At 37.7% G+C, this 54,917-nt stretch carries 48 protein-coding genes, 7 tRNA genes and 1 riboswitch; of the genes, 48 read left to right on the top strand and 7 right to left on the bottom strand.

Annotated elements, in window-relative coordinates; translation table 11 throughout:
- On the bottom strand, positions 1–910 hold a 910-nt coding region (locus FYJ79_RS07285), incomplete at its 3' end, for an ISNCY family transposase (protein WP_154516114.1).
- A 332-nt stretch (positions 911–1,242) separates the two neighbouring features.
- Between FYJ79_RS07285 and FYJ79_RS07280 the strand changes: the two genes are divergently transcribed.
- From FYJ79_RS07280 to FYJ79_RS07255, 6 genes are all read left to right on the top strand, one after another.
- A tRNA-Ile gene (locus FYJ79_RS07280) sits at positions 1,243–1,319 on the top strand.
- Between the two features lie 18 nt (positions 1,320–1,337).
- Positions 1,338–1,414, top strand: a tRNA-Ile gene (locus FYJ79_RS07275).
- A gap of 15 nt (positions 1,415–1,429) precedes the next feature.
- Positions 1,430–1,505 (top strand) — tRNA-Ala (locus tag FYJ79_RS07270).
- A gap of 119 nt (positions 1,506–1,624) precedes the next feature.
- Positions 1,625–1,701 (top strand) — tRNA-Ile (locus tag FYJ79_RS07265).
- Positions 1,702–1,721: 20 nt separating this feature from the next.
- Positions 1,722–1,798: transfer RNA gene (locus FYJ79_RS07260), tRNA-Ile, on the top strand.
- Between the two features lie 16 nt (positions 1,799–1,814).
- Positions 1,815–1,890: transfer RNA gene (locus FYJ79_RS07255), tRNA-Ala, on the top strand.
- Positions 1,891–2,116: 226 nt separating this feature from the next.
- Here FYJ79_RS07255 and FYJ79_RS07250 read toward each other — a convergent pair.
- On the bottom strand, positions 2,117–3,271 hold the full coding sequence (locus FYJ79_RS07250) for an aminotransferase class I/II-fold pyridoxal phosphate-dependent enzyme (protein WP_154516126.1): 1,155 nt from the start codon (positions 3,269–3,271) through the stop codon (positions 2,117–2,119).
- Between the two features lie 176 nt (positions 3,272–3,447).
- Here FYJ79_RS07250 and FYJ79_RS07245 point away from each other — a divergent pair, with 176 nt between their 5' ends.
- The 13 genes from FYJ79_RS07245 to FYJ79_RS07185 all read left to right on the top strand — a co-directional run bounded on the left by FYJ79_RS07245 (position 3,448) and on the right by FYJ79_RS07185 (position 18,278).
- The gene (locus FYJ79_RS07245; RefSeq protein WP_154516111.1) at positions 3,448–4,107 is read left to right on the top strand and encodes a LytTR family transcriptional regulator DNA-binding domain-containing protein; all 660 of its coding nucleotides are present in this window, start codon (positions 3,448–3,450) and stop codon (positions 4,105–4,107) included.
- Between the two features lie 39 nt (positions 4,108–4,146).
- A riboswitch (ZMP/ZTP riboswitch) is annotated at positions 4,147–4,227 on the top strand.
- 95 nt (positions 4,228–4,322) lie between these two features.
- On the top strand, positions 4,323–5,993 hold the full coding sequence (locus FYJ79_RS07240) for a formate--tetrahydrofolate ligase (protein ID WP_154516108.1): 1,671 nt from the start codon (positions 4,323–4,325) through the stop codon (positions 5,991–5,993).
- A gap of 20 nt (positions 5,994–6,013) precedes the next feature.
- Complete coding sequence (locus tag FYJ79_RS07235) at positions 6,014–7,486, top strand: UDP-N-acetylmuramoyl-L-alanyl-D-glutamate--2,6-diaminopimelate ligase (protein WP_154516105.1); 1,473 nt, start codon at positions 6,014–6,016, stop codon at positions 7,484–7,486.
- 11 nt (positions 7,487–7,497) lie between these two features.
- Entirely contained in the window at positions 7,498–7,983 is a 486-nt protein-coding gene (gene purE / locus FYJ79_RS07230; protein WP_154516102.1) for a 5-(carboxyamino)imidazole ribonucleotide mutase, read from the top strand.
- Between the two features lie 31 nt (positions 7,984–8,014).
- Positions 8,015–8,725 (top strand): phosphoribosylaminoimidazolesuccinocarboxamide synthase, encoded by a 711-nt coding sequence (gene purC / locus FYJ79_RS07225; protein ID WP_154516099.1) that lies wholly within the window; start codon positions 8,015–8,017, stop codon positions 8,723–8,725.
- Between the two features lie 9 nt (positions 8,726–8,734).
- Positions 8,735–9,760, top strand: coding sequence for a phosphoribosylformylglycinamidine cyclo-ligase (gene purM / locus FYJ79_RS07220; protein ID WP_154516096.1), 1,026 nt, complete (start codon positions 8,735–8,737; stop codon positions 9,758–9,760).
- Entirely contained in the window at positions 9,754–10,347 is a 594-nt protein-coding gene (gene purN, locus FYJ79_RS07215; RefSeq protein ID WP_154516093.1) for a phosphoribosylglycinamide formyltransferase, read from the top strand. The genes purM and purN overlap by 7 nt, the downstream gene beginning before the upstream one ends.
- Positions 10,344–10,925, top strand: coding sequence for an IMP cyclohydrolase (locus tag FYJ79_RS07210; protein ID WP_154516090.1), 582 nt, complete (start codon positions 10,344–10,346; stop codon positions 10,923–10,925). Before purN ends, FYJ79_RS07210 begins: the two co-directional genes overlap by 4 nt.
- A gap of 8 nt (positions 10,926–10,933) precedes the next feature.
- Entirely contained in the window at positions 10,934–12,187 is a 1,254-nt protein-coding gene (gene purD / locus FYJ79_RS07205; protein ID WP_154516087.1) for a phosphoribosylamine--glycine ligase, read from the top strand.
- A gap of 11 nt (positions 12,188–12,198) precedes the next feature.
- A complete protein-coding gene (locus tag FYJ79_RS07200) occupies positions 12,199–15,957 on the top strand; it encodes a phosphoribosylformylglycinamidine synthase (protein WP_154516084.1) in 3,759 nt (1,252 codons plus the stop codon).
- Position 15,958: 1 nt separating this feature from the next.
- The gene (purB, locus tag FYJ79_RS07195) at positions 15,959–17,344 is read left to right on the top strand and encodes an adenylosuccinate lyase (RefSeq protein WP_154516081.1); all 1,386 of its coding nucleotides are present in this window, start codon (positions 15,959–15,961) and stop codon (positions 17,342–17,344) included.
- A gap of 85 nt (positions 17,345–17,429) precedes the next feature.
- Positions 17,430–17,972: a TetR/AcrR family transcriptional regulator C-terminal domain-containing protein gene (locus FYJ79_RS07190; RefSeq protein WP_154516078.1), complete on the top strand. Its 543-nt coding sequence runs from the start codon at positions 17,430–17,432 to the stop codon at positions 17,970–17,972.
- A 138-nt stretch (positions 17,973–18,110) separates the two neighbouring features.
- The gene (locus FYJ79_RS07185) at positions 18,111–18,278 is read left to right on the top strand and encodes a hypothetical protein (protein WP_154516075.1); all 168 of its coding nucleotides are present in this window, start codon (positions 18,111–18,113) and stop codon (positions 18,276–18,278) included.
- 93 nt (positions 18,279–18,371) lie between these two features.
- On the opposite strand, the gene FYJ79_RS07180 is transcribed toward FYJ79_RS07185, so the two are convergent.
- Positions 18,372–18,635, bottom strand: coding sequence for a hypothetical protein (locus FYJ79_RS07180; protein ID WP_154516072.1), 264 nt, complete (start codon positions 18,633–18,635; stop codon positions 18,372–18,374).
- A gap of 148 nt (positions 18,636–18,783) precedes the next feature.
- On the opposite strand from FYJ79_RS07180, the gene fucO reads away from it, so the two are divergent.
- The 12 genes from fucO to FYJ79_RS07125 all read left to right on the top strand — a co-directional run bounded on the left by fucO (position 18,784) and on the right by FYJ79_RS07125 (position 29,650).
- Positions 18,784–19,935 carry a lactaldehyde reductase gene (fucO, locus tag FYJ79_RS07175; RefSeq protein ID WP_154516069.1) on the top strand — a complete coding sequence of 384 codons (1,152 nt, stop codon included), beginning with the start codon at positions 18,784–18,786 and terminating at the stop codon, positions 19,933–19,935.
- A gap of 126 nt (positions 19,936–20,061) precedes the next feature.
- Positions 20,062–21,153: a hypothetical protein gene (locus FYJ79_RS07170; RefSeq protein WP_154516066.1), complete on the top strand. Its 1,092-nt coding sequence runs from the start codon at positions 20,062–20,064 to the stop codon at positions 21,151–21,153.
- Positions 21,154–21,286: 133 nt separating this feature from the next.
- Complete coding sequence (locus FYJ79_RS07165) at positions 21,287–22,555, top strand: hemolysin family protein (RefSeq protein ID WP_195837035.1); 1,269 nt, start codon at positions 21,287–21,289, stop codon at positions 22,553–22,555.
- An 87-nt stretch (positions 22,556–22,642) separates the two neighbouring features.
- Positions 22,643–23,953 (top strand): 23S rRNA (uracil(1939)-C(5))-methyltransferase RlmD, encoded by a 1,311-nt coding sequence (rlmD, locus tag FYJ79_RS07160; protein ID WP_154516060.1) that lies wholly within the window; start codon positions 22,643–22,645, stop codon positions 23,951–23,953.
- 42 nt (positions 23,954–23,995) lie between these two features.
- A complete protein-coding gene (rmuC, locus tag FYJ79_RS07155; protein ID WP_154516057.1) occupies positions 23,996–24,925 on the top strand; it encodes a DNA recombination protein RmuC in 930 nt (309 codons plus the stop codon).
- Between the two features lie 98 nt (positions 24,926–25,023).
- The gene (locus FYJ79_RS07150; protein WP_154516054.1) at positions 25,024–26,328 is read left to right on the top strand and encodes an RnfABCDGE type electron transport complex subunit C; all 1,305 of its coding nucleotides are present in this window, start codon (positions 25,024–25,026) and stop codon (positions 26,326–26,328) included.
- Positions 26,325–27,428 carry an RnfABCDGE type electron transport complex subunit D gene (locus FYJ79_RS07145; protein WP_154516051.1) on the top strand — a complete coding sequence of 368 codons (1,104 nt, stop codon included), beginning with the start codon at positions 26,325–26,327 and terminating at the stop codon, positions 27,426–27,428. The genes FYJ79_RS07150 and FYJ79_RS07145 overlap by 4 nt, the downstream gene beginning before the upstream one ends.
- Positions 27,412–27,933: an FMN-binding protein gene (locus FYJ79_RS07140; protein WP_154516048.1), complete on the top strand. Its 522-nt coding sequence runs from the start codon at positions 27,412–27,414 to the stop codon at positions 27,931–27,933. Before FYJ79_RS07145 ends, FYJ79_RS07140 begins: the two co-directional genes overlap by 17 nt.
- A 10-nt stretch (positions 27,934–27,943) precedes the next feature.
- Complete coding sequence (gene rsxE / locus FYJ79_RS07135; RefSeq protein ID WP_154516045.1) at positions 27,944–28,612, top strand: electron transport complex subunit RsxE; 669 nt, start codon at positions 27,944–27,946, stop codon at positions 28,610–28,612.
- On the top strand, positions 28,612–29,184 hold the full coding sequence (locus FYJ79_RS07130; RefSeq protein WP_154516123.1) for an electron transport complex protein RnfA: 573 nt from the start codon (positions 28,612–28,614) through the stop codon (positions 29,182–29,184). The genes rsxE and FYJ79_RS07130 overlap by 1 nt, the downstream gene beginning before the upstream one ends.
- Positions 29,184–29,351 (top strand): hypothetical protein, encoded by a 168-nt coding sequence (locus FYJ79_RS12430; protein ID WP_195837034.1) that lies wholly within the window; start codon positions 29,184–29,186, stop codon positions 29,349–29,351. Before FYJ79_RS07130 ends, FYJ79_RS12430 begins: the two co-directional genes overlap by 1 nt.
- Entirely contained in the window at positions 29,348–29,650 is a 303-nt protein-coding gene (locus FYJ79_RS07125) for a (Fe-S)-binding protein (protein WP_154516042.1), read from the top strand. Before FYJ79_RS12430 ends, FYJ79_RS07125 begins: the two co-directional genes overlap by 4 nt.
- Positions 29,651–29,825: 175 nt before the next feature.
- On the opposite strand, the gene FYJ79_RS07120 is transcribed toward FYJ79_RS07125, so the two are convergent.
- Both FYJ79_RS07120 and FYJ79_RS07115 read right to left on the bottom strand, forming a co-directional pair.
- On the bottom strand, positions 29,826–31,010 hold the full coding sequence (locus FYJ79_RS07120; RefSeq protein WP_154516039.1) for a C40 family peptidase: 1,185 nt from the start codon (positions 31,008–31,010) through the stop codon (positions 29,826–29,828).
- Between the two features lie 97 nt (positions 31,011–31,107).
- The gene (locus FYJ79_RS07115; protein WP_154516036.1) at positions 31,108–32,424 is read right to left on the bottom strand and encodes an RsmF rRNA methyltransferase first C-terminal domain-containing protein; all 1,317 of its coding nucleotides are present in this window, start codon (positions 32,422–32,424) and stop codon (positions 31,108–31,110) included.
- Positions 32,425–32,582: 158 nt separating this feature from the next.
- Between FYJ79_RS07115 and FYJ79_RS07110 the strand changes: the two genes are divergently transcribed.
- Positions 32,583–33,890, top strand: a complete 1,308-nt coding sequence (locus FYJ79_RS07110) for a V-type ATP synthase subunit I (RefSeq protein ID WP_154516033.1) — start codon at positions 32,583–32,585, stop codon at positions 33,888–33,890.
- Between the two features lie 73 nt (positions 33,891–33,963).
- Here the strand turns inward: FYJ79_RS07110 and FYJ79_RS07105 are convergent.
- Positions 33,964–34,050, bottom strand: a tRNA-Leu gene (locus FYJ79_RS07105).
- Positions 34,051–34,297: 247 nt separating this feature from the next.
- Between FYJ79_RS07105 and FYJ79_RS07100 the strand changes: the two genes are divergently transcribed.
- The 15 genes from FYJ79_RS07100 to thrS all read left to right on the top strand — a co-directional run bounded on the left by FYJ79_RS07100 (position 34,298) and on the right by thrS (position 50,375).
- Complete coding sequence (locus FYJ79_RS07100; protein WP_154516030.1) at positions 34,298–34,615, top strand: hypothetical protein; 318 nt, start codon at positions 34,298–34,300, stop codon at positions 34,613–34,615.
- A gap of 78 nt (positions 34,616–34,693) precedes the next feature.
- Entirely contained in the window at positions 34,694–35,749 is a 1,056-nt protein-coding gene (aroB, locus tag FYJ79_RS07095) for a 3-dehydroquinate synthase (protein ID WP_154516027.1), read from the top strand.
- Position 35,750: 1 nt separating this feature from the next.
- Positions 35,751–37,010, top strand: a complete 1,260-nt coding sequence (gene aroA / locus FYJ79_RS07090; RefSeq protein ID WP_154516025.1) for a 3-phosphoshikimate 1-carboxyvinyltransferase — start codon at positions 35,751–35,753, stop codon at positions 37,008–37,010.
- Positions 37,007–38,080 (top strand): chorismate synthase, encoded by a 1,074-nt coding sequence (aroC, locus tag FYJ79_RS07085; RefSeq protein ID WP_154516022.1) that lies wholly within the window; start codon positions 37,007–37,009, stop codon positions 38,078–38,080. Before aroA ends, aroC begins: the two co-directional genes overlap by 4 nt.
- Entirely contained in the window at positions 38,077–39,201 is a 1,125-nt protein-coding gene (locus FYJ79_RS07080) for a chorismate mutase (protein WP_154516019.1), read from the top strand. Before aroC ends, FYJ79_RS07080 begins: the two co-directional genes overlap by 4 nt.
- Complete coding sequence (locus tag FYJ79_RS07075) at positions 39,198–39,698, top strand: shikimate kinase (RefSeq protein ID WP_154516016.1); 501 nt, start codon at positions 39,198–39,200, stop codon at positions 39,696–39,698. The genes FYJ79_RS07080 and FYJ79_RS07075 overlap by 4 nt, the downstream gene beginning before the upstream one ends.
- On the top strand, positions 39,695–40,543 hold the full coding sequence (thyA, locus tag FYJ79_RS07070; protein ID WP_154516013.1) for a thymidylate synthase: 849 nt from the start codon (positions 39,695–39,697) through the stop codon (positions 40,541–40,543). The genes FYJ79_RS07075 and thyA overlap by 4 nt, the downstream gene beginning before the upstream one ends.
- Before the next feature lie 8 nt (positions 40,544–40,551).
- A complete protein-coding gene (locus tag FYJ79_RS07065; RefSeq protein WP_154516010.1) occupies positions 40,552–41,019 on the top strand; it encodes a dihydrofolate reductase in 468 nt (155 codons plus the stop codon).
- Between the two features lie 75 nt (positions 41,020–41,094).
- Positions 41,095–41,805 carry a lysophospholipid acyltransferase family protein gene (locus FYJ79_RS07060; protein WP_154516007.1) on the top strand — a complete coding sequence of 237 codons (711 nt, stop codon included), beginning with the start codon at positions 41,095–41,097 and terminating at the stop codon, positions 41,803–41,805.
- 19 nt (positions 41,806–41,824) lie between these two features.
- Positions 41,825–42,922, top strand: a complete 1,098-nt coding sequence (locus tag FYJ79_RS07055; RefSeq protein ID WP_229771380.1) for an FAD:protein FMN transferase — start codon at positions 41,825–41,827, stop codon at positions 42,920–42,922.
- A gap of 18 nt (positions 42,923–42,940) precedes the next feature.
- A complete protein-coding gene (locus FYJ79_RS07050; RefSeq protein WP_154516004.1) occupies positions 42,941–43,723 on the top strand; it encodes an alpha/beta hydrolase in 783 nt (260 codons plus the stop codon).
- A 187-nt stretch (positions 43,724–43,910) separates the two neighbouring features.
- Complete coding sequence (locus tag FYJ79_RS07045; RefSeq protein ID WP_154516001.1) at positions 43,911–45,626, top strand: Na/Pi cotransporter family protein; 1,716 nt, start codon at positions 43,911–43,913, stop codon at positions 45,624–45,626.
- A gap of 199 nt (positions 45,627–45,825) precedes the next feature.
- Positions 45,826–46,785, top strand: a complete 960-nt coding sequence (pfkA, locus tag FYJ79_RS07040; RefSeq protein WP_154515998.1) for a 6-phosphofructokinase — start codon at positions 45,826–45,828, stop codon at positions 46,783–46,785.
- Between the two features lie 82 nt (positions 46,786–46,867).
- Positions 46,868–48,298, top strand: a complete 1,431-nt coding sequence (gene pyk / locus FYJ79_RS07035) for a pyruvate kinase (protein WP_154515995.1) — start codon at positions 46,868–46,870, stop codon at positions 48,296–48,298.
- A gap of 316 nt (positions 48,299–48,614) precedes the next feature.
- Positions 48,615–50,375 (top strand): threonine--tRNA ligase, encoded by a 1,761-nt coding sequence (gene thrS, locus FYJ79_RS07030; protein WP_154515992.1) that lies wholly within the window; start codon positions 48,615–48,617, stop codon positions 50,373–50,375.
- 100 nt (positions 50,376–50,475) lie between these two features.
- Here the strand turns inward: thrS and FYJ79_RS07025 are convergent, their stop codons facing one another.
- The gene (locus tag FYJ79_RS07025; RefSeq protein ID WP_229771357.1) at positions 50,476–52,191 is read right to left on the bottom strand and encodes an IS3 family transposase; all 1,716 of its coding nucleotides are present in this window, start codon (positions 52,189–52,191) and stop codon (positions 50,476–50,478) included.
- Positions 52,192–52,427: 236 nt separating this feature from the next.
- On the opposite strand from FYJ79_RS07025, the gene FYJ79_RS07020 reads away from it, so the two are divergent.
- Positions 52,428–54,782 (top strand): glycoside hydrolase family 3 N-terminal domain-containing protein, encoded by a 2,355-nt coding sequence (locus FYJ79_RS07020; RefSeq protein ID WP_154515989.1) that lies wholly within the window; start codon positions 52,428–52,430, stop codon positions 54,780–54,782.
- The last annotated feature ends 135 nt before the right edge of the window (positions 54,783–54,917 follow it).

Here is a 54,917-nt window from a genome sequence, read left to right as displayed (position 1 = left end):
CGCGTCTTAATTCTACTGGTAATCGTGATTGTAGTGTCTGGTTAACTCTTTCAACACGGCCTTTAGCTTGAGCCACGCTCGTTGTTTTTATTTCTATACCTAGCTGATGCGCTGAGTAGGCAAACTGAGTGAAAGTATCCTCGTTGTCTAAAGGCGCATTTTTTCTCTTATATTCGAATACAGTGCGTCTGTCGGTATAGAAGAGGGCTGGTATGCCCTTGTTCAGAAGAATCTGTGAGACAACGCCATAATAGCCTTTAAGCGTCTCCTGAAGGTCAAAATAGGCGCCGACGATTTCCCCTGTGGCATCATCGATTGCAACGTGCAGATGCCATATATCAGAGCCGTTCCATTTGAAGGAACTTGCATCCATCTGAATCATTTCACCCGCATATTTGCATCTAGGGCGTCTTGGGTGAGCTTCAGACTTTTCCACCTTGTAGATTACTTCCTTGATCTTGTTTCTTTCTTTTTCGCTTTTTGCACTCTTAAGCTTCATTTTCATCAGTTTCCTATGCTGCTTTTTTGTTTTTTTACGTGCTTTTGGTGAAAGAATGTTTTCTTCTCTCAGCCACTTGTTCACAGTCGTATCACTCACTTTCACTCCAAGCTCCTCATGAACAATCTCAGTAAAATGTCTGAAGTTAGTATCTCTGTATTTCTCCTTGTACAAGTCAATAATCTGTTGTTTTACTTCGGAAGAGAAAGTGATAGCAGGCTTGCGGTTCTTGTTCTTGTGCTGGAAGGCAGCTTTTCCTCCTTCGTTGTATTTAGCGATTAATCTGTTCACATTCCTGACAGTGCAATTGAGCCTTAATGCCACTCTTTTCTTGTTCCCGTTTGTTTCTACGAGCTTCTTGATAACTTTGTATTTGTATTCTTCCATATAGTTCAGATTTACCTTTCTCATGCAATACCTCCAAGTCTTATAGAATAGTTAGGAGATTATTGTAACATGCTTTTTTCAGATCTATCATTCAGGACACTTTCTTTCTTGGTACATAAAGACAATATCATGTTTGACTCACAGAAGCGATGAAAATGATGAATATTCAGTTTGACAAGGCTAACATTGTATGCTATATTTTATTCAGTTAGTAAATACTAACTATAACCTCTAAATAATTACACACACATGAATGAATAGAGCTACCCTGGCTCTGTTTTTTCTTTTTACCGCAAGAAAAAAAGGTGTTGACGGGATTAAGTGAAAATGGTATATTATACGAGCAGTCAGTTGATGGGCCTGTAGCTCAGTTGGTTAGAGCGCACCCCTGATAAGGGTGAGGTCGATGGTTCAAATCCATTCAGGCCCACCATTAATTGATGCAAGAAATGGGCCTGTAGCTCAGTTGGTTAGAGCGCACCCCTGATAAGGGTGAGGTCGATGGTTCAAATCCATTCAGGCCCACCATTTCTTTTATAAGATGGGGCTTTAGCTCAGCTGGGAGAGCGCCTGCTTTGCACGCAGGAGGTCAGCGGTTCGATCCCGCTAAGCTCCACCATAATGATTTCAAAGAAGTACAATGTACTTCTTTTTTTGTGATTGAAATGTGAAAAAACTTGTTTTTCTTATTGACGTATATATGAACGGGTGGTATATTATACGAGCAGTCTTCAAGACGGGCCTGTAGCTCAGTTGGTTAGAGCGCACCCCTGATAAGGGTGAGGTCGATGGTTCAAATCCATTCAGGCCCACCATCTCTAAGATTGCAAGAAATGGGCCTGTAGCTCAGTTGGTTAGAGCGCACCCCTGATAAGGGTGAGGTCGATGGTTCAAATCCATTCAGGCCCACCATTTCTTTTTATAAGATGGGGCTTTAGCTCAGCTGGGAGAGCGCCTGCTTTGCACGCAGGAGGTCAGCGGTTCGATCCCGCTAAGCTCCACCATGATGAATGTGAGGAAGTACGAAGTGCTTCTTTTTTTATATATGGAGGTGGCTTATGTTATTTGTGTCGTTATTCTTATTCTTTATCTTTTTAAGCTTATTGTTTGCATTAGTAAAAGGTATTATTCGTATTACTCTTGGCTTGCTTTTTTCACCTCTTTTACTTTTGTTTATTATCCTTATTATATATTCACTTTTTGTATCATAAAAAAGCTTGGGAAAAATTCCTAAGCTTTTTTAAATAGATCTGTATGACCCATGAGTTCACTAGCATGAGCAATCTGGTCATCATTTTGTACAAGCGCCATTCTGACAAATCCTTTGCCGTGTTTTCCAAATGCCGAACCAGGGACAACAAGGACACCTGTCTCGTTAAAGAGATCATAGGTAAATTGTTCATCATCTTGATGATAATGATCTGGTATTTTTGCCCAGACAAACATGGAACCCTTAGGAACATCGATATCCCAGCCGATTTTCTTAAATCTTTCCAACAAGAAATCACGACGATGGCGATAAGCTTCTCTTGTCGTTTCAACACATGACTGATCTCCAGTAATAGCTGTAATGGCAGCTTTCTGAATAGGGATGAACATGCCGTAGTCAAGATTAGACTTAAGTGCTTTTATGAGACTGATGATTACTGCATTACCAATCGCAAAGCCAACTCTTGCCCCAGCCATGCCATAAGTCTTTGATAATGAATTGAACTCAATACCAACATCCTTAGCACCTTCATATTCTAAAAAACTATGACCAACACCTTCGAACAATAATTCACTATAGGCATTATCGTGAAGAACGAGAATATCATATTTTTTCGCAAACGCAATAAGCTTGTGATAGAAAGCTTCATTAGCAATTGCACATGTTGGATTGTTTGGATAGGAAACAATCATGAGCTTAGCTTTTTTGGCATCATCGGGATTGATGGCATCAAAGTCAATAAGATAATCATTTTCTTTCAACAATGGCATATAGACAACTTTTGCCCCTGCTAAGAGTGGCCCATCTCTAAAAATAGGATAACAAGGGTCAGGAACGAGAATGACATCACCATCATTAACGAGTGTCATGGCAAGATGGGATAAGCCTTCCTGTGAACCAAGCAAGCTTGTCATTTCCGTTTTTCCATCAATATCAACATGATAACGACGTTTATACCATTGCTGTACAGCATCCTGTAATTCCGGCAAGTCAGTTATCGCATAAATGTAGTTTTTAGGATTACTTGCTTCCTTGCTTAAGGTTTCTAGAATAGCCTGATGAGGTGGGATGTTGGGAGCACCTATACTTAGGTCAATCACATCTTTACCTTCCTGTAGCCTTTGTGTACGCATATTAGCGAGTGTGGTGAAAATACTTTCACCAAAGAGATTCATACGATTTGATTTATACACACAATTCACTTCCTCTTCTTATATTTTCATATTATCTTTCAATTACCTGAAAAAAGCAAAACAAAATCGATAAATAATTCGGAAAAAGGTATTTATATTGGAAATAATTTAAGAATTTGATAAAATTGAAATAAGAAAAATTATGGAGAGAAGCTTATATGCGCATATTAATTATTACCCCAAACATGCATGTACAGACCCACCTCATTAATGAAATAACTGCCTTTCTCCCTGATACAATTGTTGACTGTTATGATAATTTAACGTCCTATCTCACCAATGAAATGAATTACCATCTCGTATTTCTTGATATCAATGATGATGAAAAACTCTTTTATGCTTGTAGAGTCTTTAAAGGGTGTGGCAATAAAATCGTTGTGATTAAACAGGGCAGTTTTTCTAATCTCTATCGCACTTGGCAAGCTGATTATTTTCTCAACCATGATATTGACCGCTATGAATTACGACATATCCTCTCATCACTCAATAACACACTCATCCATACAGTTCCTCTCTCAACAGCTCTTGGGAAGGTCAATATTAACCCACGAAGCATTATTGAGATTGTGAAACATAATGGCCAATCCACATTCTATACAACAAACAATCATCTCGATGTCAGCACACATCATCTCAAAAAATTCTTACAAGCCAATCCACGTATTGTCTTGCGTGTTAATCGATCACAATATGTTAATTTGCATTATATTGCGAAGAGAAAGGGAAGTTCGCTCTATTTATGTAATGGGCATGTTGCGAAAATTTCCAATAAGTTTATTCAAGAGAAAACATTCTTCACAGATGTCTATAAGAATTGAGAAATGACATTGTCAAATTGTATATTACATGGTAATATACTCGTGTCATACGACTGACGGAAGTGGAGTTTACCACAGGGAGTATTGATTGTTGAAGAGCCGACCGTCTGGGCCACCCCCAGGACGATTGAGCTCTTTTTTTGGTTTTGACGAAAGTGTTTAGTCGTTCTACAGATTTGTATTATAATGGGAATGAAAAAAGGATAGGTGAGATTATGTTAACAGATGTTGAAATTGCTCAAAGCACAGAAATGGAAAACATTAAAGATGTCGCAAGTCGCATTGGTCTTAGTGAGGATGACTTAGAATTATATGGTAAATATAAAGCTAAGATTTCCTTGGAAACGATAAAAAAGGTTGAGAATAAGAAGGATGGTAAGCTTATTCTTGTAACAGCAATCAATCCAACACCTGCTGGTGAAGGTAAGACAACAACAATGATTGGTTTATCACAGGCTATGCATTTATTAAACAAGAAGTCGATTGTTGCTATGCGTGAACCTAGCTTAGGTCCTTGCTTTGGTATTAAAGGTGGGGCAGCTGGGGGAGGATATGCCCAGGTTGTACCAATGGAAGATATCAATTTGCACTTTACTGGTGATATTCATGCCATTACAACAGCTAATAACCTCATTGCAGCCATGCTTGATAATTCCATCCAGCAAGGCAATCTCCTCCATATTGATACTAGACAGATTGTCTGGAAACGTTGCGTTGATTTAAATGACCGTGCTTTAAGACATATTGTTGTTGGCTTAGGTGGTAAGGCCAATGGTGTACCTCGTGAAGACGGCTTCGATATTTCCGTCGCTAGTGAAGTGATGGGTGTGCTCTGCCTTGCAACAAGCCTTCCTGATTTAAAGGCTCGCATTGCCCGCATGATTGTGGCTTATAATATGGATGGTGAACCAGTCACTGTAGATGACTTACATGCAACAGGTGCGGTGACACTTCTCTTAAAAGATGCCATCAAGCCAAATCTTGTCCAAACTCTTGATCATACGCCAGTCTTAGTTCATGGTGGACCATTTGCGAATATTGCCCACGGCTGTAACTCTGTCATGGCCACAAAGCTTGCCTTAAAGCTTGGTGATTATGCGATTACAGAAGCTGGTTTTGGTGCTGATTTAGGGGCTGAAAAATTCCTTGATATTAAGTGTCGTCAAGCTTCTTTACATCCTGATGCCGTTGTCATAGTTGCTACAATTAGAGCTTTAAAGATGCATGGTGGTGTGAATAAGAAAGATTTGGGTGAAGAAAATCTTGAAGCACTTGAAAAAGGTATTGAAAATTTAAAGAAACACATTGAAAACATTGGTAAGTTTGGTTTACCATCAGTAGTAGCCATCAATGCTTTCCCAACAGATACTCAGGCTGAACTAGAATTGTTGAAGCAGAAGGTTGATGCCATGGGTGTTGAGGTCGCAATTTCTGAAGTATGGGCAAAAGGTGGAGAAGGCGGTATTGATCTTGCCAACAAGCTATTGCACCTTCTTGAAACAAAAGAATCACATTATCATCCTATATATGAACTTGATTGTTCAATTGAAGATAAACTTAGAACAATTGCACAGGAAATCTATGGGGCTGATGATATCATTCTGGCAAAGAAAGTCGTTAATAAAATCAAGAAGTATACAGCACAAGGATTAGATCATTTGCCAATCTGTATTGCGAAAACACAATACTCACTTTCTGATGATCCAACATTGCTTGGAAGACCTCATGGCTTTAAAGTTACTATTTCTGATCTTATTCCTAATACTGGTTCAGGTTTCTTAGTTGCGATTGCCGGTAGTATCATGCGTATGCCTGGTTTACCAAAACAGCCAGCAGCTAATAATATGGATATTGATGAGGATGGAAAGATTGTTGGGCTATTCTAATCTGAAAGGACTTATGTTTTATGAAAGTAATTGATTTACTTGAAGGGCTGAATTATACGCTTGTTCAAGGATCACTGGATGGGGATGTTGAAGATGTTGTCTTTGATTCCCGCAAAGCAAATAATACTAATCTCTTTATTGCCATGAAGGGAGCTAATGTTGATAGTCACAAATTTATCCCACAAGTGATTGAACAGGGCTGTAAAGTGATTGTTGTAGAAGAAGATGTTGATGTCGCAAAGAATGTCACGCTGATTAAGGTGGAAGCCTCTCGTCAGGCACTGGCCTATATGTCAGCGGCACTCTTCCATCATCCATCTCGCGAAATGTGTGTGATTGGGATTACAGGGACTAAAGGTAAAACAACAACAGCACATATGATTTCAGCTATTCTTGAAGCAGCTGGTAAGCGTGTTGGGGTGATTGGGACAAATGGTATTGAATATGCAGGTAAGGTTGAAAAGACCAATAATACAACACCGGAGTCCTATGAATTACAACAGACATTTAGAAAAATGGTGGATGCTGGTATTGAATATCTGGTGATGGAATGTTCTTCCCAGGGCTTTAAAATGCATCGTACTGATGGCATTATATTTGATTATGGTTTATTTACGAATATCGAACCCGATCATATTGGTCCTCATGAACATAAAGACTTTAATGAATATAAATATTATAAGAGTCGTATCTTTGCCCAAAGCAAACAAGGCCTTATCAATATGGATGCGGATTACGCAGATGAGTTAAAGAATGGTGCAGATTGCCCAATGACAACCTTTGCGATTGATCGTGAGGCCACATATCGTGCAAGCCATATGCATTATGTGCGTGAAGCAGACTTTGTTGGGGTAGAATTCAATGTCACAGGACAATGCCATCTAGATGTCAAGCTTGCCCTGCCTGGCAAATATAATGTCTATAATGCGCTATGTGCAATTGCCTTATGTGACATGTTGGGAATTCATGAAAATGCGATTCTTGAAGCATTGAAGAAAGTAGCTGTCGCTGGACGTATGGAAATTGCCTTTAGTAATAAGGAGATGACTGTTATTGTCGATTATGCCCATAATGCTTTAGCGATGGAATCGCTTCTAGATACGCTAAGACAATATCAGCCTCATCGCCTTGTCGTTGTCTTTGGCTGTGGGGGCAATCGCTCAAAAGAGAGACGTTATGGCATGGGAGAGGTAGCTGCTAAGAAGGCTGATTTTTCCATCCTGACTGCCGATAATTCACGCTTTGAAAAAACGACAGATATTATTCAAGATATCAAGAGTACGTTAGTACCTCTTGGTGGTCAATATATTGAGATAGATGATCGCTTAGAAGCAATTGAATATGCCTTAAGTCATCATGAAATAGGTGATATGATTGCGATTATTGGTAAAGGAAATGAAGATTATAACGATGTAAATGGTGTCAAAACACACTTTTCAGATAGAGAAGCTGTTGACGAAGCTGTCAAGAAATATCACTTGGAAAATTCATAGGGGGTAAACGAATGAAAGCTGCAGTGATTATGGGATCTGCAAGTGATGCATCCAAGGTAGAGGGATGTATCCAGATTCTCAAAGATTTTGGTGTTGAAGTCAGTGTGAGAGCACTATCAGCACATCGTGCTCATGAGGCATTAAGCCAGTTTGTAGAAGAATGCAATAATGATGGTACAGAAGTCATTATTACTGCCGCAGGTATGGCAGCAGCCCTACCAGGGGTTGTCGCAAGCCAAACAGTATTGCCTGTTATTGGTGTACCAATTGCGGGAAGCAATTTAGATGGGATGGATGCTTTATTATCAATTGTTCAGATGCCAAGCGGTATCCCTGTGGCAACAGTTGCGATTAATGGTGGTAAGAATGCGGCTTATTTAGCTTTACAGATTATGGCTAATAAGCATGCTGATTTAAAAGAACAATTGTTGGCACATCGCAAACAGATGAATGAAGCTTGTCTTAAGACAAATGAAGAAATTTCTAAGAAGTATTAATGAACCAGAAACCAAAAGGAGAGAGAAGACAATGGAAAAAGGTAAATTATTATATGATGGAAAAGCTAAACAGGTTTATGCAACTGACAAAGATGATGAAATCATCATGCACTATAAAGATGATGCAACTGCAGGTAATGGAGTAAAACATGATCAGTTTGCGGGTAAGGGTGTCTTAAACCATACTATTTCAGGTATTATCTTTGATATGTTGACTGAAGCTGGTATCAAGACACACTTGATCAAGAAGCTAGATGATCGTGATGACTTAGTTAAGAAAGTCGAAATCTTCCCATTGGAAGTTATTGTTCGTAATATTACAACAGGTTCTTTCTGTAAACGTACAGGCTGTCCAGAAGGATTAGTTTTAGATAAGCCTATCTTTGAAATCTCATATAAGAATGATGAATATGGTGATCCATTAATTAATGAAGATCATGCACGTGCAATGGGCTTATGTACAGAAGAAGAATATGAAGAAATTAAGAGAGAAACATTAAAAATCAACGAACTCTTAAAGGAATTCTTCCTTTCATTAAACTTAAAGCTTGTTGACTTCAAGATTGAATTTGGTAAGGACAAAGATGGCAATATCTTATTAGCTGATGAAATTTCTCCAGATTCATGTCGTTTATGGGATGTTAATACAAATAAGAAATATGACAAAGATGTCTTTAGACAGGATATTGGTGATCTTATTGAAACATATAAAGCTGTTTTAGCGAGAATGCAAAATAAATAGGAGATACACATGGATTACAAAAAAGCAGGTGTTGATATTGAAGCTGGTTATCAATCAGTGGAATTAATGAAAAAATATGTCAAAGAAACAATGCGTCCAGAAGTTCTAGGTGGACTTGGTGGTTTTGCCGGTGCTTTTGATTTAAGTGCGATTAAGAATTACAAGAATCCTGTTCTTCTTTCTGGGACAGATGGCTGTGGGACAAAAGTGAAATTGGCTTTTGTCATGGACAAGCATGATACGATTGGCATTGATGCCGTAGCTATGTGTGTCAATGATATTGCATGTGCTGGTGGTGAACCACTTTTCTTCCTTGACTACATTGCATGTGGAAAGAATTATCCAGAAAAGATTGCCACAATTGTCAAAGGTGTTGCAGAAGGCTGCAAACAGTCTGAATGTGCACTTATTGGTGGTGAAACAGCTGAACATCCTGGTTTAATGCCAGAAAATGATTATGACTTAGCTGGTTTCGCAGTTGGTGTTGTGGAAAAGGATGAAATTATTGATGGATCATCAATTACTGAAGGTGATATTCTTCTTGGTATTGCTTCAACAGGAGTGCATTCTAATGGTTTCTCACTTGTCAGAAAAGTGTTTGATATGAGCGAGGAATCATTAAATACATACTATGATGAATTAGGCAAGACTCTTGGTGAGGCCTTGTTGGCTCCAACGCGCATTTATGTCAAAGCTTTAAAGGCATTAAAGAATAATGGTATCCAGGTTAAGGGCTGTTCACATATTACTGGTGGTGGATTCTTTGAAAATGTTCCTAGAATGCTTCCAGAACATGCTCATGCTTATATTCATAAAGACAGCTATGAAGTTCCTGCAATCTTTAAACTCATTGCCAAGAATGGTCAGGTTGAAGAAAAGATGATGTACAATACTTTCAATATGGGTATTGGTATGGTTCTTGCATTAAAGAAGGAAGATGTTGAAAAAGCACAGCAACTATTGGCACAAACAGGTGACCAGAGCTTTGTGATTGGAGAAATCAAACAGGGTGACAAGGGAGTCACTCTATGCTAAATATTGCGGTCTGTATCTCTGGAGGAGGTACAGACCTTCAAAGCGTCATTGATGCCTGTGAGAGAGGGGAAATCAATGGGGCTATTAAGCTTGTTATTTCCAATCGTAAAAATGCTTATGGTTTAACGCGGGCTAAAAATCATGGTATTCAAGCTGAAGTGATTCGTGATGAAGAGGCTATTTTAGAAAGATTTGCGCAGGAGAAAATTGATTTAATTGTTTTAGCTGGCTATCTTGCTATTGTAGGAGAAAAAACGATTCAGACATATCGTAATCGTATTATCAATATTCATCCATCGCTTATTCCAAGTTTCTGTGGTCCTGGCATGTATGGCATGCATGTTCATAATGCAGTTTATAAGCGTGGGGTAAGATATTCAGGCTGTACTGTACATTTCGTAACAGAAGATGTGGATGCAGGTCCAATCATTTTACAGCAGGCTGTTGATATTTATGATGTGAAGTCTCCTGAAGAAATTCAGGAAAGAGTTTTAGAAGAAGAACATAAGATTTTGCCAAAAGCAGTGCAGTTATTCTGTGATGGTAAATTAAAAGTTGTTGATGAAAGGGTGGAAATCGAAGAATGAAACGTGCATTAGTCTCAGTAACTGATAAAACAGGGGTTGTTGATTTTGCGAAAGGATTAGAAGCATTGGGCTTTGAAGTTGTTTCAACAGGAGGCACTTTGAAGGCACTTAAAGATGGTGGTGTCAAAGCTATTGGTATTGAAGAAGTGACTGGTTTTCCAGAAATACTTGATGGCAGAGTAAAAACATTGCATCCAAAAGTTCATGGCGGCTTGCTTTATAAACGTGATAATCCTGAACACGTGAAGACAATTGAAGAGATGGATATTCATCCTATTGATTTAGTATGTTGTAATCTTTATGCCTTTGACAAGGCATTGGAGAAGGGTGCTGATTTACCTGAAATGGTTGAGAATATTGATATTGGTGGTCCTTCAATGATTCGTTCAGCAGCTAAGAATTTTAAGGATGTCTTAATTGTTACAGAACCAAAGGATTATCCTGAAGTCTTGGATGCCATTAAGAATCATCATGATGATTTTCATTTTAGGATGCGTCTTGCCTATAAGGCATATAGTAAGACAGCTGCATATGATACTATGATTTCTCATTACTTTGAGACACAATTAGAAAAGTAGGTGACGATATGAAAGTACTTGTCATTGGTAGCGGGGGAAGAGAACATGCCATCGCATGGTCCCTTGTCAAAAGCGATAAAGTGGATAAACTCTATGCATGGCCAGGTAATCCTGGTATTGCACAAATTGGTGAATGTGTTGAAGGCAGTGTTGAAGACCTGGATGGTATTCTTGCTTTCGTTGAAGCACATGACATTGATCTGACAGTTATTGGGCCTGAAGTTCCTCTTTGCATGGGTTTGGCTGATCAGTTGGAAAATGCCGGTCATAAGGTGTTTGGTCCACGTCAGAAAGCAGCTACTCTTGAAGGATCAAAAGCTTTCTCGAAAGATTTTATGGCGCGTCACAATATCCCTACGGCAAAGTATGAAGAAGTCACTGAGCTCAATGATGCATATGAAAAGCTAAGTGAATTCAGCTATCCTGTAGTTATTAAGGCTGATGGTTTAGCAGCTGGTAAGGGTGTTGTTATTGCGGAAAATGAAGCTATTGCGAAAGAAACATTGAAAGAAATGCTTTCGGGAGAAATTCTTGGTGGTGCTGGTAAAAAGGTTGTACTTGAAGAATTCTTAAAAGGCTTTGAATGTTCGCTTTTATGCTTTACAGATGGACAGACAATAGTTCCAATGGTTTCAGCTAAGGATCATAAACAGATTTATGATAATAATAAAGGACCTAATACAGGTGGTATGGGTAGTGTTTCCCCAAATCCATTCCTTGAAAAAGAAGTTGAAGCAACATTTAGAAAAGATATTCTTGATCCTTTTATGAAGGGATTGGCAGAAGATCAGATGGATTATCGTGGTGTTGTCTTTATCGGTTTGATGGTTGATCAAGGAAAAGCTAAAGTCCTTGAATTCAATGTCCGTTTTGGTGATCCAGAAACACAGGCAATCTTAATGCGCTTAGATAGTGATCTCTTTGATATCATGTGGGCTTGTGCTAACAAGAAGCTTAAAGATGTCGAAGTCAAATGGAGTGATGATACTGTTACCTGTGTTGTTCTTGCAAGTGGCGGATATCCAGGCAGCTATGAAAAAGGCAAAGTGATTACAGGCTTAGATCAGCTTGATGATGATATTGTTGTCTTCCATGCCGGAACCGCGCTTAAAGATGGTCAGCTTGTGACAAATGGTGGACGTGTTTTGAATATCTGTAATAAAGGTAAGGATTTAACGTCTACAAGAGACAAAGTTTATCAGGCAATTGAAAAGATTCATTTTGATGGTATGTACTGTCGAAAAGATATTGGTTTACATTAGAGGAGGACAGTATGAATAAAGTCTATCGTGTCTATGTTGTCAAAAGAAAAGAAAATGCGGTTGAAGCAAAAGAAATCCGACATAACCTTCGTCATCAGTTAATGATGGAGAATGTTGATGATGTTATTGTAGTGAATCGATATGATCTTCAGGGAATGAGTGAAGATGTCTTAAATAAGGGCATTCATACCATTTTATCGGAACCAATGGTTGATGATGTCTATTTAGAAGATTATCCAGTACCTGATCATTATCATGTATTCGCAATTGAATACTTACCAGGACAGTATGATGTTCGTGCAGACTTTGCGGAACAATGCTTCCAGCTCTTAACGGAGGAAAAGGGTGTAAAGGTGAGATGTGCACGTTTATATCTGATTAAAGGTGTTACAGATGAGGATATCCCTGTTATTGAAAACTACCTGATTAACCCAGTTGACTCACGTCTTGCATCACTTGATAAGCCAGAAAGTCTTGATGATGCTAATATTGATATCAAGCCTGTACCTGTTATTGAAGGCTTTACAAACTTCACTAAAGAAGAGTTGGAGCACTACTTAACACAAAATGGTATGGCCATGAACTATGATGACTTAAAAGTCACACAGGATTATTTCAAGAATGAAGAAAAACGTGATCCGACTGAAACAGAACTCAAAGTCCTTGACACATACTGGTCTGATCATTGTCGTCATACAACATTCTCAACAGTTATTACGGATATTGATATCGAGAATGGTACATTTAAAGAAATCTTAGAAAAAGATATTGAAAACTATAAGGCAAGTCGTCATCTTGTTTATGGTATTCATACTGATCGTCCTTTGACATTGATGGATTTAGGAACAATTGGCATGAAAGAATTACGTAAGCGTGGTTATCTTGATGACATGGAAGTTTCTGAAGAAATCAATGCCTGCTCTGTAGAACTCACAGTGCATACGGATGAGGGATACGAAGATTGGTTATTGATGTTCAAGAATGAAACACACAACCATCCTACTGAAATTGAACCATTTGGTGGTGCAGCTACATGTCTTGGTGGCTGTATTCGTGACCCATTATCAGGACGTGCCTATGTCTATCAGTCAATGCGTATTACCGGGGCTGGTGATCCACGTACACCTATTCGTGACACGATGCCTGGCAAGCTTCCACAGCGTAAGATTTGTCGTGAAGCAGCGGCTGGCTTTTCTAGCTATGGTAATCAGATTGGCTTAACAACAGGCTATGTCCATGAAATCTATGATGAAGGCTATCTCGCAAAGCGTATGGAACTTGGTGCCGTAGTGGCTGCTGCACCTAAAAAACAGGTTAAGCGCCTTGAACCACAGCCAGGTCAGATTGTTCTCTTGATTGGTGGACGTACTGGACGTGATGGTATTGGCGGAGCTACAGGTTCATCAAAGAAACATGAGCTCAAAACAACAGAAACTGCGGGTGCAGAAGTACAAAAAGGTAATCCTGTAGAAGAACGTAAAATTCAGCGCTTATTCAGAAATCCTGAATTCTCTGAAAAGATTGTAAGATGTAATGACTTTGGTGCTGGTGGTGTCTCTGTAGCCATTGGTGAATTAGCTGATGGCTTGAATATTCATCTTGATGCCGTCTTGAAGAAATATGAAGGCTTGACAGGTACTGAATTGGCTATTTCTGAATCTCAGGAACGTATGGCCATTGTCATCAATAAGGAAGATCAGGACTATATGATGCAAGCCTGCAAGGATGAGAACTTAGAAGTTGTAGAAGTTGCTGAAGTGACAAAAGAACCACGTCTTGTGATGCATTATATGGGCAAGACTATTGTTGATATCAGCCGTGCTTTCCTCAACAAGAATGGTGCAAAGCGTTATCAGGCTATCCATGTTGCAAGCCCTGACTTTGAAAAATTACCATTCTATCCAGAGGCCACAAAGAGCTTTAGAGAAACTGTTGCGGATGATTTAAGTGCATTATCCGTTGCTTCACAAAAAGGCTTAGTAGAACGTTTTGACTCTTCAATTGGTAATGGTTCAGTTCTTTCACCATATGGTGGTAAGACATTTAGAACAGAAACAGAAGGAATGGCAGGTCTTATTCCTGTATTAAATAAAGAAACAACAACATGTTCACTCTTTGCCTATGGTTATAATCCAAAGATTACGGAATGGTCTCCATACCATGGTGCCATTCATGCCGTTGTTGAATCGGTAGCTAAGATTGTGGCTATGGGTGGTAATTGGCATAAGATTCGCTTCAGTTTCCAGGAATTCTTTGAAAGACTTGGTAATGATCCTAAACGCTGGGGCAAGCCATTTGCGGCACTTCTTGGTGCTTATCGTGCTCAGGAAGAATTATTATTGCCTTCTATAGGTGGTAAGGATTCTATGTCAGGTTCATTTGAAGACTTAGATGTTCCTCCTACATTTGTTTCCTTTGCGATTACGGGTGCTGATACAAGTGATGTTATTACACCTGAATTAAAGGCCGGCCATCATGTTTTAGCAGAATTCATGTTGCCAAAGGATGCATATCAAGTCTATGACTTTAATGCTTTAAGAAAGACATATGATACGATTCATGCTTTAATGCAAGAAGGTAAGATCAAAGCAGCTTATACTATTAAGGATGGTGGCTTGATTGAAGCTATCTTCAAGAGTGCCTTTGGGAATGAAATTGGTGTTGAAATTAATGAAGAATTGACACTTAATGACTTATTAGCTAAGAATTATGGTCATATTCTTGTGGAAGTTGAAGATGAAGATGTCATTAAGCCATTTAGCAATGTGCGCCTTGTCGGTAAGACAAATGAAAGTGCCCAGGTCAGCTATAAAGGCGAAAATGTCAGTCTCAATGAAGCTTATGAATGGAATATGAGACCTCTTGATGATGTTTATCCAACAACAGCCAAAGCCCCAACACAGGATATCAAGGTTGCAGATTGTCATGAACGTACAAAGATGCATGCGGATAAGCAATATGATGAAGTTAAGGTTGTCATTCCAACATTCCCTGGTACAAACTGTGAATATGATTCAGCTCGTGCCTTTAGAAGAGCTGGGGCAACACCTCGTATTGTGCTTATTCGCAATAAGACAGAAGAAGATATCAAGAAGAGTGTTGCTGAACTTGTGGAAGCAATTCACGAAAGTCAGATTATCATGTTCCCTGGTGGCTTCTCAGCATCTGATGAACCTGAAGGATCAGGTAAATTCATTGCGACAGTCTTACGTAATCCTCAAGTCAAAGAAGCTATTGATGATTTAATGGATCATCGTGAAGGTTTGATTATTGGTATCTGTAATGGATTCCAGGCTCTTATTAAGACGGGCTTATTGCCAACAGGCCATATTCGTGATATGAATGAAAATGATGCTACTCTTACATTCAACACAATTCATCGTCACGTCTCACAAATGGTTCATACAAGAGTCGGTAGTGTGAAGTCACCTTGGTTAAGATATGTTGAAGTAGGCGATGAACATGTCATTCCAGTATCCCATGGTGAAGGACGTTTTGTTGCTCCACAGGAAGTATTGGATGACTTAATTGCGAATGGTCAGGTTGCCTTCCAGTATGTTGATGAAAAGGGCGAAGTAACAATGGAATCTCCATATAATCCAAATGGTTCAATGTATGCGATTGAAGGTATTGTTTCTAAAGATGGTCGTGTCATTGGTAAGATGGGACATTCCGAACGTCAGGGTGAAAATCGTAATTTGAATATCTACGGTGAAATGGATCAGAAATTATTTGAAGCTGGTGTAGCATATTTTAAGAAGGAGCAATAGAATGGAAAAGCTAGAATTTGAAAGCAAGACGCTAAGCCCACTTGATGGCCGTTATGGGAAAATCAAGGATGCTTTAGGAGATTATTTCTCTGAATATGCATTGGTGAAATATCGTGTGCATGTAGAAATACAATGGCTCAAGTACTTAAGAGATAATGTTGATACAAAAGTCATGCAAGAAGCAAAGAAGAGAGATTGGAGTGGTGTATTGGCTATTGATACAGCCTTCAATGAAGACTCTTATAAACGCATCAAGGAAATTGAAGCGACGACAAGACATGATGTTAAGGCTGTCGAATATTTCATTGATGAAAAGCTTAAGGAGTTAGGCTTTGAACATCTTGAATCCTTTGTCCATATGGGCTGTACATCAGAAGACATCAATAATACATCTTATGGCTGTATGATTCGTGATGGCTTGAAAAATGTCTGGTTACCAGCAGCACAAGCATTTGCGAAACACATTGATAAATTAGCCATCAAGGATGCCAATATCCCAATGCTTGCCCATACACATGGTCAGCCAGCCACACCTACAACAGTGGGTAAGGAATTCAAAGTCTATGCTTATCGTTTCAAGAGTTCTATTGAGAATATCGAAAACATCCAGATCAAGGCAAAATTCAATGGTGCGACAGGTAACTATTCAGCTATCTCAGTACCATTTCCAGAAATCAACTGGGAAGAAGCCAACAAGGACTTTGTAGAAAACTATCTTGGTCTTACATTCAATCCATTTACGACTCAGATTGAATCCCATGATTATACTTGTCATATTCTTGATGGTATTAGACATTTCAATAATGTCTTGATGGATTTAGATGTGGATATGTGGCTTTATATCTCGATGGAATATTTCAAACAGATTACTGTTGCTGGTGAAGTAGGTTCATCAACAATGCCACATAAAGTTAATCCTATTCGCTTTGAAAACTCTGAAGCCAATGCAGATTTCTCAAACAATATCTGTGTTGCTTTAAGCAATAAGCTACCAAAATCACGAATGCAGAGAGATCTCTCTGATTCATCAAGTCAGCGTAACCTCGGCTTAGCTTTTGGTTATAGCTTACAGGCAATCAATGAAACAACAGCTGGCCTTGCTAAGTGTGTTGTCAACGAAGCTAAATTAGCAGACGATCTTAATGAAAAGTGGGAAGTCTTGGCTGAACCAATTCAGACAATGCTGAGAAAATATGGTATTGCTGATGCATATGACCAGTTAAAAGCACTCACCCGTGGTAAGAATATTTCTAAAGAAGCAATCTTGGAATTCGCCCAGTCACTTGAAGTATTAAGTGATGAAGATCGTGCCACACTTGTCAATATGACACCTGCTAGCTATATTGGCTATGCTGCAAAAATTGCAAAAAAACCATTATATGAATAGAAATTAGCTCATGGATGACCATGAGCTTTTTTTGCTGACTTGTGTTTTCGTAAGCTTTCGATATATAATAAACAAGGTGATATTGATGGATGATACAAGATATATATTTGCTCAGGCAATCAAATCGTTATTAAAAACACAGGAACTTGACAAGATTACTGTTACGGATATCGTAAAAAAAGCAGGTATGACAAGACAGACATTTTATCGTCATTTTAGCGATAAATATGATTTAGTGAACTGGTATTTTGAAAGACTTGCGGATAAGAGTTTCTATCAGATTGGGGCACAGGAGACGCTCTTTGAAGGTTTGACAAAGAAATTTGAATTCATTTTAAATGATCAGACATTCTTTGCAGCAGCTTTTAAAAGCAAGGACTATAATAATGTAGAAAATTATGATTATCATTGTATTCTTGCTTTTTACAAAGACATACTTAAAAAGAAGCTCCAAGGACCTATTCCTGAAGATTTAGAATTCTTACTGGAAATGTATTGTCATGCTTCGATTACAATGACAGTCGAATGGGCTATTAACGGCATGAAGATGGCTCCTAAGGAATTAGCGGCATTACTGATTGAAGCATTACCACCTAAATTAGAATACTATCTCCAGCATCTCAAATAACATATTCTCACATCTTTACATGTAACCTCTTTACATTAACAAGAAAGTGTTAATAATATTAATGAATATAACCATTTTCTTTACAAGTCTACAGCAAATGTGTATAGTAGGGATGTATTCAATAAGGAGATTAATTCAATGTTGAACTACAAAGAAATCGTTAGAAAATCAAATGAATCTTATCATAAATTTTTCAAGGACTTACAGTCTAAACCAAGCGTAAAGGACTACAATGATATCGAAATCGATATCGAAAATATGCAAGATATTATTGCTGAAAAAGCTAAGAATTATAAGAAATATTAATGAAAAGGAGCTATCATGATGATAGCTCTTTTTCATTAATATTAACAAATCTCTATTAAAATATGAATCATGTGATTGTAAAAAATGTCAATATTACTGATCCTGTGGATGGAAATCCAGGTAGTAGGCATAGTCAACAAGCCACATATTATCACCATAACCCATACCGACAGGGATGGCATGGTGAGGCACATCATAAGCCATATGTTCATATATCTTTTCTAGATTGAAGTGGCCATGAGAGAGATGATCATAATCAATAACATAGACAAAAAAATCATCATAATAACACTCAACCATATCATATTTAATATCATTATCATCATAATACACACTTTGAACAACACGTTTTTCCATATTCATCACCCTCATCTAGTTTAATACAAAACAGCACATATGAAAAGAATAATGCGAAAGTGACACTTCGTAAAATGTGTAACTTCAAGTTGAAAAGGGAGAATGTTATAATATTCACATAAGAAAAAGAGAAAAAAGGAGAAAGAAAATGGCTAATAGAATTGTATTAAACACAGTATCTTATCATGGAAAAGGTGCGATTGAAGAAATCCCAAATATCATAAAAACAGCGGGATATAAGAAAATCTTTGTCTCAACAGACAATGGCTTAGTGAAAGCTGGTGTAGCATCTTTAGTTACAGATTTACTTGAGAAGAATGATATTCCTTATGCATTATTCTCTGATGTGAAACCTAATCCAACAGTTGAAAATGTACAGGCAGGTGTGAAAGCATTCAAGGAATCTGGTGCTGATGCGATTGTCGCTATCGGTGGTGGATCTGCCCAGGATACAGCTAAAGCAATTGGTATTATTATCACAAATCCTGAATTTGCTGATGTGAAATCTCTTGAAGGTGTTGCGCCTACAAAGAACCATGCGGTACCTACTATTGCGGTACCTACAACAGCTGGTACTGCTGCAGAAGTCACAATTAACTACGTTATTACTGATACAGAAAAAGAAAGAAAATTTGTCTGTGTTGATGAACATGACATTCCAACATATGCAGTTGTTGATCCACAGATGATGATGAGCATGCCAGAAGCATTAACAGCTTCTACTGGTATGGATGCATTAACACATGCCATTGAAGGTTATACGACAAAGGCTGCATGGGAAATGACAGATATGTTCCATCTTGAAGCTATTAAGTTGATTGCTCAAAATTTACGTGATGCGGTTAAGAAGGAACCAAAGGCTAAAGAAAATATGGCTTTAGCACAATATATTGCAGGTATGGGCTTCTCAAATGTTGGTTTGGGTATTGCTCATTCAATCGCTCATACATTCTCAGCTCACTATGACACACCTCATGGTGTTGCATGTGCTGTTATGTTACCTGTTGTTATGGAATTCAATAAGGATTATACAGGCGAAAAATTCAGAGAAATTGCCCGTGCTATGGGTGTTCAGGGTGTTGATGATATGACTCAGGAAGAATATCGTCAGGCAGCCATTGATGCAGTAAGACAGCTTGGTAAAGATGTTGGTATTCCAGAATCAATTAAGGGCTTGAAAGAAGAAGATGTTGAACAGCTTGCTAAGGACTCTGCTGCTGATGCATGTGCTCCTGGTAATCCAAGAGATCCTTCAATGGATGACTTCAGAGCATTAATCAGAAAAGTAATGCCTCAGTAATAGTTGACTAAGGCTAGTAGAAATCTACTAGTCTTTTTATTTTGGATTATGCATAATTGTGACTTTAGTGTGACCTGTACTTTTTATAATAGTGTTGTAAAAAGGGATATTGAAAGGGATGAAAGCATGAAGACAATCATGAAGATAAGTATGCTTGGGAACTTCAGGATTGAATATCAGGACAAAGTTTTAGAATATGAAGAGCTTCATTCATTACAAATGACGAGATTATTGAGTTATCTATTTTTAAATCGCAATGAAAAGATTGATAATCATACATTGGCTTCATATATCTTCAAAGGAACTGATTCAAATCCTTTGAATGGACTCAAGGCACTTGTTTATCGAACACGCACACTCCTCAGGGAACACTTCAATGGTGAACAGCTGATATGTTCAACGGGAGGCTATTATTATTTGACCAATCATATAACATATGTGATTGACTATGAAGATTTTATAAAGAACTATGAAGATTTTCAAAAGAATCATCATGATCTAAGTTATGCTAGAAAAGCACTATCACTCTATCATGGGGCCTTATTACCAATGATTGAAGGTGAGACAGAATATACAAGACGTGATAATTTTTTGGATCTTGCATTAAGCGAAATGGCTTATGCATTACTTCTTTCTTATGATTCTCATAGTATCGCTTTTTCTACAATGGCAAGAAGCCTGTTGAAAGAGAAAGGGAATAATGATTATCTCCAATTGTCTCTTATTCGTAAATTGGTGAAAGAAAATCAGGATGCACTATTGCATGACTATTTAGCCGTTGTCAGACCGCTTTATCATCAGTGTTTAAGTCTAGCTACGATACATTCTATTGACGAACTTACAGGTAAGAATGGCCATCAAGAAAATGATCTTAAAGCCGTCTTAACGCATGATCCAAATGACCAAGCCTTTGAATGCACACCAAGAGAGTTTGGACGCTTTTGCCAGCTTCGTAGACGCCAGTTAAGAAGAGGTCAATGGAATGATTATGTCATTGCCATTACTTATACAATGGATGGTTATGTTATTGATGATGTTAAAGCTAATCTTCTCCATCATCTCAGAAGTGGTGATTGTGTTTCACAGTTTGAAGAAAATCAATTTTTCCTTCTCTTACAATGTGATGAACAATCTATACCAGTTATTATGGAACGTCTTAATCCATTAGGAAGTGGATGGACATTTGATTATCGTAATTTAAAGTCACTACGTTGTTAAGAGCATGTAAAATAAAGAAAGCCTATACGGGCTTTCTTTATTTTACATGAATAGGGATATTTGCTATAATTGGGAAGAAAAGAAATTCAATTTAAAGGAGATAATCATTATTTTGGACTCGAGTCAGATATCAATGTTAGTGATATTTATTATATTAATTGGCTTATCGGCATTCTATTCTTCAACTGAGACAGCGTTCATGTCTGTCAGCAAGATTCGTATTAAAACAAGAGCAGAAGATGACAGTGATCCGAAACAGGCACGTGCGCAGATTGTGGATGAGCTACTACAAGATTCTGATAAGCTATTAAGCACGATTCTTGTAGGAAACAATATTGTCAATACAGCAGCTTCAGCTTTGACAACATCATTTGTGATTAGCTTTTTAGGCAATCAGGGAATTGGTGTAGCGATTGCGACAGGTGTTGTAACATTGGTTATTCTTGTTTTTGGGGAAATAACTCCTAAGACAATGGCAAGCAATTCGGCGGAGTCCATTTCTCTTGCGACATGTAAGATCTTGAGGGCTAATCGCATATTATTTACCCCCGTTGTTATTCTTTTGACAGCTATTTCAAGAGGCATTATTAAGCTTTTGGGCGATCAACAGGATCAAGGACCAACAATGACTGAAGATGACTTAAAGACGATAGTCAATGTCAGTCATGAAGAAGGCGTGCTTGAAGATGAAGAAAAAGAAATGCTGCATAATGTCTTTGAATTTGGTGATACAGAAATTAGAGAAATTATGACACCTCGTATTAAAGTAGCTTTTGTGGAAGATGATGTCACATATGATGAATTAATGAATGTCCTGAGAGTGAATCAGTTCTCACGTATTCCTGTTCATTCCGATGACTTGGATCGTTTCATAGGGGTCTTAAATGTCAAGGATCTATTGATGGCACTTGGTGTAGATCGTGAGAATTTTAGAATAAAGAGCTATATGCGTCAGCCATTCTTTGTTTATGAATTCAATCCTATTAATGATGTCTTTGCGAAAATGCGTAAAGAACATGTTTCCCTCGCTATTGTTCTTGATGAATATGGTATTATGAGTGGAATTGTTTCAATGGAGGATATTGTTGAAGAGATTGTTGGTGAAATTGATGATGAATATGATGATGATTCGTCAAAAGTCATTCATGAAATTGGTCCACATAAATATATTCTTGATGGTTCTGTAGATATTGATGAAGTCAATGAAACATGTGGAACGAATTTTGAGACAGAAGACTTTGAATCCATTGGTGGCTTGGTGCTTGGTGAAGTGAATGGGACACCGGAAGAAGGAGAAAAGGTGACGATTGATTGTTGCACATTTACAATACGTAAAGTTGTGAATAATCGTATTACGGAATTAGTATTAGAAATACAACAAGAGAAGAAGGACGAAGAATAGTTCTTCTTTTCTTTTCGCTAAAATATTTCTTTAAAGACTTAAAATGTGATATAGTCTTGAGAGAATAGAAGATTTGAGGAGGAAGTTATGCGTATCGAAAGAGTGACTATTAAAGGACTAGGTATTAATGGAGAAGGAATCTGTTATATCAAAAAGAAAATTTGTTTTGTAAGCCAGGGGCTTGTTGGGGATGAAGTCGATATACAAATCGATAAGGAAGAAAGACGCTATATGCTTGGACATATTGTCAAGTTCTATAAGAAGTCATCTCAGCGTATTCCTTCACCATGTCGTGAATCAAGAAATTGCCTGGGCTGTGCATTTATGCATATGCGCTATAATGATCAATTAAATTATAAACGTGAGATGATTAAGGAATCTCTTACAAAATATACTGATATCGATTTAGATACAATCGATCTTAAACCAGTTATTGAATCAACAACACCAACTGGTTATCGTCATGAAATTGGCTTTCCAATTGGATTTTATAAAGGAAAGCTCGCTATCGGGGTCTATCAGCGAGGCAATCGATACTTTACATTCATGAACCACTGTTTCTTACAGACAGATATCATCAATGAAACTTTAGTATCCATCGAAGATATCTTAAATAAATATAACTGTCGTGACTATAATGACCGGCTGCAAAGAGGGTTACGTTTCATTATGATTAAACAGGTTGAAGAAACATTGTCCATTGTCTTTGTGACAGGTACTGATGGTATTAAGAAGAATGCTAGTGATGAAATTGAAAAACTTCCTCATGTATCAAGCGTTTATTATACTGTGAATACGGCAAAATATCAGGAATTTGAAGAAAAAGGGTATAAACGTATCTATGGTGATCATTTACAGACTTATCATCTTGGTGAACATGAATATGCACTTTCTATTAAAAGTGATATCTTAGAGAATCCAGTGATGGATTTAAAACTTCTCGAAGTACTTAAACGCCTGATGAAAAAAGAAGACTTGTTGTTATCGCTCTATGCTGGTAATGGGATTATTGAGTCAGAACTAGAGAATGATACTGTTGCACTTGAGGATGAAAGCTGGCATGTTGAAGATGCAAATAGAAATGCACTTAAGAATGGGATGATGAATAAGATGTTTGCGAAGGGCGATGTTGTTGAGGAATTCACTTATCAAAGCAAGAAGAATGACTTTGATACATTGCTCATTCATCTCAATAAAGAAGCACTTGATGAAGATTTACAAGAATCCATCATTAAATCACTGATACCATCCATTATCTTTATCTCAGATAATGTCGCTACAGCTGCTAAAACCATTACTGCATTATCAAAACGTTATAAGCTTGATCAATATATAGCACTAGATCATGAACCTTATACCGCAAGAGTAAGATCTGTAGTTAAACTTATCAGAAAGTAGTACCGGTAGCGAAAGCTATCGGTTTTTGTCGGGAGGAATCATATGACGAATATATTGATTGTTGTTGGATTTGGTATTGTGATTGTATTGTTGTTGATGAATTTATTGAAAAAGGATCACACAAGAGAGCTTTCAAGAATTGAAAAGGGAATTGAAGACAATACCCGTACTTTATTAGAAGACAAAGCCAATAAAGAAGCTTATGAAAAAAGCTTTGCGATGATTCTTTCGGAAACAATGAAAACAAGAGAATATCTTGGTGTTTCTGATGCTAAACTTAGTCGTATTGCGACAAGTGTGAATGCCATGAACAATATTATGGTCAATAATAAGAAACGCGGTAATTTTGGTGAATATACGCTTTATCATTTATTATCACTTTATTTTGGCGAAAGTGAATCCATCTACGAGACACAATATCATCTTAGTAATGGAAGGATTGTTGATGCGGCATTACATATTCCAGGGAGTGATAGAATACTCGCTATCGATAGTAAATTTCCTGTCGATCACTTTGCTCAGATTGATAATAACCAAGATGCAAAGAAGGCATTTCGTCAGGATGTGAAAAAACATATTCATGATATTGCTTCAAAATATATCAATGAGGATACTGTTGAAGAAGCGCTGATGTTTATTCCAAGTGAAGCCATTTATCTCTATATCTGTCAAGAAGAGAGCAGTCTTATTGACGAGGCGCATAAAGCCCATGTTCTTATTACATCACCTTCTACTTTAATGGGTGTTGCTTTTACACTCATCAATATTACCAAAGACTTCAAACGTTCACAGAATTTAGAAAGAGTAGAGAAGGAGATTCTTGCTTTAAAAGAGAATAGTGTAAGGATGTGTGATCGTTATGAGAAAGTAGAAAACACCTTACAAACGTTACAAAGACAATATCGAGAACTCGGTATTTCAGTTCATAAAATTGATGATCGTATTGGTCAAATCTATGATGGAGAAGCATAGCTTCTCCTTTTATTGTGAAAAATAAATCTTACTGTAACCCCTTACGATTATTAATTTCAATGCTATAATAATATTTATAGTGAAAAGGAGGGGGTTGTATGGGATTGTTTACCGGCAAAGGGAGAGTGCACCTTGCAGGTCATAAAGATTTGACCATGCATGGAGAAATTGCACAATGTCCAGTTGGTGATACGATTGCCATTCCACTAGTCGATGGAACTGCAACCGATTTTGAAATATGTGTTAAAGAAGGAGATGAAGTGAAGATTGGGACACTTTTGGCACTCCGCAAAAGTATGTATGTACCTCTTTATGCAACTGTTTCAGGCGTAGTTACGGGAATAGAAAAGCGCATGCATGCGACTAAGCGCCAACAAAACCATGTGATTATTGCGAATAATCATCTAGACGAGAAAGTCAAAGTTATTGATATCAAGGACCCTGATCATATGACACAACAGGATATCATTGAGGCAATCAAACAGCTTGGTATTGTTGGTATGGGTGGTTCAGGCTTTCCTGCCTACAAAAAATATGAGGCTGTCAAAGATATTGATACAATTATTATCAATGGTGTTGAGTGTGAACCTTATATCACAAGTGACTATCATGAAATGATGCGTCAGACGCAAGCACTATGTGATGGGGCAGAGTATTTTCGAAAAGCAGCACAGGCTCAAAGAGTTATTATTGCGATTAAGGTTGGTAAGCCAGAACTCTATGCAAAATTAGAGGCTACAGCGAAGAACTATGAACATATAACTGTCACTCAAGTGCCTGATGTCTATCCAATGGGATGGGAACGCTTGTTGATTGAAACACTCACGAAACGTACATATGACCGCTTACCTAGCGAAGCTCATGTCATCGTTGATAATGCCGCTAGTGCTATTAGCTTAAGTCAGGGGATACGTACAGGGATGCCTGTTATTTCCCGTCTTGTGACAGTGAGTGGCAATGGTATTAAATATCCTACAAATATTGATGTAAGAGTAGGAACACCGGTTCATGAAATCATTGAAGCTATAGGTGGATATGTGGCTGATGGTGAAGGCTATGTGCTAGCAGGAGGACCGATGATGGGCCGTTCAATCATGAATGACCGTTTTGTCATTTCTGAATATATGAATGCGATAACCGTTCTCAAGAAGCAGGAAGAACATACGGTCGCATGTCTTAAATGTGGTGAATGTACATTACATTGCCCCATGCATTTACAGCCTGTCCGGATTATGCAGGCAGAAAAGGCCAATGATAGTGATTTATTAGGTAAACTCGATGTTATGCGCTGTGTAGAGTGCGGCATGTGTTCTTATATATGTCCAAGTAAAATTGAAGTGACGGATTTTGTCGCAAAAGGCAAACGTCGCTATGGACTGACTTTAAGGAGGAAAAAAGCATGATTATTAAAATGAAACGCACAACGCCTGCCTATCGTCAGCCTCAGTCAACAGCCACCATCATGCGTGATTTATTGATTGCTGAAGGAACGCTTGCAATAGCTTCCATCATCATGCAGATATATCGCCATAATATCAATTATGGTCTCAAAGCATTAGGCATGTATTTCTTTGCGATTATGACAGCTGTTATTACGGAAGGCATATGGGCTTCTATTCACCAAAAGCCACTTAAAAGTATTGTTACCGATTCATTCTGTCTCAATACTCCAATTATCTTTACACTGACATTGCCTATTGGTACTCCTTATTATGTTGTAGTTATTGGTGCTTTTATTGCGACATTCTTTGGTAAGCTTGTTTATGGGGGCTTTGGTCAGAATATCTTTAATCCAGCTCTTGTAGGACGTGTTGTTGTTCATCTTTCCTTTGCTTCAAAGCTGACGAATAGTTTATCCTTTGTGGATGCAACAACATCCCCAACGCCAGCTACTGCTCTCGCAAAAACAAATTGGTTTGGAACATCGGCTTTCCATTATTCATTAAGTGATTTATTGTTTGGTATGCATGATGGAGCTCTTGGCGAAGGATTGATTATTCTATTGGTAATCATCGGTATTATTTTAGCACTTCGCCATGTCTATGATCCACGTATTACAATTAGCTATCTTGGCAGTGTGGCCTTGTTCGCTTTGGTAAGTGCGCTTGTATTAGGCATTCATCCATGCGTCAATATAGCACGACACTTGATGCTTGGTGGCCTGATGCTTGGGGCTATCTTGATGGCAACCGATCCTGTTACCTCACCAAGTTCACCGCTAGGTAAAATTATCTATGGCATCAGTCTTGGCTTTCTGACAATGCTGATTCGCTTAAAAGCCAACTATCCTGAAGGTGTCCTTTTCTCCATCCTTATTATGAATATGTTGACACCTTGGATTGATACACTCATCCTCGGTCGAACTAATCAACATCTTAAAAAACAGCTCATTATTGTTCTTGTGGCACTATGTGTGGGCACAGGAATTATTGGTGGTGTCAGTACGACTTTAGAGCCACCAAAACAAAGTAAAGTAGGTGAAATCTATGAAGCTCATTATTAAGCTTGCTTTATTTCTTTCGCTTGTTGCAGGACTGTCTGCTGGAGCTATGAGCTATGTTTTCCAGCTCACTCATCCGATTATCACTCAGGCTCAAAAAGAAGCCGAAACAAAACAACTTAATGCTATCTATAAACAAAGTCACTTTCAATCTGTTTCTTTTGATCATAAAGAATATCCTTTAATTGAGAATATCTATGAAGCTAAAAAAGATGAGAAGCGAGAAGGCTATGTTTATAAGATTTCTACACCTGGATATGGTGGTCATATTGTTTATCTTGTTGCTCTTGATCAAAGTGGTCGGTATTTAGGCTATTCACCTATTGATGTTACTACGGAGACAAGTGGCTTTGGTAGTCGTGTAGGGACGAAAGAAATGGCTGATCGTATTAATAAGAAACAAATTGGATCAGGCATTGATACACTTTCAGGTGCAACAATTTCTTCTAAAGCCGTTGTCAAAGGTATTGAACAGGCTACCGCACATTATCAAAAGCATTATAAGTAGGAGGGAGAATATGAAAAAGCTTAAAATATTGACCAATGGAATATGGAAAGAAAATCCTATTTTTGTCATGATGCTAGGCATGTGTTCTTCACTCGCTATCTCCACTTCACTGACTAATGCGATAGGAATGGGCATGGCTGTTACAGTGGTCTTAGTGGCAAGTAATTTCATCATTTCACTATTACGTAAGATTATTCCTGATGAAATACGTATACCCGTCTTCATCATTATTATTGCCACACTTGTGAAATGCGTGCAGCTTCTAATGAATGCCTATACACCTTCGCTCTATACAAGTTTAGGTGTCTTTATCCCATTGATAGTCGTCAATTGTATTATTCTTGGAAGGGCTGAAAGTTTCGCAAGCAAGAACCATCCTTTTGATTCTATTCTTGATGGCCTGGGGATGGGGATTGGCTATACGCTAGCTGTCTTCATTATTGCCTTTTTCAGACAAATCATTGGAACAGGGGGATTATCATTCTATAATCCATTCAATAGTACACAGGTTTTCTTTGATCTGCATTTATTTGATGATTATGCGATTTCATTATTTAAATTACCAGCCGGTGCTTTCTTGACCCTTGGCTGTATTCTTGCCTTCATCAATAGCCGTAAAATGAAGAAAGCAATCAAGGTTGATGAGAATCTTGAGAAGAAGGGAAGTGTGAAGAAATGATGAAGCTCTTTGGGCTTTTTATTGCCCTGACATTTGTCAATAATGTCGTTCTCTCGAAGTTCTATGCAATTTGCCCCTTAATGGGACTGTCGAAGAATCCCAAGAATGCTCTGAATATGGGAATTGCTGTTATCTTTGTTATTTTCTTGTCATCTATTATTACCTGGCTGCTTTATTATTATGTCCTTGTACCACTTGATATTACCTATATGGATCTTATTACATTTATTCTTGTCATTGCATCATTGGTGCAGTTTTTGGAAATGTTTTTAAAGAAAACAAGTCCGGATATCTATAAATCCATGGGTGTTTATCTTCCTCTCATAACCACAAACTGCGCTGTTCTTGGTGTAGCTTTAGATAATATTACCGCAAATTATAACTTACTTGAAGCTGCTGTAGCTGGTATTGCAGTACCATTGGGCTTCTTAATTGTCATCTATATCTTTGCGACAATACGTCAAAGACTTGATATAGCAGATGTACCAACATCATTTAAAGGCGCACCAATAGCTCTAATTACAGCAGGTATTATGGCTTGTGCCATTATGGGAATTGCAGGTGTTGTCTAATGCTTTATGCAATCATCTGGTTTGTTTTACTTGTTATTCTTTATATCGGTACATATCTTTTAAACAAACATACAAAAGCCCCTAAAGACTGCCAAACAGATTTTAAGGCCTGTCAGGGATGTGCCAATATAGCCTGTGGACATTATAAAGAAGGTGAAAAGAAATGAATGCGGTTATTGCATTAATGATTATTGGTGGAATCTTAGGATTGATGCTTGGTATTGCACATAAATATCTTAAGGTTGAAGTTGATGAAAGAATTGATGTTGTAACAGATAAACTGCCAGGGGTAAACTGTGGTGGCTGTGGATATCCAGGATGTCATGGATTAGCTGAGGCACTTGTCGAAGGGGAGGTTACAACGCCTAATAAGTGTGTTGTTGCATCTTCGATAGCGAAAAAAGAAATTGCCGACTACCTGAATACAACCCCAGGACCTGATGGTAAATGTCTTGAAATTAAATAATCACCTTGGATTATCAAAGTGTCTTGGAAGATAGAGTGATGAACTTACTTAACAGTGAGCTCATCACTTTTTATTTATTGACCAGACAAGTAAAAAGAGCAGGGAGCCTGCTCTTTGAAAATAACATTTGATTTGTTTAAAGAAAAAGGAATTTGGTCACCCAAATTCCTATTTATTAGAATAATCTTCTTGCATTGTGATAGTTGTTGCTGTAATAACCAGTTAATGATGAAACCTGAACAGGCTTACCAGTAGATGGTGCATGAACAAACTGATTACCACCAATATAGATACCTACGTGATGGACAGGTGAACCGAATGTAATAATATCACCTGGCTGTAACTGGCTACGATCAACAGCCTGACCAGCTGATGCGAAGGCGCCAGAAGTCATACGACCAACATTAACACCAGCATTATTTAAAGCCCAGCTGACTAAACCAGAACAGTCGAAACGATTAGGTCCAGCAGCACCCCATAAATACATGCAACCTTGTTTACTTAAAGCAAGGGAAACAACTTTTGCACCAAGAGAAGTGTTGCCACTTAAAGCTACAGTTGTTTTCTGCACTTCAGCCTTGCTGACAGTTGCCTTGGCAGTAGCTTCCTGAATGGCAGCCATATTGCTTGCAATTAAAGTGATTGAGTCAGTATTTGACTGTAAAGCTTTCTTACTTTCTTCTAAAGATGCTTTTGCACCACTGATCTTCTGATAAAGAACAGCTTTATCATTTTCAGCAGACGCTTTTGATGCTTCTAAAGCCTGCTTAGAAGTTGTAAGTGTTTCCTGCTGTGTTTTTAATTGTGCTTCTTTTGCCTTGATTTCATTAATTAAATCTTCATCAGATTCCTTGATATCAGCAAGAGCAGAAACTCTTGAGAAGAAATCTGTCATGCTTTTAGCACCGAAGATATAGCTAACATTCACTTTTGAATTCACATTAGACTGGTTAGCATAGATTCTTTCTTTAAGCTTTTCTTTGCTTGCTTCAATATCTTTTTGTGTCTGTTCAATAGAAGCAGTGACATCCTTAATCTGTGTTTCATAGCTTGAAATCTGCTTATCTAGATCTTCAACTTTCTTTACAATAGCATTAATACTATCTTCACTTGATGAAATTGTACTACTTGCTGTATCAATATTCTTTTTGAGATCAGCATTTTTATTCTTTAAATATTCATTGAATTCCTTACAAGTTTTCTTATTTGCAACTGTTAATGAACTAGATGAACATAATGTATAATATTGTTTTTCTTTACCACTAAAGTTTTCTGCATTTGCGTCTTTTACTGAACCTGCGGCAAAAGGAACGACCATTGCTGAGGCTAAAACGAAACCAATAATCTTTCTTTTCTTCAAACGAATCAACTCCTTCGCGATTCATTATAACATAATTCTTAAGAAAATTAAGAAATATCTTAAGATTTTAAGATTTCACATAATTCACACAATTCAGTTAACGTCTTAACCCCTTAGGAAAGAGGTTTTTAATCGCATTGCTTTCCTTATAGAAGGAGAGGGGGTAGCCATCGACAAGAATCGCTCCATAACCTTTTCCACCACGTGCTGGTAATGCTTCACCATGTATCCATTGTTTGATTTCCATGCTATCTTCAGAAAAATCATAATAATGTTGAAAATCTTCTTTTTTTAAACTGAGAGCAAGGGAATAACTAGGAATAAAATAGTTTTTACGCACTTCTCCTAAATAAAGGCCACGGCGCAATATTTGAATTTTTCCCAAATCAGGGAACTGGGGCAGAATTTTATAGACATGTCCATTATTCTCATAAAGCGATTGTGGCAAAGCAACATTGAGATTGTCCTGATAAAATCTTGCTACAACATTTTGAACATCATGGCTAATTTTTGGCTTAATGGCCTTATATTTATGATTCTCTTCATGACCATGTTTTTGTAGTAATGCCATGAATTGTCCCTCACCCTGATAGCGATGAGGATAGCAACGTATAGCTTCAGGCATATCAATACCTTCACTCATACCACCTTCATGTACTAGAGGTATTAATTCCATATCATATTGATTTATCGCATAACGTACATTATCTTCATTCTCTTCAACAGAATAAGTACATGTTGAATACATCAATAATCCACCAGGCTTCAATAATTTATAGGCTGTATCAATAAGTCTCTTTTGAATGGCAGCACATTCATGAACTTTATCAAGTGACCATGTTGCTTCAGCAAGATCTTTTGAACGAAACATACCTTCTCCTGAACATGGTGCATCAAGAATAATCTTGTCAAAGAAACCGGGAAGTATGCTTGAAAAGCGCTGAGGATCAGTTGAGGTCACGATGGCTTGATCAACGCCAAAACGCTCAATATTCTCACTTAAGACTTTTGCCCGTGATAAATTAATATCATTCGCAATTAAAAGACCTTGGGGTCCAAGCTTATTAGCTACCATACAGCTCTTACCACCAGGGGCTCCACACATATCAAGGACATAATCATCTTTTTCGATGGGCATCTTTGTTGCAACAAGCATTGCACTTGGCTCCTGGATATAATAGAGACCAGCAAGATAATAAGGAGAACGACCTGGATGATAGTTCTTTTCATCGAAGTAGTAACCTAAGGGAACATAGGGATGTTTTTGGATATATTGTGACTTGAGGACATGTTCCCCGTTGTCCTTTCTGATATTAAGATATAAAGCTTTTTGATCATCTTTTTTTAATGCTTCGACAAAGAGATTGTAATCATCTTTTAAAAGTATTTTCATTCTTTCTTGGAATTCTTTCATATATATCACCGCTAACATTATACATAGTTTTTGCCTTTATCCAAATAAATATATTGTTAAAATATGATAGATATATATCTATTGTATTTAGAATATTTACGCTTGACTATTGAAAAAAGGTGGAGTTAAATGAATACGTTTAGAAGGAAGGTAGACATATGGCAGTTATTGAAACGAAGATTCTTAACCTTGTCTTCCCTAAGGAAAACCTTACGGAAGTCCTAGATATTTTGGATCATTCAAAGTTTTATCATCCTATCCCTTCAAGTCAGCTTGCACATGAACTTAAAGATGTTCATGCACTTACGCCTACAAGAGACTATGAAGATTTACAAAGGGAAGTTGTTGATACCGCAAAAAGACTACATTTAGATTTAAATACTGAATTATGTGCAGATACAGCAATAGATTTAGATGCCACAAAGAAGTATTTAAATGATATTAATGCTCAGATTGATGAAATAGATAAAATTAAAGAAGATATTATTCATGACTTGGATGAAAATAAGGATGTTATTGGATTCCTTGATAAATGTACAACCAAAAATATTAATGTCGAAGATCTCATGAATGCCAATTATCTTACTGTACGTTTTGGCTCATTAGAGAATAGCCAAATGGATAATCTTAAATATTATTTAGAACGTCCATTTGTTTATGATTTCCTTAAGAAAGGTGCTAAAGAGACTTGGCTCTACTATATTGCGACAAATAAGGATATTGGTGAAATTGATAATATCTTTGGAGCACTCAATTTCAAGAAAATTGAAATGCCTAAAATTGTTCATGGGACAAATATGGATGCCCTTAGTGCACTCAATGAACAAAAGAATGCAATGGATGAATATGTTATTCATATGGATGGCAAGCTTGATCTGATCAAAGATCAAGAGACACTTCAGTTACAGAAAATCTATGCAACAGCTCTACATTTAAATAAGCTTGAACAAGAAAAAGAGTATGTCTTAGATTTATTGACAAAATATTCTTTATCAGGTTTCATTACAACAAATCATATTGATGAATTTAAGCAGTTGTTTAGGAATATTGAGGATATAAACTTCACAGAATTACCTTGTGATGCAATCACTGATCAGAAGCTTGAAGTCCCAACTGAAACCAACAATACAGGTGTTTTAAAGGCATTTGAAGTGCTTTCTCAGCCAGAAGCAGGTAAACGTGATGTCACACTTGGTTATGCCATTCTTTATAATCTTGTCTTTGCATTATGCTTTGGCGACTTTGGACTAGCCCTTGTACTTTTTGTCCTTGCGTTAAAGAAGAATAATAAGATGCTTCTCTCATTAGCAATTACATCATTTGTAGGAGCATTCTTATATGGACAAGTTTTCTATTACTGGTCATTTACACCAACTCTTATTCATATACATCTTGTCGTGCGATTATTTGCCGGTTTAGGTATTCTGGTTGTTGGCAAGTTTGTTCTTGATGCTTGTAAACGTTAAAACGGTGGCAACACCGTTTTTTATTTTCCATTAAAATAAAAAAACGAAGATTTACATCTTCGTTATTGACGGATGGTGCCCTGGGCCGGACTCGAACCGGCACGGGTTTGAAGCCGGCAGATTTTGAGTCTGCTGCGTCTACCAATTTCGCCACCAGGGCTTTACGTTGCTCACTCATTATACATAAACTATTCTTCAAAAGCAACTCCCAATTTTAAAAAATCCATTTTGCTGAATTGGCATATGTCTTTTTTATAGAATACGCAGGAAAGATATAAGATTTATCGATTAAATCATAGTATACCCTTAGGGATTAAGGGCATCTATAGTTGGTATTGTAAAGATAACTATAGTAGATAGTCAAAGACGTCACAAATCGATAAAATAAGAGTGGAGGGATATTATGTATGAGGGATCTTTTTATTATTGAGTGTTTAAATACGAAATTGTTTCAAAGTATTGTCAATGAATTACGGCGATGTGATTATGTCTGTTTCTCAAATTTTGATGAGAGCGAACATTTTGATGTTACACCGTCATTGATTGCTGAAGTGCTTAGTTATCGTAATTTTATTATGATTGATCATGATCTCGCGTTCTATTATCAAGATCATATTGTCTTGAACTATAGTGCGCTTTCACGGGAAATAGAGATCAGCTATGATTTCTTTCATGATTTTATTAATGATGGCCGACAATTTCTATTAGACTACTATGCTTTTTAACTCTTCATATTGAAGAGTTTTTATTTGGAATAAGAGAAGTTTTTGCTATAATGTACGCAATGAAAGGTAGGGGTGTTCATGGAATTAAATGTGAATTTGGGTAAAGATAGTTATCCTATATATATAGAACAAGGTATTTTAAGTAAAGCCTATCAATATATTGGTGAGCTTTATAAAGGTAAGAAAATAGCTGTAATCAGTGACGATAACGTCTTTCCACTCTATGGTAAAGATTTAGTGGCAAGTCTCAATGACTATGAGGTGACATCTATTGTGATTCCTCATGGTGAATTAAGTAAACGTTTTGATATATTACCATCTCTTTATTCCCAATTGCTTGAGGCACATCTCACTCGTAGTGATATGATTATTGCCCTAGGTGGGGGTGTTGTTGGTGATTTGGCGGGCTTTGTTGCTGCAACATATTTAAGAGGTGTAAAGTTTGTTCAGATTCCAACAAGCTTGCTTGCTCAGGTGGATTCGTCTGTTGGGGGAAAAGTAGCCGTTGATTTACCTGAAGGTAAGAACTTAGTGGGAGCTTTTAAGCATCCTTTATTAGTACTTATTGATCCGTTGACATTAAAGACACTTGATGATCATTTTATCCGTGATGGGATGGGTGAAGTGATTAAGTATGGCTGTATAAAGAGTGCAAGTCTCTTTGAGAAATTAGAGCGTTATAAGAATTTTGAGGAACTCTATCATGATATTGATGATATTATTTATCAATGTGTAGATATTAAGAGAGATGTTGTAGAAAAGGATCTTTTTGATTTTGGCGATCGCTTAGCACTTAATTTTGGACATACGATTGGGCATGCTATTGAACAGTACTATCACTATGAGCACTATAGTCATGGTGAGGCGGTTGCAGTAGGCATGGTGGATATTACAAGAATTAGCGAACAAAGAGGTATCAGTGCCCCAGGTACAACTCAGCGCATTATCGAAGCTCTTGAACATTATGGCTTGCCTACGCATTGTGGCCTTAAGTCCAAGGACTTGCTTGAAGCTATTAGCCATGATAAGAAGAATATTGATAATACTTTTGCTTTTGTGGTATTAAACAAGATTGGCGAAAGTGCCATCTTAAGACATGATGCCAAAATGATTCTAGAAGTAGAGGAGATGTAAAATGTCATCAATCACGATCCAACCTAAAAAACTCAAAGGTACGATTGCTGTACCCACAAGTAAATCATTAGCCCATCGAGAAATCATTGCGGCTTCTCTCGCTCCAGGACAATCCATTATTTCTAATGTATCCATGAGTGATGATATTACTGCAACAATTGAAGGCATGAAAGCTCTTGGTGCATTAATTAAAGAAGAAGATGGTAAGCTCTATATTACGGGAGCTCTTACGAATGGTTTAAGTAATGCTCATATTGATTGCCATGAATCTGGTTCTACATTACGCTTTTTAATTCCTATTTCCCTTATTCATGATAACTATGTGCATTTTACTGGTCAGGGGAAACTTGGCAGTCGACCACTTGATGTCTATTATAAAATCTTTGATTCACAAAAAGTTGTCTATCTTTATCGTGAGAATGCTCTTGATCTTTATCTTATGGGGCATCTTAAGCCAGGGCGCTTTGAAGTACCTGGAGATGTCAGCAGTCAGTTTATCACTGGCTTGTTATTTGCCCTGCCACGTTTAGAAGGGGATAGCGATATTATTGTAACAAGTCCTTTAGAATCCTCTGGTTATATTGATCTGACATTGGATGTTCTAAAAGAATATGGTATTCAGATAGAACAAACAGAAGAAGGCTATCATGTACCTGGGCATCAGGTCTATCAAGCACAAAAGAGCAGTGTTGAAGGAGACTTCTCACAGGCAGCTTTCTATCTTGTGGCTGATGTATTAGGCAATGATATTACGATTACCAATCTCAATATGGAGACCCATCAGGGTGATAAAGCCATTGTGGAGATCCTTGAACGCATGGGTGGAAAGCTTATTCAAACAGAAGAAGGCTATAAGATGACAGCAGATCAGCTTGTTGCAACGGATGTCGATGCTTCCAATTGTCCAGATGTCATCCCTGTGCTTTCTTTGGCCATGGCCTTGGCAGAAGGTACAAGTCATATCACAAATGCCCGTCGTTTACGCATTAAGGAATGCGATCGATTACATGCCATTTGTGAAGAGCTGAAGGCAATGAATGTGGATGTTACAGAGCATGAAGATGCCATCACTATTGTCGGCAGAAAGGATTTAACGGGTGTCAGACTTTCAAGCTACAATGATCATCGTATGGCAATGATGGAAGCTATTGCCGCAACTGTCACAAAAGAACCTGTTAGCATCGATAATCGTGAATGTGTCAGCAAGAGTTATCCAGAATTCTTTAATGATTATGTGAAACTAGGAGGAGAAGTGGAATGAGCGCAAACTGGGGAAGAAATATCGAACTCTCCATCTTTGGAGAATCTCATGGAAAAGCATTAGGCATTAATATTGGCAATTTGCCTGCAGGCATTAAGATTGACATGGAAGCTGTTAAGAAAGAAATGGCACGCCGTGCCCCTGGGCAGACTTTAATGGCCACATCACGTAGAGAACCCGATGAAGTTGAAATCATGAGCGGACTTATCGACGGAATAACAACAGGTGCCCCATTACTAGGTATGATTTATAATACATCCCAGCATTCCAACGACTATTCAGAATTAAAAATCAAGATGCGACCAGGCCATTCAGACTATCCTGCTTATATCAAATATCATGGCTTTAATGATGTCCGTGGCGGTGGTCATTTCTCTGGACGTCTCACAGCACCAATTGTCTTTGCAGGGGCTATCTGCAAACAGATTCTCGCAACAAAAGGCATTCATATTTATTCCCATGTTCTTTCCATTAAGGATATCAAGGATGATCATTTTAGTGTGAATATCACTGATGAACAATTAGAAGCTCTTGCCAAGAAAGAATTCTCGGTGCTTTCTGATGAGAAATTTGAAGCAATGCGTGAACTTATTCTTAGCGCTAGAAAGAATCGTAATAGTGTGGGTGGTAAGATTGAATGTATGATTAAAGGTGTTCCTGCCGGAATTGGTTCACCCTTCTTTGATTCTTTAGAATCAAGAATGTCAACGCTGTTCTTTTCAATTCCAGCTGTGAAATCAGTTTCATTTGGTGATCTTGATGATATTACGCAATATTATGGTTCTGAAGCGAATGATGCTTATTATTATGATGGTGAGATTGTCAAGACAAAGACAAATCATAATGGTGGTATTATTGGCGGTATTACAAATGGAATGCCTATTCTATTTACGCTTGGCATTAAGCCAACATCATCGATTGCCTTAGAACAGGATACGATTAATGTTGAGACACATGAAAATACCAAGCTTGCGATTGTTGGCAGACATGATCCTTGTATTGCTATGCGTGCACCTTCTGTTGTTGAAGCCATGGCTGCGATTGCGATTATGGATGAGGTGAACGTATGAAGGATCTTAAAACATGCCGTGATGAAATAGACGCTATCGACCAGAAACTGATTGCTCTTTTTGAAGAGCGTATGCATATCTGTGAAGATGTCATTGAATACAAAATGGCACATCATATGGAAATTTTCCAGAGTGGGCGTGAGACAGAGGTTATTGAGAAGAATCTCAAACGTGTCCAGGACAAGAAACTTGCCCCTTATGTGCGTAACTTTGTTTTGCAGAATATGAATCTTTCTAAACGCTACCAGACAACCTTCCTTCCTGGAGAAATCATTGATCTCAAGCCGGCTAAAGAAGAGAATCTGATCGTGGGCTATCAGGGTGTACCAGGCTCCTTCTCCTATGAGGCGATGGAAAGCTATTTTGGTGATCGTGTAGCTTTTAAGGTTAATTATCCCCATTTTGAAGATGTCTTTAAGGCTCTTAAAGCACATGAAATTGATTATGGTATTCTGCCTCTAGAGAATTCAACAACTGGGGCAATTAATGATAATTATGACTTTATTAATGATTATGGATTCTATATTGTAGGAGAATTATCTTTATCCGTCTCCCAAAATCTTCTTGGTATTCCCGGAAGTACAATCGATGATATTCAGACAGTCTATTCCCATTCTCAGGGCTTGCTTCAGACATCCCAGTTTTTAGCCAAGCATCATATTGCCAAGGAACCATATCCTAATACAGCAATGGCAGCAAGCTATGTCAGCCATCTCAATAATAAACATATTGGGGCAATCGCAAGTAAGAAGGCTGCAGAGCTTTATGGCTTGGATGTTCTTGCATCCGATATTCATAATGATAAAAGCAATCATACTCGTTTTATTGTCATTGGTCATAATCTTGAATCAAGCAAGCAAGCTTCACGTATTTCTACAGTCTTCACGTTAAGACATGAAGTAGGGGCACTGTATGAAGTCTTACAGATTATCAAAGATCATCAAATCAATATGGTTCGTATTGAATCACGTCCGATTCAGTCATCACCATGGGAATATTACTTCTATCTGGATTTTGATGGCAGTTTACATGATCCTAATGTTGTTAGGACGATTGATGAATTAAGGGCATGTACCTATACATTTAGATTGATTGGTAATTATGAAAGGAAGATTGCATGAAAAATATTGTGTTAATTGGTATTATGGGGGCTGGTAAGACAACCATTGGTAAAAAGCTCAGTATTGATCTCAATAGGCCTTTTATTGACATGGATGAATATCTTGAAAAGAAATATGAGATGCGCATATCGGATATGTTTAAGATTTCTGAGGACTATTTTCGTGATCATGAGAGTGCATGCTGTAAGGACATGAGTACACAAAGTCAGACCATCATCTCAACAGGTGGAGGTGTGATTAAGCGTCCTGAGAATATAGCTTATTTGAAGAAGAATGGCATTATCTTCTACATTGATCGTCCACTTGATCAGATTGTTAGTGATGTGGATACATCATCAAGGCCATTGCTTAAAGATGGAGCTCAAAAGCTTTATGACTTAGACCGGGAACGTCGTGCACTTTATATGCAAAGCTGTGATTATCATTTGATTAATGATGGGACACTTGAAGACATCTGTCAGAAGATTATTGATGTGATGAAGGAGGAAGATGCATGAGTTATGCCGATCAGGTATTCAAGAAAATGTGCCAGGATGTCTTAGAAAAAGGCACGGATACAAAAGATGAGATTGTTAGACCAATCTGGGAAGATACAGGCGAAAAGGCTTATACGATTAAACAATTCGGTGTTGTCAATCGCTATGACTTACGGAAAGAATTCCCCGCTTTGACCTTAAGACGAACTGCTTTAAAGAGTGCCATGGATGAAATTCTTTGGATCTACCAAAAGAAAAGCAACAATATTAAAGATCTGCATTCCCATATATGGGATGAATGGGCTGATGAAAATGGCAGCATTGGAACATGTTATGGCTATGTCATAGGTCAAGAAGATATGCGTAAAGGGGAAATGATTGATCAGATGGACTTTGTCTTGAAAGAACTTAAGCGCAACCCTTATTCAAGACGTATTATGACCAATATGTATATTCCCCAATATCTTGATGGTGGTCACTTAGAGCCTTGTTGTTTCTTAGTGATGTATAATGTCACAAAAGATGAGCATGGTGCCAATGTGCTCAATATGTCCGTTATTCAGCGCTCTCAGGATATTCTTGCTGCCAATAACTGGAATGTCTGCCAGTATGCCATTTTATTAATGATGGTGGCACAGTGTGTTGATATGATTCCTGGGGAGATGGTGCATTATATCAATGATGCCCATATCTATGACCGCCATGTGCCAATGATCAAGGAACTCTTGACGAGAGAAGAATATCCTGCACCTCATGTTACCCTTAATCCAGATGTTAAGGATTTCTATGCCTTTACAACGGATGATCTCATTGTTGAAGACTATCAACACGGTCCTCAAATCAAGAATATCCCCATTGCGGTGTAGGTGAGAAGATGATTACTATTATTGTAGCTGTTGATGAAAGCAATCTTATTGGGACAAGTGATTCAGCTAATGGCATGGCTTGGCACAATAAAGAAGATTTCCAGCATTTCAAACAAACAACACTTCATCATACCCTTGTTATGGGGCGCAAGACTTATGAAGCAATTGGACGACCATTACCAAAGCGTCATACAATTGTGATCACAAGAGGAGAAATGGATGACAATCGCATTGAGGTACGTCATTCTCTTGATGAAGTATTTGAAGAATTTAAAAATAGCGATGAGGATTTGATGATCTGTGGTGGGGCAAGTATTTATAAGCAGGCTTTAGGTGTTGCAGATCGTATGCTTTTAAGTCGTATTCCAGGTAAGCATGTAGGAGATACATATTTCCCTGATATTGATCAAAGTGGTTTAAAGCTTTCAAAAAAGAAGCCTTTTGATACTTTTACTTTAGAAATCTATGAACGATAGGCTGATGCTTATCGTTTTTTCTTGTATTCAAGAGGTATTTTGATTATAGTTAAAAAGAAGGAATTGAGGATAGTTATGATTAGATTAGTTTTTATTGTGATACGTTTTTTCTTTGAAATTCCAGGGATATTTCATCGTATTCACAAACAATTAAAATATAAAGATCAAATAAGTATTGATGAACGTATTGATACTTTGCGTAAGATACTTCGTAAGGCTGTGAAAAGAGCTAATGTGGATTTAAAGGTCTATGGGGTTGAAAATCTTCCTGCAAAGGGAGGCTTCCTGATGACACCAAATCACCAAGGGATGTTTGATATTGTCGCTCTCTTTTATGCCATCGATCGTCCATTTAAGATTGTCTATAAGAAAGAATTAAGAAAAATCAAGATTGTGGCTGATGCTTTAGACAGCATGGATTATCTCGCTATTGATCGTCAAAATTTGCGTCAGAGTGTCAAGGTGATTCGTCAGGTGAAAAAAGAACTTGGCGAAGGAATGCCTTGGGTGATCTTCCCCGAAGGAACAAGAAGCAAGAATGGGAATCAGTTACTTGAATTCAAGGGTGGTTCCTTTAAGAGTGCAATGGATGCCAAGGTTCCTGTTGTTCCAGTAGCCAATATTAACTGTTATGAAGTGCTCGATCGTAACACTTTGAAAAAAGTGCATTGTCAGATTCATTTCTTAAAGCCTATCAGCTATGATGAATATAAAGATATGAATTCTGAAGAACTCGCTATGCATGTTAAGAAACTTATAGAAAGATGTATTGAAGAACATGCCTAAGGGCTGTTCTTTTTTGATTATGAAGAGAATATTTTTACTTATTTGCGCACTTATCTTAAGTGGCTGTTCAAACAAAATACAATATTATACCAAGAGCTTTCCTGATTATCTTGATACAATGACAACCTATATAACATATGCATCTTCAGAAGATGATTTTGAAAAGCAATGTCAATATATTGAAAAAAGACTGCAATATTATGACAAGCTATTTGATAATTATCATACTTATCCATCCATAGTAAATGTCATGACTATTAATCAGAATGCGGGGAAGAAAGCTGTTGTTGTTGATCAGGAATTATTTGATTTACTAAAGCTCTCCAAAGAACGCTATCAAAACATATCACCACAGGTGAATATTGCCTATGGCAGTGTGCTCACGCTTTGGCATGAGGCGAGAGAGCAGGCAAGTAAGCATAAAAATATTGGTCAGCCACCAAGTAAAGAGGAACTAGAAAAAGCAAGTGGGCATACCAATATCAATCAGGTGATACTCGATGAAAAAAGGCGCAGTGTCTATTTAGAAGATCCGGAGATGGCACTTGATCTAGGAGCGGTAGCTAAAGGCTATACAATGGAAAAAATAAAGCAGGGTTTAATCAAACAAGGCGTCAAGTCCTTCTTGTTGAATGGGGGCGGTAATGTTGTTGGTGTTGGTCAGCGACTTGTCGCAAGTGAAGAGGCTGACTACAAAGCCTGCCAATCTCACTATTGTATTGGTATTGCGAGTCCAAAGGATGGCAACTATGCCTCAACAAAGAGTGACTATGAAGCTGTTCTTGTTGCTGATAATAAGGCTGTTGTGACAAGTGGTGATTATGAACGCTATTTCTTGGATGCACAGGGCAATCGCTATTGTCATCTTATTGACCCACGGACAAGTTATCCTGCACACTATATGCGTTCGGTGACGATTATTACAAAAGATTCTGGTTTAGCTGATTATTTGAGTAGTGCACTCTTCTTGATGAGCTATGAAGATGGTCAAAAGCTTATTGCTTCATTAGATGATGTTGAAGCTATCTGGCTTTTAAATGATGGTCATATTATGTTAAGTGAGGGGATGAAAAATAAGGATTTTTATGTTTTTCAAAAGGAAAGAATGTATAATTAAAGCAACGGGGGAAACAAAATGATTCTAAAAGAAAAAATCTATTTTACACCAGCCCAAAGTGAACGTGGGTTACATATTTATTTGCCTGATGATTATCAGACAAGTGATAAGAGATATCCAGTGATGTATTATTTTGATGGCCATAATCTTTTCTTTGACAGTGATGCCACATATGGAAAGAGCTGGGGATTGAAGACATTCTTGGATCACTACAATAAGGAATTTATTGTTGTGGGATTAGAATGCAGTCATGTCGGTAATGAAAGATTGGTAGAATATTGTCCATATCATTATCAAGGCAAGTTCTGGGGAGACTTGCATGGAAGAGGGAAGGAAACACTTGACTGGATGGTTAATACGCTTAAGCCGATGATTGATGCCCGTTTTCCGACCTATGCGCATCGTGAAGCAACAGGTCTTTGCGGCAGTTCAATGGGCGGACTCATGGCACTTTATGGCGTAATTGCCCACAATGATATCTTTTCTAAGGCTGGTTGTCTTTCTTCGGCTATCGGCCCAGGTATTAAAAATCTGTGTGCGGATATTGAAGGCCATGCAATTGATGCCAATACGCGCGTCTATCTTTCAATTGGTGAAAAGGAAGCAAGCAGTCTGCCTGTTAAGAATATCTATGCTACAGTGATGGCAAGAAGTGCTAAGAAAGTGACAAAACTACTGGAAGAAAAAGGTGTTGAGACAGCCATCTATATTCAGAAAAATGGTAAACATTGTGAAGCGGATTGGGAAAAACAAAACAAACTTTACTTCGATTATCTTTGGTGTAATAAGAAGAGTTTTTAGTTAAACTCTTCTTTTATTTATGTAAAGAGTGTTAAGTGATTAAGAAAGTTCTTTTTAAGAATTAACATAAACTTAACAATGTTTACATAAGCATAACTCTCTCTTAACAAAGCGAGATATAAGAAACAAGTGAATCATATTACTCTTTACTTGAACAAAAAAGATTTTGTTTGAAGGAGTTATCGATATGAGCGAAACATTAAAAATCATCTTCGGTTTAACAGGAGGTCTAGCGATTTTCTTGTTTGGTATGAATCAAATGAGTGAATCTTTACAAAAGGCTGCCGGAGAGAGAATGAAGAAAATATTATCCATGCTGACAAGCAACCCAGTGAAAGGTGTTCTTGCCGGGGCCCTTGTCACAGCTGTCCTACAGTCATCTTCCGCAACAACCGTTATGGCCATTGGCTTTGTCAGTGCTGGCTTGATGTCATTGCCTCAAGCTATTTCGGTGATCTTTGGGGCCAATATTGGTACAACAATGACAGCCCAGCTGATTGCCTTTGATATTGGCGATTATATTTATCCTATTATCTTTATTGGCTTCTTAGTGAATTTTATTGCGAAGAAAGAAAAGACAAAGAGCATTGGGATGGTCATCTTGTCGTTTGGTCTACTTTTCTTGGGAATTGAAACAATGTCAACAGTCATGAAGCCATTAGCTTCATCACCTATCTTTATCCATGCTTTAGAGAAGGTTGCAGATATACCTGTTTTAGGCGTGCTTGTTGGTTTGTGCATGACACTTGTTGTACAGTCTTCTTCAGCTACAATTGCCGTTTTGCAGAATTTTGCGATGCAGGCAGGCCCTAATGGTCATAGCATCATTGGTTTAACAGGCGCGATTCCTGTTCTCTTAGGTGACAATATCGGTACTACAATTACAGCTTTGCTTGCTTCTATTGGTGGTAGTAAGGACGCAAAGCGTACGGCTATTGCTCATTCTATATTCAATCTTTCAGGCACACTCTTGTTTATTTGGTTTGTTCCACAATATGCAGCTCTTATTAAAGCTATCTCAACGCATGGTCCTGAACTCCAGGTCATCTCAAGACAAATTGCTAATGCCCATACGGGCTTCAACCTCACAATGACGATTATCTGGACACCATTAGTTTGGTTAATGGTGAAGATTGTCATGAAGATCATACCTGAGTCCAATGTTGATAAAGCTATCAATCCCAATGCACCACTTTATCTTGACAACAAAGTCTTAAATCAGCCTGCCGCAGCATTGCAGTTAGTGGCTGAAGAAAGCATGAATGTCGCAAATATTGTAGGGGAGATGCTTGTGGAATTACCAGGTGTCTTTAGAGGCAAGAATGATGCCTTGCGTAAGAAGATTGATGAAAAAGCGAATAACAGTAAGAATATCTATAAACAGATTCTCGATTATCTTGCCAATCTATATTCCAATGGCTCACTGATTGAGGAACAGGCTTCTCGTTCTGCGGGTATTATGTATATCCTGAATGAAATTGATCGTATTCGCCATCTTATTCATGCGTTAGAGGAAATTGCGGATGAAGATTTAGAAAATGGCTTACATTATTCATCAGTCGCTAAGAGTGATCTTAAAGTCATGCTTGAAGATGTCTATAAGCTTTATTATGATGTTTTACAGGTTGTTATTACAGGTGATACGGAAGGTATTCATCGCTTGATGGAACGAAAGGAACAATTGACACGTAAAAATGCAGGCCTCTTAAAGGATCACTTGAAACGTGTAGCTAAGGGTGAATGTAATGACAAATTAACTCTTTCTTATACAGAAATTATATCTAATATTGATCGTATTGCTGCTAACTTAATGAATATTCTTGAGGCTGTTTCAGGGAAGGTGAATTTGAATTCATTCCATGCCCTGGGTGAAGCACAGGATGCCTTAAACGAGCCAGCTTAATTTTCAGGCAACAAAGAAATTTGTTGCTTTTTCTATACATTTAGGAGTATAAATAGAACATATTAATGAGAATATTTACACATGTTGTATTCCTGTCGTTAATTTTATTAAAAGTTTGGAAATCAAATTAGAAATAATTCTCATTGAAATATAATTGTGTTAATATGTTTTTAGAGATTTTATGTACGAGGTGAATAAAATGGTAAAAAGTATTGGTGTTTTGACATCTGGCGGTGACGCACCTGGCATGAATGCTGCTGTTCGTGCTGTTGCGCGTACTTGCCTTAATAAGGGGATTGACGTCTATGGCGTCATGCTTGGATATAAGGGATTACATGAAGGTCAGTTCTACAAATTCAACAGACATTCAACACGTAACATCATCAATATTGGTGGGACAATCTTGAAATCTGCAAGATTCCCTGAATTCAAAAATCCACAGACAAGATTAGAAGCTATTGAACAGATGAAATCTGTTGGAATGGAAGCTCTTGTTGTTATTGGTGGGGATGGTAGTTATCATGGCGCACTAGAACTTACAAAACTAGGCGTAAACTGTATTGGTATTCCAGGTACAATCGATAATGATATTCCACTTACTGATCATACAATTGGCTTTGATACTGCATTAAATACAATTGTTGAAGCATTGGATCGTTTAAGAGATACTTCTGGTTCACATCAGAGATGTACTATTCTTGAAGTTATGGGTCGTACTTGTGGGGATTTAGCTGTTAATGCTGGTCTTGCATGTGGTGCGGAAATCGTTATTACAAGCGAAACTGGCTTTGATGAAGAAAAAGTGATCGAAAGATTACGTCAGTCTAAAGCTGGTGACAAGAAGCATGCGATTGTTGTTATTACAGAACATGTCACTGATGTAAATGAGTTAGCTAAGCGTATTGAAGCGGCTACTGGCTTTGAAACAAGAGCTAACGTTTTAGGCCACTTACAGCGTGGTGGACGTCCAAGTGCTAATGACCGTGTTCTTGCAAGCCGCATGGGCGTACGTGCTGTTGAATTACTTGAACAGGGTAAAGGTGGTCTTGCCATCTGTGAACAGGGTGGTGTCATTACTGAAGTACCAATGTTGACATTATTTGACTCTAAACGTGATGTTCCTGAAGAATTATATGAAGATGTCTTAAAGCTTCGTTAATTTTTAGGTATTCTATCTTGAAAGTTGCTGAAAATTGTGTATGATAATAGCGGTGTCTAGAAGACACAGGGGGATTAAGTAGATGCAAAAAGAAAAAATGAAAAAAACTAAAATCGTTTGTACAATCGGTCCAGCTTCTGACAACAAGGAAATGTTGAAGAAGTTAATTAAGGCTGGCATGAATGTTATGCGTTGTAACTTCTCTCATGGTGACCATGAAGAACATGCTGCTAAAATGCAGAAGTTAAGAGAAGTCAACGAAGAACTTGGTACTAATGTTGCTATCATGCTTGACACAAAGGGTCCTGAAATCAGAACTGGTAATTTCGTAGGTGGTACTACAGAATTCAAAAAGGGTCAGGTTTCAGTAATCACTAGAGAAGATATCGAAGGTACTTCTGATCGTTTCACTGTATCTTACAAGAACTTATATCAGGATGTTAAGCCAGGTGGTTTCATCTTAGTTAATGATGGTCAGGTAGCATTACTTGTAGACCATGTTGATGAAAATGGTGATATCTACACTGTTGCTGCTAACGATGGTAAAGTTAAGAATAAACGTGGTATTAACGTACCAGGTGCAATCCTTGAATTCGAATTCTTATCTGATAAAGATAAATCTGATATCACATTTGGTTGTGAACAGGATATCGATTTCATCGCTGCTTCATTCGTAAGAAGACCTCAGGATATCTTAGATATCAAGAAGTTATTAGTTGAAAATGGTAAACCTGATGTTAAAGTCTTAGCTAAGATTGAAAACGTTGAAGGTGTTGAAAATATGGATGGTATCATCGAAGTTGCTGATGGTATCATGGTAGCACGTGGTGACTTAGGTGTAGAAGTTCCTGCTGAAGATGTTCCAGGTATTCAGAAGTCATTAATCAAGAAATGTAATGCTGCTGGTAAGATCGTTATTACTGCAACTCAGATGCTTGAATCTATGCAGGAAAACCCAAGACCAACAAGAGCAGAAGTTTCTGACGTAGCTAATGCTATTTATGATGGTACTGATGCAATCATGTTATCAGGTGAATCTGCACAGGGTAAATATCCTGAAGAAGCAGTATTATACATGAGCAAGATTGCTAGAAAGACTGAAGAACAGTTAGATTATGGTCATTTATTAAGACAGGCCATCCGTACTTCAGATGACAACACTTCAGAAGCTATCTGTATGTCAGTTGCTCAGATTGCAAACAACTTCAAAGTTGCTGCTATCATCGCTTTCACTGAAACAGGTGGAACTGCTAAGCGTGTATCTAGATATAGACCTGAATGTCCAGTAATCGCTGCTACTCCTTACTTAAAGACTGTAAGAGGCTTAGCTCTTAACTGGGGTGTTAAACCAGTATTAGTTAAGGAAATGAAGTCTAAGGAAGGCTTAGTCAACTTAGCACAGGTTGTTGCTAAAGAAGTTGGCGTTGCTGCTGGTGAAAAAGTATTAGTAACTGGTGGTACTCCAGGTGTTACTGGTCAGACTAACTATCTTGAATTAGTAACAGTTAAATAATTTCGCAAATCTACTTAGTAAGAGGCTGCAAAATGCAGTCTCTTTTTTTGATTCAGGCATTGACAAAGTAGTTTGTTTGTAGGAAAATGGAGCCGTAATCTAAAGGCAATCATTTAGGATATGTCACTTATATCATTGGCTTAGAGAAGAAGTGGTTGGTGAAAACTTCTACATAGTATAGGTGGTACTCCCTAATAGCTGATTTCGAAAGAAAAACCGGTTCACAGACGTTATGAAGTGAAGAGAAGTAATAAAGGTGGTACCACGAAGCTTTCGTCCTTGACGATAGCTTCTTTTTTATTGAAGGAGAAAGAAAATGAGAGATTTTGTAAATGATGTTGAATTAAATACTTTGAATCATTCATGTGCACATGTTATGGCACAGGCAGTTAAGCATCTCTATCCACAGGCTAAGTTCTGGGTAGGTCCTGTTGTTGAAGAAGGATTCTATTACGATATTGACTTAGGTGATCAGACTATTACTGATGATGATTTACCTAAGATTGAAAAAGAAATGAAAAAAATCTGTAAAGATGGCAAGCGTATTGTTCGTCATGAAGTCAGCCGAGAAGAAGCTTTAAAAGAGTTTGCAGATGATGAATATAAAGTAGACCTCATCAGCAATATGCCAGAAGGTACTGTTATTTCAACATATTCACAGGGCGACTTTACTGATTTATGTCGTGGTCCTCATGTTGATACAGTTAAGAAATGTAAGAACTTTAAGCTTTTAAAGCATTCTGGTGCCTACTGGAAAGGTGATAAAAACAACAAAGTCTTACAGCGTATCTATGGTGTTTGCTTCCCTACAAAAGAAGAACTTGATGAACATCTTGCTTTGTTAGAAGAAGCAAAAGAAAGAGATCATCGTAAGTTAGGTAAAGAACTTGGTATCTTTATGTTTGCTGACTTGGTTGGTAGAGGTTTACCAATGTGGTTACCAAATGGTTTCACAGTAAGACGTATTCTTTCAGACTATATCATGGATAAGGAATTAGATTTAGGCTATGAACATGTCATGACACCATCAGTTGCCAATGTTGCTTTATATAAGACTTCAGGTCACTGGGATCATTATAAAGATGATATGTTCCCAGCTATGGAAATGGATGATGAAGCCTATGTCCTTCGTCCAATGAACTGTCCAGAACATATGATGATCTATAAATCACAATTACATTCTTATCGTGATCTACCAATCAGAATGGCTGAAATTGCGAATGACTTCCGTTTTGAAGCAAGTGGTGCTTTAACAGGTATTGAACGTGCAAGAGCCTTCACTCAGAATGACTCACATATCTTCTTAAGACCAGATCAGATTGCTCAGGAATTTAAAGAAGTTTCAAAGCTTATTCTTGATGTCTATAAAGACTTTGGCTTTACTGATTATGAATTCAGATTATCATTAAGAGATCCTGAAGATACTGAAAAGTATTTTGGTAATGATGAACTTTGGGAAAAGTCAGAAAATGAATTACGTGCTGTCTTAAATGATATGGGTGTTAAATACTATGAAGCAAAAGGTGAAGCTGCTTTCTATGGCCCTAAGTTGGATGTACAGGTTAAGAGTGCATTAGGTCATGATGTTACCCTTTCAACAATTCAGCTTGATTACCAATTACCTGAACGCTTTGAATTAACTTATGTTGATGAAAATGGTGAAAAGGTAAGACCAGTCGTTATTCATCGTGCTATTCTTGGTTCATTGGATCGTTTCATTGCCTTCTTGCTTGAAGAAACAAAGGGTGTACTGCCATTATGGTTAGCACCTAAGCAGGTTGTTGTCTTACCTGTTAAGAACGAATATCATGAAGAATATGCAAAGGAAGTTGTCAAGAAACTTAGAAAAGCACATTTCAGAGTTCAGTTAGATAACCGTGATGAAAAGCTTGGCTATCGTATTCGTGAAGCTCAGATGCATAAGATTCCTTATGAATTAGTTCTTGGTAATAATGAACGTGATGAAGGCACTGTAACTTACAGACAATATGGTCATACTGAACAGACGACAGTACCATTTGATGAATTTGTTGCTTTATTAAATGAAGAAGTAGAAAAGAAAGCATTAAATAAATAAAGCATAAACCTAGTGTGGAATGATATGACCCCTGTCAAGTAGACAGTGGAAATATTCAAAATAACTACTAAGCAAGGTCAATCAGATTTGGCCTTGTTTTTTATTGTTGTAATTGCACTTGCTGTTTTGCTTTGCTTTTCTCAATCTTTTCCCAGAATCGTTCTATTCTTCTGTTTGGTGCAATTGGATACTGTTCCGGTGTATCTGCGGCCAGTGCTTCCTGTCTTACCTGATACGCAGTCTTCCCGTGAAAACGTTTCTGTGGATATCTGTAGATATAGTATTCATATGTCCGGTATATGATCTCTGCAGCTTCTTCATATGTATGTGCCTTGCCAAACAAAACCTTAGCCATATCCTTGATGAATCCCTGAAAGGATTCTACTGGTCCGTTATCGATACAGTGGCCAACCCGTGACATGGATTGTGTCAGTCCGTCATTCTCAAGCATCCTGGAAAATCCCTTGCGTGTGTATTGGAATCCTCTGTCGCTGTGCAGGAGCAAAGTGGCGCCCTGATTCAAGGTGATGGCCATGAAGTATGTGTCATTGACCAGCTTGGTATCGTTTCTTCTGCCGACGACGACGCCAACAGGATATCGATCATACAGGTCAAGGATCGTGCTGATATATAATTTATCACCGGCGTATTTCAGTTCGGTTATATCTGTGCCCCATTTCAGATTAGGTGCTTCGGCATTGAAATCACGATCCAGTACGTTATCCTTCGTTTCCTGTGGTGTTGATTTCCTGTAAGTGGAATGACGCTGGTCAATACGGAAATGAGATTCTATGCCATTGATGGCCATGATGCGATAGATACGCTTACGATTATACTTCATATCGCTGTTATTATTGAGCGCATAGGTCATCTTCTGATAGCCAAACAAACTGTTGTTTTCATCGGCAATGGCCTGTATGAGGGGAACTATCCTTGCGTCCTCGATATCCACTCTGGATGGCTTGCGATGGATCCATTTATAATAGGATGCCCTGGATATTCCAGCCAGCTGACACAGATACTGTATGGAACATCGCTCATCACTGCTCGTTGTTTGAATTGATTCATAAATCTGTATCTTCCCCCTATGACGCAATGCTGGCCGGGCAATCTTCGGCGCATTCTCTATCGCCCCCTCCCTAATTCGCTGAGTTTTTTTTAAGAACTTGACCTCTATTTCTTTTCGTCTCAGTTCTTCCTTCAGTCGTTTGTTTTCTCTTTCCAGCTTTTCCTTGTCAGTAAGGTCTTCTTCCGCCTTGCGATGGCCACGGTTGTCATTCAGGCCATCTGTTCCCTGTCTGTCATATTTGCGGACCCATGAATAGACCTGAGAATAGCTGCAGCCATATTTTGCGGCTGTTTCTTTGTAATTGCGATCATGATTGATGCAGTACTGAACGATCTCCATTCGTTCTTCTTTCGTTGTTTTCTTTCTTTCTGCCATATAGACCTCCGGATGGGGATGATAATCCCTCTGTTCTATATGGTTATTATACCTTTTGATCCATTGAATGATGACTGTTTTACTGGGAATATTGTATTTTGTTGCCAGTTCGTACGGTGACAGTCCGTTCTGTACGTAATCCTGAACTACCTGTTCTTTGAATTCTTTTGAGTAAGATGAATTTCTTTCCTTAGGACTGAGAGCTTCTGTCCCATTGGCTTCATAGAGACTCGCCCATTCACGTATTCTATTGCCACCATATTTCCCCATATCTAATTCTGATGCGATCTCAGCAGCTGATTTCTTTCCTGATAGATAGTCCTGTACAGCTTTCAGTTTCTGCTCAAATGTATATTTTGCTTTTCTTCCCATAATAAAACCCCCTAAAAGCAGGGCAGTACATTTTGTGTATTTGTACTGTCTACCTTTAGGGGATCATATCAGAAGCACTAGGTTTTTTTATTGGTTATATATGTAATACAATTTCAATAAAAATATAAAATATATGAAATAATATTACGAAAAGGCTTTCATTTTATGAAAATATTTGATACAATCATGTTGTACTTCAAGTCTAGACAACAAGTGCATCTTACGGAGGGAAGGCAATGAAAGGAAAAGCAACAAAAATAGTCACATCAATAATCTCTTTTGTCGTTGTTTTTATGATGTCTGGATCACTGGTTTGCGCAAGCAATACGCGTGTGGATCAGCTGCTATCACAAATGACATTAAGACAGAAAATAACACAGATGATGATGGTTGATTTTAGAAAATGGCAACAAGATGGTGAAAGTAAAGCATCTGATTTCACACAAATGAATGCAGAAGTTCAAAAAATAGTAGAAGATTATGATTTTGGTTCAGTAATATTATTTGCGAATAATATCAAAGAAACGAAACAAAGCTATGAGTTATCAATGGCATTGCAGGCTGCAGCAACAAAAGATGCTGGTATTCCATTGTTGATCAGTACAGACCAGGAGGGTGGTTCGGTCTATCGTCTTGGATCAGGAACTGCATTACCTGGCAATATGGCCTTAGGAGCAACAAATGATAGTTATAATGCACAAATAGCTGGAGAAATTATTGGAAGTGAATTGAGTTCACTTGGTATTAATACAGATTTAGCCCCTGTTGTTGATGTTAATAATAATCCAGCCAATCCAGTTATTGGCTTGCGTTCTTATGGTGATGATCCCATCCAGGTAGGGCATATGGCTGCGGCTGAAATTAAGGGACTCGCAAAATATCATGTGATTGGATGTGTCAAACACTTTCCTGGCCATGGTGATGTCGCTACAGATTCCCATTATGGATTACCTGTTGTCAATAAAGATAAGGATATGTTATTGAAGAATGAATTGATGCCATATAAAGTCGCTATTAATGAGGGCATTGATATGATTATGTCAGCACATATTCTTTATCCACAGCTTGATAATTCAACAGTCTATTCTAACAAGACAGGTCAACAAGAAAAATTACCATCCACATTATCACATAAGATCATTACAGACTTATTAAAAGATGAATTAGGCTTTAAAGGTGTTGTAGTGACCGATGCAATGAACATGAAAGGTATTTCGAATACATTTGATCAAGTACAAGCTGCTCAGTTGGCAATTAATGCGGGTGTTGATATGTTATGTATGCCTTGTGAATTAAAGAGTAAAGCGGATCTTAATAATTTAGATGCTATTATCAATGGTATTGAAAAAGCTGTCCAGGATGGTGAAATTTCAGAATCTCGCCTTAATGATGGTGTTAGAAGAATTCTTACACTCAAAGAAAATAAAGGCATTCTAGACTTTAATCCAAATCAATATTCATTAGAACATGCTCTTGCGACAGTAGGCAGTGATGCAAATAGAGCAAAAGAAAGAGATATCACTGCTAAAGCTGTTACAGTTGTTAAGAACAATAATAATATCTTGCCATTGCATGTCCAAAAGAATAGTAAAATATTAATGCTGACACCTTATGAGAATGAAGTAGCACAGATGTTGATGGGCTATAATAGAGCAAAGAGTGCTGGACTTATTCCTGATGGAGCAATGGTAAAATCACAATATTTCATGGGACATAGTGATGTCGATTATGTAAAGAATAATCTTGATTGGGCTGATACTGTGATTATTAATTCAGAAGTTTATGGTTCATCTGATACAGCCTATAAAAACTGGCGTTCTTTAGCTGTGAAGAATATTACTCAATATTGTAAAGAGAATAATAAAAAATCAATTGTTATGTCAGTGCATTTACCATATGATGTACAGCTTTATCCAGATGCTGATGCTCTGTTAGCGGTTTATGGAGATGCTGGATCGTCAGTTGATCCAACAGAAGCGATAGTTGGCGGTGTAACTTCTTCGAAGGCGGCTTATGGGCCTAATATTATTGCTGGCGTTGAAGTCGCTTTGGGGACTTATGGCGCTACAGGAAAACTTCCAGTTAATGTTTTCAAGTTTGATTCTGATAAGGATTCCTATACAAATGATATCGTTTATAAACGTGGTTTTGGCTTGACTTATCCTGCAAGAACAATTTCTAATGAGGCTCTTAAGACAAGAGTAGCGCAATTAGAACCGCTTCATCAAGAAGACTACACACCAGCCTCATATTCAGCTTTACAGGATTCATTAAAAGCGGCAAAGGATATTTTAAATAAGACAAGTTCACAAGAAGATATTGATGCTGCATTAAAAGCCCTTAATCAGTCATTTGATGCCTTAGGTAAAGTCAAAAAAGAGAATCATTCTGATGTTAAGAACGAAGCACATTCACTTAAAGCTCAAGATAACAAGAATATCTCAAATACAAAGACAAATACGAAAAAGAATATACAAAAAGCATCATCAGTTAACACGGCTGATACAACACCAATTATGATTTTTGTATGGGCATTATTGGTATCTCTATGTGGTATGATTGTGCTAAGTATACGTAAAAAACATCATTAAATGAAAAAAGGGAATGTCCCGAAATAACTAAATATTTTGAGGTCTGCTAAGCAGATCTCTTTTTCATCTTCGATTCCATGAGTGATAGAGGATTTCTGCAATATACAGGCATAAAAAAACACCATCTCATATGGT

Source organism: Sharpea porci (genome assembly GCF_009695655.1).
Lineage (GTDB): Bacteria > Bacillota_I > Bacilli_A > Erysipelotrichales > Coprobacillaceae > Sharpea > Sharpea porci.
This window is presented reverse-complemented; position numbering and strand designations above follow the sequence as displayed.

Bases quoted from the DNA above. Each gene is read 5' to 3' on its own strand.
- FYJ79_RS07065 (WP_154516010.1), top strand. From the start codon at position 40,552: ATGATTACTATTATTGTAGCTGTTGATGAAAGCAATCTTATTGGGACA.
- FYJ79_RS07165 (WP_195837035.1), top strand. From the start codon at position 21,287: ATGTTAGTGATATTTATTATATTAATTGGCTTATCGGCATTCTATTCT.
- FYJ79_RS07025 (WP_229771357.1), bottom strand. From the start codon at position 52,191: ATGGGAAGAAAAGCAAAATATACATTTGAGCAGAAACTGAAAGCTGTA.
- FYJ79_RS07045 (WP_154516001.1), top strand. From the start codon at position 43,911: ATGAGCGAAACATTAAAAATCATCTTCGGTTTAACAGGAGGTCTAGCG.
- rsxE (WP_154516045.1), top strand. From the start codon at position 27,944: ATGAAAAAGCTTAAAATATTGACCAATGGAATATGGAAAGAAAATCCT.
- rlmD (WP_154516060.1), top strand. From the start codon at position 22,643: ATGCGTATCGAAAGAGTGACTATTAAAGGACTAGGTATTAATGGAGAA.
- FYJ79_RS07125 (WP_154516042.1), top strand. From the start codon at position 29,348: ATGAATGCGGTTATTGCATTAATGATTATTGGTGGAATCTTAGGATTG.
- aroC (WP_154516022.1), top strand. From the start codon at position 37,007: ATGAGCGCAAACTGGGGAAGAAATATCGAACTCTCCATCTTTGGAGAA.
- aroA (WP_154516025.1), top strand. From the start codon at position 35,751: ATGTCATCAATCACGATCCAACCTAAAAAACTCAAAGGTACGATTGCT.
- FYJ79_RS07150 (WP_154516054.1), top strand. From the start codon at position 25,024: ATGGGATTGTTTACCGGCAAAGGGAGAGTGCACCTTGCAGGTCATAAA.
- pyk (WP_154515995.1), top strand. From the start codon at position 46,868: ATGCAAAAAGAAAAAATGAAAAAAACTAAAATCGTTTGTACAATCGGT.
- FYJ79_RS07245 (WP_154516111.1), top strand. From the start codon at position 3,448: ATGCGCATATTAATTATTACCCCAAACATGCATGTACAGACCCACCTC.
- FYJ79_RS07170 (WP_154516066.1), top strand. From the start codon at position 20,062: ATGAAGACAATCATGAAGATAAGTATGCTTGGGAACTTCAGGATTGAA.
- FYJ79_RS07020 (WP_154515989.1), top strand. From the start codon at position 52,428: ATGAAAGGAAAAGCAACAAAAATAGTCACATCAATAATCTCTTTTGTC.
- purB (WP_154516081.1), top strand. From the start codon at position 15,959: ATGGAAAAGCTAGAATTTGAAAGCAAGACGCTAAGCCCACTTGATGGC.
- thyA (WP_154516013.1), top strand. From the start codon at position 39,695: ATGAGTTATGCCGATCAGGTATTCAAGAAAATGTGCCAGGATGTCTTA.
- FYJ79_RS07100 (WP_154516030.1), top strand. From the start codon at position 34,298: ATGAGGGATCTTTTTATTATTGAGTGTTTAAATACGAAATTGTTTCAA.
- FYJ79_RS07080 (WP_154516019.1), top strand. From the start codon at position 38,077: ATGAAGGATCTTAAAACATGCCGTGATGAAATAGACGCTATCGACCAG.
- FYJ79_RS07050 (WP_154516004.1), top strand. From the start codon at position 42,941: ATGATTCTAAAAGAAAAAATCTATTTTACACCAGCCCAAAGTGAACGT.
- aroB (WP_154516027.1), top strand. From the start codon at position 34,694: ATGGAATTAAATGTGAATTTGGGTAAAGATAGTTATCCTATATATATA.
- purC (WP_154516099.1), top strand. From the start codon at position 8,015: ATGGAAAAAGGTAAATTATTATATGATGGAAAAGCTAAACAGGTTTAT.
- purM (WP_154516096.1), top strand. From the start codon at position 8,735: ATGGATTACAAAAAAGCAGGTGTTGATATTGAAGCTGGTTATCAATCA.
- thrS (WP_154515992.1), top strand. From the start codon at position 48,615: ATGAGAGATTTTGTAAATGATGTTGAATTAAATACTTTGAATCATTCA.
- fucO (WP_154516069.1), top strand. From the start codon at position 18,784: ATGGCTAATAGAATTGTATTAAACACAGTATCTTATCATGGAAAAGGT.
- purE (WP_154516102.1), top strand. From the start codon at position 7,498: ATGAAAGCTGCAGTGATTATGGGATCTGCAAGTGATGCATCCAAGGTA.
- pfkA (WP_154515998.1), top strand. From the start codon at position 45,826: ATGGTAAAAAGTATTGGTGTTTTGACATCTGGCGGTGACGCACCTGGC.
- FYJ79_RS07180 (WP_154516072.1), bottom strand. From the start codon at position 18,635: ATGGAAAAACGTGTTGTTCAAAGTGTGTATTATGATGATAATGATATT.
- FYJ79_RS07240 (WP_154516108.1), top strand. From the start codon at position 4,323: ATGTTAACAGATGTTGAAATTGCTCAAAGCACAGAAATGGAAAACATT.
- FYJ79_RS07185 (WP_154516075.1), top strand. From the start codon at position 18,111: ATGTTGAACTACAAAGAAATCGTTAGAAAATCAAATGAATCTTATCAT.
- rmuC (WP_154516057.1), top strand. From the start codon at position 23,996: ATGACGAATATATTGATTGTTGTTGGATTTGGTATTGTGATTGTATTG.
- FYJ79_RS12430 (WP_195837034.1), top strand. From the start codon at position 29,184: ATGCTTTATGCAATCATCTGGTTTGTTTTACTTGTTATTCTTTATATC.
- FYJ79_RS07200 (WP_154516084.1), top strand. From the start codon at position 12,199: ATGAATAAAGTCTATCGTGTCTATGTTGTCAAAAGAAAAGAAAATGCG.
- purN (WP_154516093.1), top strand. From the start codon at position 9,754: ATGCTAAATATTGCGGTCTGTATCTCTGGAGGAGGTACAGACCTTCAA.
- purD (WP_154516087.1), top strand. From the start codon at position 10,934: ATGAAAGTACTTGTCATTGGTAGCGGGGGAAGAGAACATGCCATCGCA.
- FYJ79_RS07075 (WP_154516016.1), top strand. From the start codon at position 39,198: ATGAAAAATATTGTGTTAATTGGTATTATGGGGGCTGGTAAGACAACC.
- FYJ79_RS07250 (WP_154516126.1), bottom strand. From the start codon at position 3,271: ATGAATCTCTTTGGTGAAAGTATTTTCACCACACTCGCTAATATGCGT.
- FYJ79_RS07145 (WP_154516051.1), top strand. From the start codon at position 26,325: ATGATTATTAAAATGAAACGCACAACGCCTGCCTATCGTCAGCCTCAG.
- FYJ79_RS07115 (WP_154516036.1), bottom strand. From the start codon at position 32,424: ATGAAAGAATTCCAAGAAAGAATGAAAATACTTTTAAAAGATGATTAC.
- FYJ79_RS07060 (WP_154516007.1), top strand. From the start codon at position 41,095: ATGATTAGATTAGTTTTTATTGTGATACGTTTTTTCTTTGAAATTCCA.
- FYJ79_RS07235 (WP_154516105.1), top strand. From the start codon at position 6,014: ATGAAAGTAATTGATTTACTTGAAGGGCTGAATTATACGCTTGTTCAA.
- FYJ79_RS07130 (WP_154516123.1), top strand. From the start codon at position 28,612: ATGAAGCTCTTTGGGCTTTTTATTGCCCTGACATTTGTCAATAATGTC.
- FYJ79_RS07110 (WP_154516033.1), top strand. From the start codon at position 32,583: ATGGCAGTTATTGAAACGAAGATTCTTAACCTTGTCTTCCCTAAGGAA.
- FYJ79_RS07210 (WP_154516090.1), top strand. From the start codon at position 10,344: ATGAAACGTGCATTAGTCTCAGTAACTGATAAAACAGGGGTTGTTGAT.
- FYJ79_RS07190 (WP_154516078.1), top strand. From the start codon at position 17,430: ATGGATGATACAAGATATATATTTGCTCAGGCAATCAAATCGTTATTA.
- FYJ79_RS07055 (WP_229771380.1), top strand. From the start codon at position 41,825: ATGAAGAGAATATTTTTACTTATTTGCGCACTTATCTTAAGTGGCTGT.
- FYJ79_RS07140 (WP_154516048.1), top strand. From the start codon at position 27,412: ATGAAGCTCATTATTAAGCTTGCTTTATTTCTTTCGCTTGTTGCAGGA.